Consider the following 56,163-nt stretch of genomic DNA (forward strand, 5'->3'; position numbering starts at 1 on the left):
AAGCGCGTGCCGACCTGTTCGACTACCTGGAGCGGTTCCACAATCCGCGAATGCGTCGTAGAGTTGCCCGGCGTGATCGGGAGTTTCAGACCTTAATCAAACCGTCCGCGGAAACGGGGTAGAACCCTATCGCGCTCGCCGCAAAACCAGCGCCAGGTATCAGGAGCATCAAACACCAGCGACAGTGAATTCACGATCAAGAGTAGCCAGGCCAGCAGGTGGGGCAGCGACTTCAGCCGGGCCATGCCGCGCTGCCGCCGCATGAAACGACGTGACGCAGTTGCGAAGGCGTGCCGCGAGGCTCATTGGTTGAGGTTCCAGTCGTAGGAAGTGAAAGCCACCGACAGCGATTCCACCTTGACGCCGCGAAGCGCGGCGGTGTCGATGCCCAGTGCCGCATGCTGCGCCAGCAGGAAGCGCGTCACGCCGCCGCCCGCGGCGAAGTCTTCTGCATACCAGTCGAAGAGGGGCGACACTTCGAAGCGGCGACGCTGCGCGAGATAGCGGTTGCGCGAGCGGTCTGAGAGGAACCGACGCGTCTGGTCGGCCAACTGCGTTTCCAGGCCCTGCGCGGTGAAGGCCTCGGGCCGCAGCGCCGGGCAGCCGATGGAGGCACAGTTCACCGCGAAGTGGATCCGGGGATCACGGTAGTCAGGGTCGCCTCGCAGCAGTTCGTGCTCGATCTGGTCGAGACTGCGCGTCTTTCCAAACAGCGGCACGAAGGCCTTGCGCCAAGGATTGCGGAGCAACCCGCCGAGGTCCCGAATGGAATCAATGCCCGGATGGCCGGTCAGTACCAGCGACACCGTCGCAGCATTGTAGGCATTGATCAGAAAAGCCTGCCGCTGCGGCCAGGGCCAGCGCGCGAACTCATCCACCGGCACCGTAGCCAACTCGGCCAGATAGTCATCCAGGGCCGGGCGCTGTGCCTGCAGGGCGCCGTAGTCCACCGTGCTGGCCCCGCCGGCGGTGTCCCAATGCACGCTCGTCGCGAGCAGCCGGGTCCACGCCGCATGTTCGTGGTCAAAGGCCTGCGCGGTCCCGGCACTACCCCAGAAGAGGCACGCCAGAAGGCACAGCTTGAATACCCGGCCCATGGCTCAGCCCCGCCGCCAGGTGAAGAAGCGCTTGGCCCAGCGCAGCGCCGCCGCGGGCGCGTGATTGCGCTTCCAGACGCCCGCCGCGTACTTGTTCGCTTCCGACAATGTCGGGTAGGTGTGGATGGTGCCCAGCAATTTTTCCAAACCCAGACCGTGCTTCATCGCCAGCACGAACTCCGCCAGCAGGTCACCCGCGTGTTCGCCCACGATGCTGGCGCCGAGGATTTTGTCCTTGCCCGGCACCGTCAGCACTTTCACGAAGCCGTGGTCGCTGGAATCGGCGATGGCGCGGTCGAGGTCGTCCAGGCCATAGCGCGTTACCTCATAGGCGATGCCCTGCGCTTTCGCCTCGTCTTCGGACAGGCCGACCCGCGCGACCTCCGGGTCGCAGAAGGTGGCCCAAGGGATCACGCGGTAGTCGACCGTGAAGCTCCAGAACGGGGCCAACAGGGCGTTTACGCTGGCGTACCAGGCCTGGTGCGCGGCGACATGCGTGAACTGAAACGGCCCGGCGACATCGCCGCAGACGTGGATGTTCGGGAAGTTGGTACGCATCAGCCCGTCGGCAGCGACGGTGCCACGTGGCGTCAGCGCCACGCCCAGCTCCGACAGTCCGAAGCCTTCCACATTGGCCTTCCGGCCCAAGGCGATCAGCAGGCGATCGAACTCGATCACGACCTCCTGGCCGTCGGCTTCGCAGACCAGGCGCCCGCCTTCGCCCACTGCCTCCACTCGCACCGCCTTATGCGCGGTGGCCAGACGCAGGCCCTCACTGAAAAAACGGGTCGCCACTTCAGCCGCTGCATCCGCGTCTTCGCGCGGCAGCAGCCGCGGCGCCATTTCGACGATGGTGACCTGGCTGCCAAAGCGCGCGAAGCACTGCGCCAATTCACAGCCGATCGGCCCGCCGCCCAAGACCACCAGCTTGCCCGGCAGCTGTCGCAGGTCCCAGAGGTTGTCCGACGTCAGGTAGGGCACGGTGTCCAGCCCGGGGATCGGCGGCACCAAGGGCCGGGCGCCGGTCGCGATGATCAGGCTGCGGGCGCTGATGCGCCGGCCGTCGACCTCGACTTCCCAAGGCGACACCATCCGCGCCTCGCCCGTTACGACATCAACGCCCAGTTCGGTATATCGCTCGATCGAGTCATGCGGCGCGACCTTCGTCACCACGTCCTGGACCCGCGTCATGATTTCGGCGAAGTCGAACTCAGCATCCATCCGAGCGATGCCGTACTTTTTGCTGTCCCGCCCCTGCTGAACCAGCTTGGCCGAACGCAGCAGCGCCTTCGAGGGGACGCAGCCGGTATTGAGGCAATCGCCGCCCATCTTGTGCCGCTCCACAAGAGCCACCTTCGCCTTCACCGCCGAAGCGATGTAAGCCGAGACCAGACCGGCCGATCCGGCGCCGATCACGACCAGGTTGTAGTCGAACTGGCTCGGTCGGGCATGGCCGCGGTAGACCTTGCGTGCGGCCATCCAGCTCACGACCCAGCGGGCGAACAGGGGCAGCGTGCCCAGCAGCGCGAACGCAGCCAGCAGTCCGGGAGACAGGATGTCACCGAGGTTTTCGATGCGGGCCAGCTGAGTACCGGCGAATACGAAGGCCACGGTCCCGGGCAGCATGCCCAGCTGGCTGACCACGTAGAAGGTGCGTACCGGCAACTTGACCAGTCCCGCCAGCAGGTTCACCAGGAAGAACGGCATCACCGGCACCAGCCGCAGCGTAAACAGGTAGAAGGGACCCTCCTTGGCCATGCCCGCGTCGAAACGGGCCAGCCGGTCGCCATAGCGGGCAACCAAGGTATCGCGCAGCAGGAAGCGCGAGGACAGCATGGCCAGCGTGGCGCCGACGCTGCTGGCAAAGGAGGCCAGCAGCACGCCCTCGACCAGGCCGAACACCGCACCCGCGCCCAGCGTAAGGATGGCGGCGCCGGGCAGCGAGACGGCGGTGACCAGCACGTACAGCAAAAAGAACCCGCCGGCCGCCAGCAGCGCATTGTCCTGGGTCCAGGCCACCAGCTGCGCTTGGTGCAGCCGAAGATTCTCGAGCGAAAGTTGGCCCAGCAGACCGCTTTGCCACAAAAACAGCGCGACCAGCGCCAGCGCCGCAACCAGCGCCAGCCGCCCCGCCGTCTTGCCATTGATAGCCATTCCACTCTCCGACTTCGAGTTGTGGCCCCCGTATGGGGCCTTCTATACGATGAGAGAGTCCTCCCAGGCAGAAAAGGATTCGCCGACCGTGGAAACTTTTTCGCATGCTGACACGCCATGAGCCAGCTGCCTGTCGCCCCCGACCGTATTGCGGCCGCCCAGGCGGGGGACCCGGTCGCCCTGAACGAGGTTCTGGCCTGTTCCCGCCAGGACCTAACGCGCTACGCCGAGTATCACTGCGCCGTGAATGACGTCGAGGACGCGGTCCAGGAGACGCTGATCATGGCCTCGAGCCGTCTCTCCGACTTGCGATCCATCGAAAGCTTCACGTCCTGGATGTTCCGAATCGTAAAGCGCGAATGTAACCGTATGCGTCGCGCCTGGCGCCTGCTGACCAATCAGGACGAGGACGAAAGGATCGCCCCCGTGGTCACGCCACCGCCCCTGGAATGGCGCATGGAGATCACCCGGATGATGACGGTGCTGCCGCCGCACTACCGCACCATCCTACTGCTTCGCGACGTCGAGGGACTGTCGCTGGATGAGCTTGCCAAAGCGCTCGATCTGACACTGCCAGCCACGAAGTCCCGCCTGCACCGCGCGCGCTCGGTCGCTCGGGATCTGCTGTCGGATCCGGGTACGCCCGTGGACTTGGGCGACTTCCAGGCCGGCGTTTGCCGCGCGGCCAGCCCTGGGCCGAGCGCCATGGCGCGCAAGGCCTAGAGGTAGGAAACCGGCCGGTAGCCCGCAAACCAGGCGTTGAACTGTTCGCCCGGCAGCGGTTTGCTGATCAGATAGCCCTGTGCGAAATCGCAGCCCAGCGCCGCGAGCCGGCGTGCGGCTGCCAGTGTCTCGACGCCTTCCGCAACCACCTTGAATCCCAGGTTGCGGCCCAGGTCGAGGATCACGCGTGCGATGACTTCTTCACTCTTGTTCCCGGTCATGCCGAGTACGAAAGACTTGTCGATCTTTATCTCGTGTGCCGGAAGCCGGCGGATGGCGCCGAGGGAGGTGTAGCCAGTGCCGAAATCATCGATGGCTATTCGCAGGCCCATCTGCATCAGCCGGTTCAAGGTGCCGATCGCGCGCGTCGGGTCCACGATGATGGCGCTCTCGGTGATTTCCAGCTCAAGCGCCTCCGCAGGCACCGCGCACGAATGCAAGATCGATTCTATCTGAAGCGACAGGTTGGGATCGTAAAGTGAACGTGCCGAAAGGTTCACCGCAACGCATGGCGGTCCACCCTCCCGACGCCAGGTCTGGCACTGACGAAGCGCGGACCCTAGTACCCAGTGGGTGAGCGGCTTGATGAGGCCAGTGCGTTCGGCGATCAGGATGAACTGATCGGGCGGCACCATGCCGCGCGTCGGGTGGTGCCAGCGCACCAGCGCCTCGGCGCCGATGACCTCGCCCGTTCGCAGGTCGATCTTGGGTTGATAGTGCAAAACCAACTCATCTGCGTCGATCGCCTTGCGAAGTTCACCGAGTAGCGCCAGGCGCTCGGGACTGTGGGGGTCGAAGGCAGGATCGTAGACCGCATGTCCGCTGCCGGTGCCTTTGGCCTGGTACATAGCCACGTCGGCGCGCTGCAGCAAGCGACCGGCATCGGCGGCGTGTTTGGGCGCGAGCGCCACGCCGATGCTCGCTTCGACCACGATCGCCAAGTCTTCGATCATGATTGGCGCGTCCAGCGCGAGCGCAATCTTGTCCGCGACACCCTCGACTTCATCGACCGAAGCCATCCTTGCCAGGACGCCGAACTCGTCGCCTCCCAGCCGCGCCACGATGTCGCTGTCGAACATGATGCTGCGAAGGCGCGCTCCGACCTGCTGAAGCAAGATATCGCCAAACCCGTGGCCGAGCGTGTCATTGACCTCCTTGAACCGGTCAATGTCGAGCAAAAAGAGGGCCACCGGGCGCCCGTCTTCGGCGCTGATCGCCTGCTGGACCAATTCCAGGAAACGCGCTCGATTTGGCAACTCGGTGAGCGAATCATAGTAGGCAAGCCTGCGGATCTTCTGCTCAGCCTCGCGGTGTTCCTGGCGGATGTGCGCCAGCAGCGGGTCGGTCAGGCTGCGTTTGCGGGACTGCTCGGCCTCGTAGGCCTCGGCCGGCGAAGCCCCCTGCTGAAGTGACTGCAGCTGCCGGGCCATGCTCTTGTCGATATCAAGGATATGGTGCGACAGCCAGGACAGGAGGAATGTCAGGCTGGTATGCAGTGCTTCCTCGGACTGAGCCTGGCCCAGGTTCGATATCTCTTCCATGAAGCTCTGGTGTTGAGCCTTGTGCACACGGATGAAGCGGGCGTCGATGCCCTCCTCCTCCATCAGCACCTCTTCATCGGTGAAGTGGCTGAGCGCGTAGTTCACCAGTACTTCATGAGTTTCAAAAAAATCGGCTTTTCCCTCCCCGGGGGAGTCTAAAGCGCTGGACGCCAAGTTGTTGATCAGCTCCTGCAGGCGCGCGTGCTGGGCATCCACGGTGTCGATGCCGGTCAGGAAGGTCTCGCTCCAGTTGAACAGTCCGCCCATCGTGCTGCGTCCCCCAGCCCTGCTACTTCCCTGAAGTTATACCTTGAATCCTGGCGATACTGGAGGGCTTGTCCTTTCAACCCACGGTGTTCACCCCGGCCGGAATATCGTAGTGGTCCAGCCGCTTGACCGGCCACGAAATTCAGATGCGCGCGACCGCATGACGGAGAATCCCGATGAACCGACGCACCCTTTTGCAAAGCCTGGCGGCCTTGGCGACCCTGCCGCTGTTGCCTGGCTTCACCCAAGCATCATCAGGCGCGCCTCGGACGGTGTCCCGACTGGACCGCCCGCCGGCCTACTGGCGCGACAAGGTGAGCCCGCCTGCGTACGAGGTGCTATTCGAAGAGGACACGGAGGCGCCCTTCAGCAGCCCGCTGGACAAGGAGAAGCGGCAAGGCACCTTCGTCTGTGCCGCCTGCCAGCTGCCGCTGTTCAACAGCTCGGCCAAGTTCGACAGCGGCACCGGCTGGCCCAGCTTTACCGCACCCATCGCCGGTCACATGGACACCAAGCGAGACTTCAAATTGATATGGCCGCGCACCGAGTACCACTGCGCGCGCTGCGGCGGCCACCAGGGCCATGTCTTCGACGACGGTCCGGCGCCACGCGGCGAGCGCTGGTGCAACAACGGCCTGGCACTGGCCTTCATTCCGCAGGGCCAAGCCCTGCCTGAGCTCAGGGGTTAAGACGATGCGCGTGATGAACAACTCCGCCGACGCATTCGGGAAGTTTGCCTTCGCGGCGAAGCTGGCGCTTTCCTGCGTAATGATGCTTGGCGCAGCCACCGCCTGTGCCCGAAGCGCCCCCGAGGCCCCGGCGCCCGGACAGGCGCCCTCCCCCGCTGCGAGCACCAAGACCGCCACCGCGATTTTCGCCGGCGGCTGCTTCTGGTGCATGGAACCCCCTTACGACAAGCTGGAGGGCGTGATTTCAACCACGTCCGGCTACACCTCTGGCAGGACGGTCAATCCAAGCTACCAACAGGTTTCATCCGGCGGAACCGGCCACACCGAAGCGGTTCAGATCGTTTACGACCCGTCGAAAGTCAGCTACGCGAAGCTGCTGGAAGTCTTCTGGCGCAATATTGACCCCACGGTTGCCAATCGCCAATTCTGCGATGTCGGAGACATGTACCGCAGCGGCATCTACCCAGCCGACGACCAGCAGCGGCAATCGGCCGAAGCCAGCAAGCAGGCGCTGCAGGCTTCCGGCCGCTTTCCCGGCGGCATCGCCACCGAAATCGAGCCGGCATCCACCTTCTATCCGGCTGAGGAATATCATCAGGACTACTACTTGAAGAATCCGTTGCGCTACAAGTTCTATCGCTTGAACTGTGGCCGCGACCAACGCCTGGAAGCGCTCTGGGGCAAGCCAGGCGCCTGAGGCGCTGCCGGCTGCGGCTTCTAGCCAGCTGACCCAGGCCCGGAGTGATCCCGGTCAAGCCATTCCATCGCAGGCCCAATTATGCTGATTGCCTCAACCTATCGCCCAGGCGGTCTTCACCATGCACCCCATTCCTAGCATCGGCCTGTTGGGCCACGGCCGTTTCGGAGAAGCGTTCGCGTCGCTGCTGGACCAGCGCGGGCTCGCGTGGGTTGGCTGGGATCCTGGCTCGACCGTCCCCGAAGACCACGCGGTGGCCGATTTGGACGCCCTAGCCAGCGGCGCCGATCTGATCGTGCTCTGCGTCCCACTGGAATCCTTCGAGCCGGCCCTGCGTGAGCTTCAGCCCCGGCTGCATCCAGGCCATCAGGTGATGGATGTTTGCTCCGTCAAGGAGCGGCCCTGCCAGCTGATGCAGAGCATTCTCGGCGACACGATCGGGCACGTCGGCAGTCACCCGCTGTTCGGGCCCTTGAGCATCGCTCGCGCTGACCCGCTGCGCACGGTGATCTGCCCCAGTGCTAACCACCCCCAGACCGCACAGCTCGCGCGCGAGCTTTTCGCCGCGATCGGCAGCGAGGTGCTTGACCAGGATCCGTCCAGCCACGACCGCTCCATGGCGCTTACCCACGCGATGGCTTTCTTCGTGGCAAGAGGCCTGGTGGATCTCGGCGTTGGCGAAGACCTGCGCTGGGCGCCACCGAGCTTCGCCGCGCTGGCCGCCTCGATAGCCGCCGTACGCGCCGATGCCGGTCACCTGTTCAATGCCATCCAGAATCAGAATCCGTATGCCGCGGCCACCCGTCGCCAGTTCATCGAGGCACTCACGCTGGTGGACCAGCGTCTTTTGCTGACGCCTGCCGATGCCGGCACGTCCGCTGAGCCAAAGCCGATGGCCTTGGCCCAAGCCTCACCTGCGCTACTGGAAGCGCGAGAGCAGATCGACGAGCTCGACCGTGAACTGATTGCCCTTCTGCGCCGCCGCACCGAGTTGAGCCTGCGTGCGGGCCAAGCCAAACGAAGCACGGGTGCACCGGTGCTGGATCCGGACCGCGAAGCCTCGCTGTTGGGCATACGCCGGGAGTGGGCCCTTGAAGGGGGCTTGCCCGCCGACGGTGTAGCCGACGTATTCCGGCAGATACTCACCCTGAGTCGGCGCGCACAGGCATAGAACCCGGCCGTCGGGCTGCTATTCGATCGGCCTGCCCTCCCCCGCCTCCTCGTGCGTCACGCCGTCTCGGATGTGATAAATGCGGCGAAACGTGGGAATGATCTTTTCGTCGTGGGTAACCACGATGATGGCCGTCTCGAACTTTTTGGCCATGTCGTTGAGGATCCGCATCACTGCCAGGGCGCGCTCGCTGTCCAGCGGCGCGGTCGGCTCGTCGGCCAGGATGACCGGCGGGCGGTTGACCAGGCCCCGGGCGATGGCCACACGCTGCTGTTCACCGCCCGAGAGCTGCGACGGCATGGCCTTGGCGCGATGCCTGACATCCAGCGCCTCGAACAGCTCGAGCGCCCGCTGCCGCGCAGGAGCATTGGCCATGCCGGCCAGCATGGGCAACAAGGCCACGTTGTCGGTCACGTCAAGAAATGGAATCAGGTAGGGCGCCTGGAACACAAAGCCGATCTTGTCGCGACGCAGGGCGCGCAGGTCCCGGATCAGCCAACGGTTGTCATAGATCACTTCGCCGCCCAGGGTCATCTTTCCACCGCTGGGATCAATTACGGCGCCGAGGCATTTGAGCAGCGTGCTCTTGCCCGAGCCGGAGGGACCGATCAGCCCCACCACCTCGCCCGGCGCGACGTTCATGTCAACGTGCTTGAGCGCATCCACGGCGGAATCGCCGGAGCCATAGCGCTTGCGCAGCCCTTCTATCCTGATGCCAAGCCCGCGCGAGTCAGCCACCGATGGCCTCCGCGGGGTCAATCTTAAGGGCCATCCGGATAGCGATCAGGCTGGCCAGCGCACAGATCAGGAGCACCGAACCGAATCCAATCGCGGCATCTACCGTCAGCAGCAGCACGTACTTGGGAAACAAGGGCGCTGCGAAGGTCGCCGTGATCTTTCCGACCACGAAGCCGATCACGCCCAACACCAGCGACTGCTGCAGGATCATGGTCGCGATGGTGCTGTTCTTGGTGCCGATGAGCTTTAGCACGGCGATTTCCCTGATCTTGTCCATCGTCAGGGTGTAGATGATGAAGGCGACAATGGCGGCGCTGACAACGGCAAGAATGACCAGGAACATGCTGATTTGCTTGGCCGAAGTGGCGATCAGCTTGCCGATCAGTATCTTCTCCATGTCGCTGCGTGTGTAGGCAGTCAGGCGCTTCCATTTCTCGATGTCGGCGGCTACGCGCTCGGGGTCGACCCCGGGCTCGATGCGCACAAGTACCGCGTTGACGAAGCTGTTGCTGGCCTGAGAGTCGATCACCGATTGCAGCAGGTCCGGCACGCCAGGACGACTGAAGGCAGGGTTCTGCGCGGTGCGTCGGCGACTCTGGTGGATGGCGTCGTTGTCCCGCAGGAACTGCGCCTCTTGCGCATCCTTGAGCGGAATGAACACCATCGGGTCGCCACTGGACGACACCATGCGCCGGGTCAGGCCGACGATGGTGTACTGGTTGCGACGGATCGTCAGGCGATCGCCCAACGAGAATCCAGCCGCGACATCGGCCACCGCCTCGTAGTGGCTTCGCGTGATGTGGCGCCCCGCCACCAGATAGGGCGGCCATCCCGCGCGCGTTCCGTTGCCGCCCGGGGCGATACCCACCACCATGGCGCGAACGTCTGCGTCGTCTTTGCGGACCTGTGTCGTCAGATATGTGACGTTTGAGGCTTCTTCAACGCCGGGCATGGCGGAAATTCCTCGGTAGGCATCGTCGTTCACGCTCGAAGACTCGGCGTAAGGCCCCAGCGTGCCCTGCTGCACCACCCACATGTCCGCACCGCTGTTGTCCAACAGCGCCTTGCCGTCATCCACCATGCCGCGGTAGACGCCGGCCATCACCAGCGTAACGCCGATCAGCAGACCCAAACCGATGCCGGTGAAGACGAACTTTCCCCAGGAATGCAGGATGTCCCGGCCGGCAAGGCTGATCACTCGCCCGCTCCGGGCAGGGCCTCGACCACGCGGATGCGGGTACGCGTACCCAGATTCGTTTCGCTGTAAACGACCACCGTATCGCCGGCCGCCACGCCGTCCAGCACCTGGATAAAGCCATCAAGGTCAGCGGTGCCGGTTCGAACCGGGGCGAACACAATGTCGCCATCGCTCAACTTCCAGACGCCGACGCCGTGGTCAAGCCGGCGAACCGCGGCCGCAGGGATCGCCAGGCTGGCCTGCCGCGGCGGCAAACGCACGGTCAGATGCACGATCTCGCCGAGCGGTGGCAGCGGACTGATGTTTTCCTGGATCGAAATCTTGGCCACGGTCTCTTCGGTGACCGGATCGGCACGCGGCTCCACCCGGACAACCTGCCCGGGAAAAAGTTCGCCCTCGCGGGAGCGGAGTTCGATGACGGCGGCCAAACCCGCCGCCAGCCCGTTGGCACTGACCTGGTCGAAACGGGCGTTGATCCAGACCTGCCCCGGCTCGATGACCTCCACCACCATCTGTCCCGGCACCACCGTGGTGCCGGGATCCGCCGATCGCGCACTGACGATGCCGTCCACCGGCGACCGTAAAATCAGGCTGTCGCGCTGCTTGGACGCCGCAGCATGATCCGATACCACGCGGGCCAGCTCCTGGCGTCCGGCATTGCGGGCCGCCACCGCGATCTGCAGCTCTTGGCGCTTGCTGACGGCCAGCTCTTCACTGATCACCTGCGCCTGGAACAGCTTGTCGTAGCGCGCCGCCTGCGACGCCGCAAACCCATGGCGTGCCTCCAGCTCCGAAAGCCCGGCCTGGGCCTTGTCGACGGCCGCCTGCAGCGAAATCTGGCGCTGGTCCAGGTCGATGGCATCGAGTTCGGCCAGCACCTGGCCGGCCACGACGGTCTCGCCGGGCTGAACGTCCACACGGATGAGGCGACCGGCGCCGATGGGGCCGACCCGATGCACGTAGCGCGCTTCCACGGTGCCCACGCCGGCGATTTCCGGCTGGATTTCCCGCAGGGCCACGGTGGCCGTGGTGACGGCGACGGGCGCCATCGGACCGGACCTCAGCACCACGTAGACAAACAGCGCGGCCAAGGGAATGACCACGGCAAGCAGGCCGAGGCTGCGTCTGGATAGCGTGCCGGGCTTCATCGCGTCGCCGCCAGTCCGCGCCGGTAGATGGCGAATGCCTTGGGGGCTTCGGTGCGCAACACCCGGGTGTCACCGGCGATCATGGACTGCATGACGAGCCCTTGGATCAACCCGATGAACAGGATGGCGGCGGTATCCGGGTCGGTCTCCGGGGCTATTTCGCCGGCGGCCATTCCCTGGCAGACCTGGTCGCGAAGCCGGTCGGCATAGCGCGACAGCAGTGTCCTGGCCATTTCCTTGGCCGGGCTGGTTTCTTTGCGCTGGAGCTCGCCGAACATCATGCGGGGGATGCCCGGATGCTCGGCAACGAAATCAATATGGCTCAGGAACATCGCCTCCATCGCCGCCAGCGGCGAATCAACGCCCGCCGCGGCCTTTTCGATGCGGGCCAGCAGCTTGCTGCTCACCCACGCCATGACGGCCTGCCAGATGGCGTCCTTGGTGGGGAAATGGCGAAACAAGGCGCCCTGGGTCAGGTTCATCCGCTGGGCGATGGCCAGGGTGGTGATATCTGCGGGGTTGCTCTCCCCGGCCAGCGCCACCACGGCCTCGATCGTGACGTGGCGACGCTCCTCGGCGGGCAGGTGTTTGGCGCGGCTGTTCACGGGCGTCAGGCTCAGGTAGTAAGTGAGTACTTACTATCTTCCTTCGGCAGCGCGCCGTCAAGCCGGCCGACCCGACTCAGGCCCCGCCCGTCGGCGCCTCGAGATGGGTCAGATATAGCCGAAGGTCGAACTCCCACTGATGGTAGTCCGGCGCCATATGGGTACAGAGCTGGTAGAAGGCCTTGTTGTGGTCGGCCTCGCGCAGGTGCGCCAGTTCATGCACCACGATCATTTCAAGGAACGGGGCCGGAGCATCCCGGAACACCGTGGCGATGCGAATCTCACGACTGGCCTTGAGCCGACTGCCCTGTATGCGGGAAATCGCGGTATGGGTGCCCAGAGCATGCTTCATGACCTGCAGCTTGCCGTCGTAGGCGACCTTCGCCAGCGGCACCGACTTGCGAAGATGACGTTGCTTGAGGTCCTGGACGTAGTCGTAGAGCTGGCCGTCCGTGCGCACCGCGTGGCCGTCGGGATACTTGCCGGCCAAGAGGGGGCCCAGGCGCCCCTGCCCTATCCACTCGCGCACGCGCGCCTGAACCGCTTCGGGATAGCCGCTGAGGTATTTAAGGCTCGGCATGGGCGTTGCGTCAGCTCAGTCGCGCTTGAGCAGCGCCTTGAGGTCGGCAAAGGGATTGCCGGTCGCCGGGGCCACCTTGTCTTCCGCGTCCATCGCCTTCACGCCGGTGTGGTCCACGTAGCGCGAGTGCTCGTTGTCGTGGCAATAGACGCACAGCAATTCCCAGTTGCTGCCGTCAGGCGGGTTGAAATCATGGTCGTGGTTGCGGTGGTGCACCGTCAGCTCGCGCAGGTTGGCGCCGGTGAACTCGCGCGCGCAGCGTCCGCATATCCAGGGGTACATCTTCAGCGCACGCTCGCGGTACCCCGGGTCACGCTGGCCGGCGGCCATCAGTCGAGCAACATGCCGCGCAGGGTGTAGAAAGACAGCGCCGCCAGCAGCGCCGAGGCCGGTACGGTGATGATCCAGGCCGCGACGATGCGCATCATCAGCGAGCGCTTCACCAGCTCCTTGCGGTGAGCCTTGCGCAGTAGCTTGCGCTCGGACTTCTCGAGATAGTCCGGACCCTGCTTCTGCTTGAAGTCACGCTTGAGCTTGGCCAGCATGACGCCCCGGTCTTCGATGGTCGCCGCCGTGAAACGCGCCATGAAAGCGTCCAACGCCACCTGGTCGCCATCGGGGTGATGCGACTTGATCTCCGCGACGATCAGGCTGTAGTTGGTCTTCAGGTATTCACGCAGGAAGCCGACGCCGAACACGGCACCCACCGACACGTGCGTCGTGCTGACCGGAAGCCCCAGCTGGCTGGCCAGGATCACGGTCATCGTGGCCGCCATGGCGATGCAGTAGGCGCGCATCGGATCAAGCTCGGTAATCTCGGTACCGACCGTACGAATGACGCGCGGCCCATACAGGGCCAGGCCGACCGCGATGCCGAGCGCGCCGATCGCCATCACCCAGAACGGAATCGGGGCGTTGCCGTCGATGGCGCCGGCATTGGACACCACGTCGACGATCGCGGCCAATGGCCCGATCGCGTTGGCCACGTCGTTGGAGCCGTGCGCGAAGCTCAGCAGCGCCGCGGCGAACACCAGGGGCACGCCGAACAATCGGTTAATGCCGGCCTTGCTGTTCTCAAGTTCGCCCGCGCGCCTGAGCACGGCGCCCCGGGCGATGAAGTAAACCGCCGCCGCGACCACCACGCCAATTGCCACCGCCGCCAGGAAGCTGACCGGAATCAGCTTGTTCACACCCTTGAGCATCAGATAGGTCGCAAACGCCCAGGCCATCACCGCCACCAGCATCGGCACCCGGTTGCGGGCCGCGCGGACCATGTCCTGGCGATAGGTGATGGTGCGTTTGATCACGTACAGGAAACCGGCGGCGATGGTGGCACCCATCAACGGGGACACCACCCAGCTCATGGCGATATTGCCCATCACGGGCCAGTTGACCACCGCCAGGCCGCTGGCGGCGATGCCGGCGCCCAGCACGCCGCCGACGATTGAATGGGTGGTCGAGATCGGCGCGCCGACCGCGCTGGCGATATTGAGCCAAAGGGCCGCGGCAAGCAGCGCCGCCATCATGGCCCATACGAAGGTCTGGCTGTCCGGCAGCAGGGCCGGGTTGATGATCCCGCTGCGGATCGTCCCGACCACTTCGCCGCCGGCAATCAGGGCGCCCGCCGCTTCGAATACCGCGGCAATGACCAGCGCGCCGCCCAAGGTCAGCACCTTCGAGCCCACCGCCGGGCCGACGTTGTTGGCCACGTCGTTGGCGCCGATGTTCATCGCCATGTAGGCGCCGAACACCGCGGCCAGCACCAGCACCAGACTGGCCTGCCCCTCGCGGAACCAGGCGACGTAGACCAGGGTTGCCAGCACGAACAGCAGACCCAGGCCCAGGCGGGCCAACGACGCTCGCCAGCTACCGGTGGGATTGGCTTTGGGCTTTTCGGCGTTCAGGGCACTGTCTTGGGGCATGGCGGGACGCTCCGGAGCATGGCATCAGGTCAAGCCAGGCGCTCGATGCGCCGACTTCAGGTAAGGGACCCGGATATTCTAGCCCCGCCCCGGGGGGTGCGTATCATGGTCCCTGTCCCCTTCGACCCTGCGTATCCCCATGGCCAAGCTCAACCCCCTTCAGGAACAGCTGCTCAAGGCCGGCCTGGCCAAGAAGTCCAAGGCCGCCGAGGTCGCGCGGGCACAGGACAAGGCGCGGCACGGCAAGGGTCCGTCGGATTCGGCTGAAATCCAGCGCGAAGCCGAGCGCCTGCGGCTGGAGAAGATCGAGCGCGATCGCGCCCTGGCCGCCGAACAGCGAGCCAAGCTCCACCGGGCCGAACGGCTTGCCCAGGCTCGGCAGATCATTCAGGACAAGAAGCTGCCGCGCACCGGCGAAACCGAGTACCGCTTCAGCGCCGACGGCGCCATCCGCACGCTGCTGATCGATAGCGACCAGCGCAAGCAGCTGGCCTCAGGCGCGCTGGTGGTCGCCCGGCTCGGGGAGCGCTACGAGCTGCTGCCGCGCCGGGCGGGCGACCAGGTCCGCGAGCGTGAGCCCGGCCTGGTGGTGCTCGACCACGGCCAGGCCAGCGATGCGCCGGCCGAAGCCAGCGCCGAGGACGACGCCTACTACGCGCAGTTCAAGGTGCCTGACGACCTGGTGTGGTGAGTTCGCGACGCCAACACGGCCCGCGCGGCCCGGTACGCCGCTAGCCGTCCGCCCGCGCCGCCATCCAGCGGTTGATCAACTTTGCAGTGCGCGGCTGGGTCATGGTTTCGTGGGCCAGCGCTTCCAGCACCTCAGCCGCGTGGGACGTCGCGACGTCGATACCCAGCGCGGCTTCAGCGGGCCACTCGGCATCGAGCCGCAGATAGCGATCGCGCAAGCGGTCTTCCATCATGGACTGCACGTGCTGCTGCTGCACCGAAATCAGGGTCAGCAGCAGGCGACCCTCGGCGAGCCAGTCCACCGCGCCATCGGATTCCGCCACGTCATCGGCCGGGCGGTAGTTTGCCGTCGCGGTGCCGATCGAGAGCATCCGGATGCGCGCCGAATCCACCCGCATGAAGTGCTCTGCCTCATGCATGGCTACCTGGTCGGGGGCCACCGCGAACAGCCCGCCGTCGGCATAGAGATGCGAGCCCACCCGCACCGAAGGAAAGTAGGCCGGTGCCGCGGAGGTCGCCATCGCCACGCTGGCGGCGCGGATCGCCTCGTCGCCCTTGGAGCCGCTGGCATGCGGGGACTTGAACACCTTGGTCTGGCTGAGCGTGATGTTGACCGCCGGCACGACAACCGCGTGCTTGGCGTCGGCCATGGTCTTGCGCCCGAGATGGCTGACCAGGGCCTTGTTGAGTGCGATGCCGTTGTACTTGGGCCCCAGTACCGACCGGGTCAGGTCGCGCAGCTTCGCCACCGGATTGGACGGGAGTGCCCGCGCCGAAAAAATGCGGGTGCCGTTCTCGAGGAAAAGTTGGCGGATCTTCGCCATCGGAATCTCGAAGGCCAGGGCGATCGCGAGAATGCCGCCGACCGAGGTGCCGGCGATCAGGTCAAAACGTCGGCCCAGCGGTTCACCCGCTTTCTCCTCGAGCTCGGCCAGGACGCAGGCCGTGTAGAAGCCCAGGTAGCCGCCGCCGGCCAGCGACAGGATCCGGAATTCCGGCAGTTTTTCGGGCTCAGCCATGCACGGTTACTCCTGGTGGGTTTCAGAACGCGACGCGCAGGCGACGCAGGCGGGATCGGGCGACAGCCGCGTCTCGCGGAAGCGCATGCGCAATGCGTCGAAGTGCAGCAGTCGGCCGGTCAAGGGATCGCCCAGGTCCAGCAGGAGTTTCAGCACTTCGGTGGCCTGCAGCAGGCCGATGATGCCCGGCAACACGCCCAGCACGCCGGCCTCGGCACAATTGGGCGCATCCTCGGGCGCGGGCGGCTCCGGGAAAAGACAGCGATAACAGGGGGCCTTGCCCGGCTGGCGGCCGGCGTCGAACACGCTCACCTGGCCTTCGAAGCGATGCACGGCGCCATAGACCAGCGGCTTGCCCAGGCGCACGCAGGCATCGGACAGCAGGTAGCGCGCGGCGAAATTGTCGGCGCCATCCACCACCACGTCCACGTCGTTCACCAGCGCCTCGACGTTGTCGGCTTCTACCCGCAGCTGGTGTACCTCAATGCCGACACGCGGATTGAGCGCACCCAGTGCGATTCGCGCCGACTCCACTTTCGGCAGCCCGATACGCGCCTCGGTATGCAATATCTGGCGCTGAAGATTGCTGCGGTCCACCACGTCGTCATCGGCAATGACCAGGCGACCGATGCCAGCTGCCGCCAAATAAAAGGCCGATGGCGAACCCAGCCCGCCGGCCCCCACCACCAGCACGCGCGCGTCCGCCAGCCGTCGTTGGCCCGCCAGGCCAACCTGCGGCAATCGCAGGTGGCGTGAGTAGCGTTCGAGAAAATCGGCGTCTTCCTCAGCGCCGGCCACTTCCGGCAGACCGGCGCGCCGCCATTGCTCGAAGCCACCCGCGACTGACGCCAGATGCGTGTAGCCGCGCGCACGCAGGGCCCGCGCCGCCGCCAGAGAGCGCATGCCGGCGGCGCATATCAGAACGACCTCGGCTGACGGATCGGGCAGCCACTGCGCCGGCGCCGACTCCAGCGCGGCGCGCGGCACCGCCAGGGCATCGCGCGGCAGGCCCAGCGCGTGTTCGCCGGGCTCACGCACGTCCACCAGCCGGGCGCCGGCCTGCTGGCGGCGCAGGGCCTCGTCGGGCCCGATTTCCTCGATGTCATCCATCGCGCCAGTCTAGCGCCCCGCTTCATCGGCGGGCAGACGCTTGACCTGTGTCAACAGCCACGGGGACTGGGCATGCTGCACTGGCGTTCACGCTGGAGCTGGTACCCATGCCCGATACGCTATCGCCCACCCCCGCCTCCGGCCTCAGTGCGGAGGAAGCCGCGCGGCGACTGGTCCGGTTCGGGCCCAACGCGCTGCCGCCGCCGCGACCGCGCAGTCTGCTGCGCATCGTGCGTGAGGTCCTCACCGAACCGATGTTTCTGCTGCTGTTGCTGGCGGCGGCGAGCTACGTGCTGCTGGGCGACCTGGGTGAAGGCATGCTGCTGGGCGCATTTGCGCTGCTCACCATTGGCCTGGTGGTGATGCAGGAACGCCGTGGCGAAACGGCGCTGCAAGCCCTGAGGGCCCTGGGGTCGCCGGTGGCGACCGTGCTGCGCGCCGGCGAAGCGCGCCGTATCCCCGGCCCCGAGGTGGTCCCCGGTGACGTGCTGCTGGTCGAAGAAGGCGAGCGCGTGGCCGCCGACGGGGTGCTGCTGGCCTGCCGCAGCCTGCGCGTTGACGAGTCGCTGTTGACGGGCGAAAGCGTGCCGGTCAGCAAGCGCGCCGCAGCCACCGGCGATCCGGAGAACGCCGACCCCGGTGGCGATGACCTGCCCTTCCTGTACTCAGGCACCCTCGTTTCGGGCGGCGATGGCAGGATGCGCGTCACGGCTACCGGTCCCGGCTCGCGGACCGGCCAGATCGGTCGCTCGCTGGCGGTGATCGAAACCGAGGCGACACGACTGCAGCTCAACACGCGGCGGCTGGTACGTCTGTTCGGCCTGTTCGCGGCCTTGGTCAGCCTGGCCATATTGCTCTTCCATGGACTGGTGCGCGGGGAATGGGTCGAAGGTCTGCTCAGCTCGATCGCGCTGGCCATGGCCCTGTTGCCCGAGGAATTCCCGCTGGTGCTGACCGTGTTCTTCGCCATAGGCGCCTGGCGCCTGGCCCGGGTGAAGGTGTTGGCGCGGCGTTCGGCGGTGATCGAGACCTTGGGCGCGGCCACCGTACTTTGCGTAGACAAGACCGGCACCCTGACCGAGAACCGAATGCGTATCCGGCGCCTGGATGCCGGCGGCGACGTGCTCAGCGTCGGCGATGCGCCGATGCCACCGGAAAAAACGCGCGAGCGCGAACTGCTGGACTACGCCTTCCTGGCGACGCGACCCCAGAGCTTCGATCCGATGGATCGCGCTGTCGGCGAACTGGCGCAGGCGGTGCTCGATGGCCGCGATCCGCTTAATGCCGACTGGAACCTGGGCCGCCATTACGGCCTGACGCCTGAACTGCTGGCGATGTCGCAGGCGTGGCAGACCGTACCCGGCCACCATGCCTTCGCCAGCAAGGGTGCCCCCGAGGCCGTGGCGAACCTATGCCACCTGTCGGCCAGCGAACAGGCGTACTGGATGGCACGGGTCGCCGAGCTCGCCGCCGACGGCCTGCGCGTGCTTGCCGTGGCCGCAGGCGATCATCGCGGCACCGTACTGCCCGAGGATCCGCACGAGGTTCCCTTCCGGTGGCTCGGCCTGGTCGGATTCGAAGACCCCCTGCGGGCTTCGGTGCCGGCGGCCATCGCGCAAGCGCAGCGCGCCGGCATGGTCGTGAACATGATCACTGGCGATTTCCCCGCGACCGCCTGCGCGATTGCGCGCCAGGCCGGCATCGACCCTGGCCCGGGCGCTTTGACTGGCACCGAGCTAGACGCCATGGACGACGCCGCGCTGCGCGATGCCTTGGCGCAGCGGCACGTGTTCGCACGAATCCGGCCCGAGCAGAAGCTGCGCCTGGTTGAGGCCTTCAAGGCCCGCGGCGACGTGGTGGCGATGACCGGCGACGGGGTCAACGACGCCCCCGCGCTCAAGGCCGCACATATCGGCATCGCCATGGGCAAGCGCGGCAGCGACGTCGCCCGCGAAGCCTCTGCGATGGTGCTGCTGGACGAAGACTTCGGCGGCATCGTGTCGGCGGTGGCGGTGGGACGACGCATCTTCGACAACCTGCGCAAGGTGATGCTGTACATCGTCGCCATTCATATCCCTATCGCCGGCCTGGCCATGCTGCCGCTGCTGATAGGCCTGCCGCCGCTGCTGTTGCCGCCGCACGTGGTGCTGGTGGAGATGATCATCGACCCGATGTGCTCGGTGGCGTTCGAGAACGAGCCAGCCGAACCAGACGCCATGCAACAGGCGCCCAGGCCGCTGACGGAGCCGCTGATCGGCGCACGCCAGCTCTGGATTGGACTGGCGCAGGGTCTGGCCCTGCTTTCCGCCTGCCTTGCGGTCTACGTCGGTGCGCTCGGCGGCGGCAGCGCTGCCGACGTGGCCCGTACCCTGGCCTTCCTGGCGCTGACCGCCGGCAATCTGATGCTGGTGCGCAGCAACGCCAGCCGCCGCAGCGCGTTCCGGCCCACGGGGCATCGGCGTACGGCGTTCTGGGCTATCAGCCTGCTGGCATCGGCGGTGGTGGTGATTTGCCTCGCGATCCCGGGCCTGCGGTCGCTGTTCGACTTCGGCTTGCCGGAGCCGGGGCATGCCGCGATGGCGATCGCTGCCGGCGTGTTGGGCGGCTCTTTGCTTGAGCTGGGCAAGCACCTTGCCTGGGTGCGTGCCGCCATCGGCCAGGCGCCCACGGCTCGCTGGGACTAGAGGCCTGACAGCGGGCCGAAGGGCAACACGTCGACGTAGTCGCCCATGGCGTAGTCGGCCGCGCCCTCCGGCAGCTGGATCAAGGCATTGGCGTCGGCCGCGGCGCGCAATCGGTGCGAAGCGACCGCAGGATTCGGCCGCACCTGAAGCTGGCCGCGCTCGCTGCAGACCAGGCTGCCGCGCATGAATTCTAGGCGTGGGTGCGTCTTTGCGATCGGCATCGCCAGTTCGGCACGCAGCGTCGGGCGGCGTTCGCCGCGCCCCTGCAGGCCATCGAGCAGGCCGCGGCCAAGCGTCAGGAACGTAGCCAGCACCGAGACCGGATTGCCTGGCAGCCCCAGCACCAGCGCATCGCCGAGCCGGCCGAACAGCACCGGCATCCCGGGCTTCATCCGCACCTTCCAGAAGTACACCTCGCCCTGTTCGCGCAGCAGGCTCGGCAGGTAGTCCTTCTCGCCGGCCGATACGCCGCCGCAGGTGATCACCAGGTCGAAGGAAAACGCGGCATCGCGCAGGGCCGTCGCCATGCGCAGCGGGTCATCGGGCAGGACCGGCCAGGCAACGGGCTCCAGGCCTTCGGCCATCAGCAGGGTCTGCAAGAGGACCCGGTTGCTGTCGTAAATTTCTCCCGGCGCCAGCGGCTGGCCCGGCGGGCGAAGTTCGTCGCCAGTAGTGAACACCGCCACCGTGGGCCGCCGGAACACGTCCAGGCCGTCCTGGCCCAGCGCGGCCGCCAGGCTGAGCCGCGTCGGGGTCAGCACCTCGCCGGCACGCAGCACGCAGTCGCCGACCGCCACGTCTTCACCGCTGCGACGCACATGCGCGCCCGGCGCGACGGCACGGTTGGCGGCAACGCGACCGTCCGACTCGGTCGCGTCTTCCTTGATCAACACGGCATCAGCGCCGGCCGGCATCGGCGCACCGGTGGTGATGCGGCTGCACTCGCCTGCGCCAAGCGCCAGCTCATGGCTGGGGCCGGCAAACTGCTCGCCGGCCAGGCGCAGCCCGGCTTCGCCGGCATCGTTGATTTCGCCGGCGCGCAGCGCGAAGCCATCCATCGCGGAGTTGTCGAAACCCGGCAGCGGCAGCGCCGCCACCAGGTCAGTGGCCAGCACCGCGCCTTGGGCGCGAGACAGCGGCTGCCTGATCACGTCCAGGCGGCGCTCGGCCGCGACGCGGGCAAGGATGGCTTGTGCTTCGGCGAATGCAATGCGGGTCGGGAACGCGTCGGTCACGGGTCGTAGCCTTCCGGGAAATCTTGCGGGGTGTTGAGATTTTCGAGCCGATGCGGCGCCAGATCCAGCTGCGACACCCGCAGCCGGGCGACCAATCGACGGGCGGCGGATTCTCCCGCGTCCAGCATGGCGCTGGCGTGTTCGCGCAGTGCGGCGGTACGCCAAAGGCCGAGCAGCGGCTGCAGGCCGCTGGCGTCCGTGACTACCACGCCATCGCCGTCCGCCGAGGCCGCCAGGTCATCGGCGATTCCCTCGGGCAGCCGATCCATGTCCACCGGCACCGTCATCAGCCAGTCCGTGCGGCACTGGGCCGCCAGCGCCTCGATCGCGGCCAGCGGGCCGGCGAAGTCTTCGCGCCGATCAAGCACCACTCTCAGGCCGAGCGCGGCGTAGCGAGGATCCTCGGCGCGCGCGCTGACCAGGCGTTCGCCGAATGCGCCCGGGAACGCCATCAGAATGTTTTCGACCAGGGGCGCGCTGCGGTGCCGCACCCAGGCCTTGTCGCGGCCGCCGAGTCGCTGTCCGCGTCCGCCGGCCAGAATGCCGAGCGTGATCGCGCCGCGGTCGATCACTGACGCTTGACGTGCTTCATCAGGCGGCGCTTGGCCTTGACCTGGCGATCGGTGAGCACGTTCTTCTTACCCTCGTAGGGGTTCTCGCCTTCCTTGAACACGAACTTGATCGGCGTGCCGACCAGCTTGAAGCGCTTGCGGAAGAAGTTCTCGAGGTAGCGTCGGTAGCTTACGGTCAGCGACTTGAGTCGGTTGCCGTGAACGATGAAGGTCGGCGGATTGGCGCCGCCCGGGTGCGCGAACTTCATCTTCGCCACGTGGCCGCGAACCACCGGCGGCGGGAAGCTTTCGATCGCTACCTGCAGGGCCTTGGTGGTGTCGGCAGTGCTGAACTCGTGCGTCGCCGAGGCGTGCGCGCGATGGACGGCCTTGAACAGCTCCTTGAGGCCGGTGCCGTTCTTGGCGGAGATGGTGACGCGCTCGGCCCATTCGCAGAAGGAAAGCTTGCGCTCGAGCATGGACAGCGCCTGTTCGCGCGTGTACTTGTCCTGGTCGTCCCACTTGTTGACGGCGATCACCAGTCCACGGCCGGCGTCGAGCACGTAGCCCAAGACGGTGGCGTCCTGCTCGGTCACGCCTTCACCGGCGTCGAGCATCACCACCACTACCTGGGCGTTTTCAATCGCCTGCAGGGTCTTGAAGACGCTGAATTTCTCCACCGCCTCCTCGACCTTGGCGCGGCGACGCAGGCCGGCCGTGTCGATCAGGCGGTAGGGGCGACCGTCGCGTTCCATGTCCACCGCGATCGAATCGCGGGTGGTACCGGGAACGTCGGAGGCGATCATGCGCTCCTCGCCCAGCAGGCGGTTGACCAGCGTGGACTTGCCCACGTTCGGTCGGCCCAGGAAGGCGATGCGGATTCGACCGGGCTCGTCGGCCAGGATCTCGACGTCGCGTTCGGCCGGCAGCTCGGGGATGACTTCCTCAAGCAGGTCCGGGATGCCGCGCTGGTGGGCGGCGGCGATCGGGATGACGCGCTCGACGCCGAAGCGGGCGAACTCCGCCACCACGGCGTCTTCATCGAGACCGTCGGTCTTGTTGATGACCAGGAAGAAGCGCCGGCCGCTTTTGCGCAGCCAGTTCAGGATGTTCTCGTCCAGTGCCGAAGGGCCTTCGCGGCCGTCGACCACGAACAACACCAGGTCAGCCTCCTCCACCGCCGAGCGAGCCTGGCGCGCGGTGGCGCCGGCAAGACCTTCTTCGTCGCCCGAAAGGCCGCCGGTATCGCACAAAGCGAAAGGGTGGTCTTCGTCGCGACGGCAGATGCCGTAATGGCGATCACGGGTGACGCCCGGCTCGTCGTGGACGAGCGCGTCGCGGCTGCGCGTGAGCGCATTGAAAATGGTGGACTTGCCGACATTCGGCCGGCCGACTAGCGCGACCAATGGCAACACGATGGATCTCTCCCGGTGGACTCGGCCGATCAGTTCGGTTGCGGGAAGGCGGACAGCTTGCCTTCGGTGGTCACGGCAAACAGCATGCCGTTGGCGGCGACCTGCGGGGTACCCAGGATGGGCGCCCGCTCGACCCGGGTGCGGCCGGCAAGGGTGCCGTCCGCGATTCGGATCCAGTGCAGATAGCCATCGAGGTCACCGAACACCGCGTAGTCACCGTGGATGGCCGGCGACGTGAGCATGCGCCGGGCGAGCACGTCCTGCTTCCACAGCGCGCTGCCGTTGTAGCGGTCCAGGGCCCACACCGTGCCCGCGGAATCGGCGAGGATCACGCGGTCTGCCAACAACGCCAGGCCGCCATAGCCGCCGGTATCGCGGTTCCACAGCGGACGCCCGCTATTGGTGTCGATGGCCATGGTCTGACCCTTGTAGCTGGTGGCGTAGATGGCATCGATACCCACCTGGATCTCACCATCAACGTCGGCCATGCGCTCGAGGTCGTTGCGACCCTCGGGCTGGGCGACCAGCTGTTCCCAGACGCGCTGGCCATCGGCCAGCCGCAGGGAGATGACGCTGCCGTCGTCGTAGCCAAGGTAGACAAAACCATTGCCGGCGACGGGCGAACCGTTACCACGCACACCCAGGCCCGGCAGGCCGCGATCGAACACCCACTTGCGGGCACCGTCAGCGGCATCGAGACCGAAGGTGCGTCCATCGTTGCTGCGCACGACTACGAAACCACCGGTGATCAGCGGGGTTGTGATGACCTCGGAGGTCACCGCGGTGCGCCAGCGCTCGGCGCCGCTGTCGGCGTCAAAGGCGACGACCTCGCCATTGCGGCCGCCGATGACGACCAGGCCATTGGCTACGCCGGGGCTGCCGGACAGGCCGGCGTCGATTTCCTTGCGGCGCCAGAACAGAACGCGGTTGCCTTCCTTGCCGGTCTTTACCGCTTCCGAATCCCAAAGGGTGTCGCCGGTGTTGATGTTCAGCGCCAGCACGCGTCCCTCGTCGTTGGACACAAACACGCGCTCGCCTTCGATTGCCGGCCGCGGGCGCAGGCCAAGCTTTTCCATGCCATCGCCAAGCTTGCGCGACCAGGCGGCATTGATGGCGATGGGGCTGGTGATCTCGACCAGCTCCGCCGGTTCGATAGCCTTGGCTTTGTCGGATCCGAACCAGCCCTTGACCGAGGCGCAACCGGTAGTCAGCGTCAGGATGAGGGCGATGAGCAAGGTGCGAAGCAGCATGCGGTTAGATCTCCGGCTGAGCCGTCGGCGAACCGCCGGCATCGGTAAGTTTCATTTCAACGATCGAGCGCGTCGGAGCAGCGATATCCAGGGTGGCCAAGGCTTGCTCGTAGGCGGCGCGGGCGGCGTCGCGACGGCCCAGGGCCATCTCGGCGTCGCCACGAACTTCGGCAGCCGCCGAGGCGTAAGTGGTTACGGCGGCACTGTCGAGGCGCTTGAGCGCGTCCTCGGGCTTGCCGCTGTTGACCAGCAGGCGGGCAGCGCGCAGACGCGCCAGCTCGGCCAGCATCGGGTCAATCTTGTCGCGGTCGATGGCATCCAAGGCAGCCACCGCGTCGGTGTCCTTGTCAGCGCCATGCAGCTGCTTCGCCTGGGCAAGCGCAGCCAGGGCCGGATAGATGGTGTCGGCGTGATCTTGTTCCAGTACCGTGGCGTGAGCCTCGGCCTTGGCGGTTTCGCCCGCTTCAAGCGCTTGGTTGTACGCGCGGAATTCGATGGCGGCCTGAACCTTTTCATTGGCCTGCTGGCCCTGCCACCACTGCCAGCCACCGAGGCAGGCCAGGCCCAGGGCCACGCCGCCAATCAGTGAGGAACCGTTGTTTCGCAGCCAGGTGCGAACGCGTTCGCCCTGTTCGTATTCGTCGATCTCGTCCATGGAAGGCTTCTTCAGGCCGGCGTAGCAACGCCGGCGGGGGTGATCGGGAAACCGGCGGCAGGGCCGCGGTCAGTTGCCCGGGGGAGCGGGTTGGCCGGTAGAGGATACCGTAAAGCGGGCGACGTTCGCGGCGCGATACGGCGTCAGATCGACCGGCGTGCCGGCAAAACTGACTTCGACCGCATCTGCCTTCCCGAGAGTAATACTTGCGACCTGTCCGGCGGCGTAACGACGCACGTCACCGCCAGCGACCAGACCGCGCTCGATCCGTCGGCCGTCGGCATCTAGCACCTCTACCCAGCTCTCCTCACGGAAGCTGAGCAGCAGGCCCGACGCTGGCTCGTCACGCCGGAATGACGGCGCCATCGAAGCCATTACCGGGTCCGGGGCCGCATCCGGCGCCAGCGCAGTGGATGCGTCATCGGCCGCGGGAGCGCCCACGTCCAAAGCCACGCTTGCGGTGACGGGCAGCGCGGCGATCGGCTCAGCGGGTGTGAAGGCCGACGGCGTGTCGAGCACCAGCTGCTCCGGCGCCTGGCTCGTCTGGTAATGACGAGCCACCAGCACCACCGGAATGACCAGCACCGCGGTCATCAGCAGGTAAACGGCATTGCGGACCGACTGATCGACGACGCGGCGCATCCGGGAGCGCGTGCCCATAGGCACCAACTGCGGCGTCGGCTTGGTTTGCGCGGCCTGTTCGGCCAGCGTTTCGGGCAGACCCACCAGGCGCAGATAGCTGCCGAGGTAGCTGCGCACGTACACCGGCGCGCCAAGGCGAGGCCAGTCGTCCTGCTCCATGGCCTCGACGATCGCCAGCGGAAGCTTCAGCTGCTGAGCGACCTGGACCGCGGACAACGCCTGCGATTCCCGCGCCTGCTTTAGACGCAGACCGATCGGATCTGGAAACAGAGCTTCCTGCGTGACGTCTGGAGTCATGGCTGGAGCGAGCCTTGGTTGTCGGACGAGGTGTAGTTGGGGAACTGATCCTGCAGTCGCTGACGGTAGCGACGGGCGGCGACCGTGTCGCCAGCCGCCTGCTCGATGCGGGCGGCGAGATCAAGCAGCTCTGCGGAAAGCGCGCCCAGCGACTCGCGACGCTGGTAGAAAGCGCGGGCGCCCATGTAGTTGCCGCTGAGGAACTGCAGCTCGGCCATCTGGGCCAGCAGGCCGGGATTCTCGGGGGCGACTTCGATGCCTTGGCGCAGGTGCTGCTCGGCGGCCGCCAACTTACCGGCCTCCATCGCACACTTGCCGGCGTTGAAGTAAGCCTGGTCGCGCGCCTTGTAGAACGGGTCTTTAACCGCACGGACGAACATCAGCTCGGCCTCGTCCGCCCTACGGTTCTGGCACAGCCACACGGCATAGACGTTGAGCACGTGCCCGGAGTCGGGGTCGAGCCTGGCAGCACGCTCGAAATGCTCGCCGGCGCGGGAGTTGTCCGCCAGGCGCTCGCGGATAAGGCCAAGAACGACCTGCACGTCGGCCGAGTTGGGGTCGCTGCGAAGAGCGCGGTTGGCGCGGTCGAGGGCGTATTCGAGCTTGCCCGCGCCCAGATAGTTCTGGGCCAGGTTGAGGTTGGCGACGCCCTTGTTGGTCATCGCCGCCTGGCTGCCCAGCGCGCTGCCAGACGAGGACTTGGCGGACGGGGAACCTGCGCAGCCGGCGGCGAGCACCAGGGCGAAGGCGAGCAGGCTGTTGCGAACAGCATCACGCGGCATCGGACACTCCCTGTTGTTCGAGCTTGCGTTTGAACTCCGCCTGGCGGCGCGTTTTGTCCATCACCTGGCCCTTGAGCTGCCCGCAGGCCGCATCAATGTCGTCGCCGCGGGTGCGCCTGACCATCGTCAGCACCTTCTGGTCGAGCAGTATCTTCTGGAAGGCGCGGATGTCGGCTTCCTCGGAGCGCTCGAAGCGCGTGCCGGTGAAGGGGTTGAACGGAATCAGGTTCACCTTGGCTGCGTCTTCGCGCTGGACGCGGGCATCGAACTTGCGCATCAGCTGGGCCAGCGCGCGGGCATGCGCCGGCTGGTCGTTGACGCCCTTCATCATGGTGTATTCGAAGGTGATCGAGGTGCGCGGCTTGCGCAGCGCGTAGCGCACGCAGGCTTCGAGCAATTCCGCGATCGGGTATTTCTTGTTCAGCGGAACCAGCTCGGTTCGAAGATCATCCTCTGGCGCATGCAGCGACACCGCCAGCGACACGTCGCTGACCTCGGAGAGTTTGTCGATCATCGGCACCAGGCCGGCGGTGGACAGGGTGACGCGCTTGTTCGCCAGGCCGAAGCCATAGTCGTCGCGCATCAGGCTCATGGCGCGCACGACGTTGTCGAAGTTCAGCAGCGGCTCGCCCATCCCCATCATCACGACGTTGGTGAGCTTGCGGTGCTTGTGGGTCTGGTTGCCCAGGTGCTTGGACGCCGTCCAGACCTGGCCGATGATCTCGGCGGTGGACAGGTTGCGATTGAAGCCCTGGGTGGCGGTGGAACAGAACTGGCAGTTCAGGCCGCAGCCGACCTGGCTGGACACGCAAAGCGTGCCGCGGCCCTTGTCGGGAATGAACACGGCTTCGATGGCGTTCGAGGTATCCATGCCCAGCAGCCACTTGTGGGTGCCATCGGTGGAACCTTTGTCGAGCACCACGTTGGGCGGGCGGATCTCGCAGTGCTGCTCAAGCCGCGCCCGCAGCGCCTTGCCGACATCGGTCATTTGCTCGAAGTCGGTGACGTGCTGGTGGTACATCCACTTCATGATCTGGTGGGCGCGGAAACGCTTCTCGCCGAGGGTCTCGGCGAAGAAGCGTTCCAGGCCCTCGCGATCGAGGTCGAACAGGTTCACCCGCGAACCGGCCTGCCCTTCCGGGTTGGTCTGCGACGGGATGATCTTGTCCATGGCCTCGGTCACGTCGACACCGCTCAGCGCGGGCAGAGCTCGGTGGCGGCGAAGAAGTACGCGGTTTCGATCGCGGCGTTCTCGACGCTGTCGGAACCGTGCACGGCATTGGCGTCAATCGACTGCGCGAAATCAGCGCGGATGGTGCCGGCAGCGGCTTCCTTCGGATTGGTGGCGCCCATCAGGTCGCGGTTGACCTGCATGGCGTTCTCGCCTTCGAGTACCTGGATCATCACCGGGCCGGAAATCATGAACTCGACCAGCGCGTTGAAGAACGGGCGCTCGCGGTGCACGGCGTAGAAGCCTTCGGCTTCCTTGCGGGAGAGGTGCTTCATCTTGGCGGCGACGACCTTCAGGCCGGCCTTCTCGAAGCGGGCGTAGATCTCGCCGATCACGTTCTTGGCGACCGCGTCGGGCTTGATGATGGAAATGGTGCGCTCCAGCGCCATGGTGAAACTCCGTGGGTTCTAAGGGGTTGTTGGGTCTGCAAATTTAACACAATTCCCCGTCCCGGCGAGGGCTTAGCGTGAATCCCTGAAAACTTCCGGAGGCTCGATCACCCGATCTTGCCGGCCCTTGGCGCGGGATGTCGTGCATCCGCTTGATTCAATCGCCCATTTGACGCCGGCGGCGAGCGGCGTACACTCACCAACAACCGTTTTAATCGAGCGCTGGCAGGCCATGACGACAAGCCACTTCAATACCAAGGAACGCATCCTGGGCGCCGCCGAGGAACTGTTCGCACAGCACGGCTTCGCAGGCACCTCGCTGCGCCAGGTCACCAGTCGCGCGGACGTCAACATCGCCGCAGTGAACTACCACTTCGGCAGCAAGGAGAACCTGGTCAACGAGGTCTTCCGCCGCCGCATGGACGAGATGAGCGAGCGCCGGCTGGCCCAGCTGCGGGTCGCCCAGGAAACCCAGCCGGGCGACCTGGAGGCCATCCTGGCGGCCTTTATCGAGCCGCCGCTGGCGCTGACCATCGACCGCCACGGCGGGTCAGCCTTCGTCCGGGTCCTGGCCCGCGCCTTCGCCGAGAAGAACGACCGGCTGCGCAAGTTCCTGTCCGACAACTACGGCCACGTCCTTCGGGAGTTCGCCAAGGCCATCGGCCAGGCCGTCCCGGCCCTGGCCAAGGAAGACCTGTATTGGCGCCTGGACTTCACCGCCGGCGCGCTCACCTATGCCATGGCCGATTTCGGGCTGATCAAGCGGCCGACCGGCGTGTCCGAGAAGGCCCACTGCGAAAAGGCCGCCCAGGCCCTCATCCGCTTCGCCGCCGCCGGCCTCCGGGCCGACTGAGCCCCGACACCCCTTCCACGTTCCCTCCTCCCACGGAGTTCTACCCATGCCTCAACTTCGCATCCGCAAGGTGGCCGTGCTCGGCGCCGGTGTGATGGGCGCGCAGATCGCCGCCCACCTCGTCAATGCCGACGTCGACACGATCCTGTTCGACCTGCCCGCCAAGGAAGGCCCGCCCAACGGCATCGTCGACAAGGCCATCGCCAACCTCGGCAAGCTCTCGCCGGCCCCCTTCGCCAGCAAGTCCAAGGCGGCCGCAATCACGGCGGCCAACTACGACCAGCACCTCGAGCTGCTCAAGGACTGCGACCTGATCATCGAGGCGATTGCCGAACGCACCGACTGGAAGAAGGCGCTGTACGACCGGATCGAGGCCTATGTGGCGCCGCACGCGATCCTCGCAACCAACACTTCCGGCTTGTCAATCAATGGCTTGGCAGAAGTTCTTCCGGAATCACTTCATAGCCGGTTCTGCGGCGTGCATTTCTTCAACCCGCCCCGCTACATGCACCTGGCCGAGCTGATTCCCTGCGCCAAGACCGACAAGGCCGTGCTCGAAGGCCTGGAGACCTTCCTGGTCACCACGCTGGGCAAGGGCGTGGTCTATGCCAAGGACACCCCGAACTTCATCGGCAACCGCATCGGCGTGTTCTCGATCCTCTCGACCCTGCACCACACGGCGCAGTTCGGGCTGGGCTTTGATGAAGTCGACGCCCTGACCGGCCCGCTGCTGGGGCGCCCGAAGTCGGCGACCTACCGCACCTCGGACGTGGTCGGCCTCGACACCATGGCCCATGTGATCAAGACCATGGCCGACACCCTGCCCGACGACCCCTGGCACAAGTACTTCAAGGCGCCGGACTGGCTGAAGGCCTTGATCGAGAAAGGTGCGCTGGGCCAGAAGACCGGCGCCGGCATCTTCATGAAGAAGGGCAAGGACATCGTGGTGCTGGACCTCAAGGCCCAGGACTACCGCCCGGCCACCGGCGCAGCCGACCCCGAGGTCATCGCCATCCTCAAGAACAAGGATCCGGCCGAGAAGTTCGCCCAGCTGCGCGCCAGCCAGCATCCGCAGGCGCAGTTCCTGTGGTCGGTGTTCCGCGACCTGTTCCACTACAGCGCCTTCCACCTGGCCTCGATCGCCGAGACCGCCCGTGACGTGGACCTGGCCATCCGCTGGGGTTACGGCTGGAGCCTGGGCCCGTTCGAGTCCTGGCAGTCCGCCGGCTGGAAGCAGGTGGCCGACTGGATCGCCGAGGACATCGTCGCCGGCAAGTCCATGTCGGACGCGCCGCTGCCGAACTGGGTGTTCGACGGCCGCGACGGCGTGCACGCGGCCGAGGGCAGCTTCAGCCCGGTCCGCGGCGAAATGCAGCCTCGCTCAAACCTGGCCGTCTACAACCGCCAGCGCTTCCCGGACCCGGTGCTGGGCGAACGCGCGGCCCCGGGCACCACGGTGTTCGAGACCGACAGCGTGCGCATGTGGCATGACGGGGACGGCATCGCCGTACTGAGCTTCAAGACCAAGATGAACACCGTCGGCGACGGCGTGCTGGCCGGCATCGGCGAGGCCATCGACCGCGCCGAGCAGGACTTCCGCGGCCTGGTGCTGTGGCAGACCAAGGAGCCGTTCTCGGCCGGCGCCGACCTGTCCGGGGCCATGGCCTCGCTGCAGGCGGGTCGCATCGACGAGTTCGAGGCGATGGTGAAGACCTTCCAGGCCACCAGCCAGCGCATCAAGTATTCGCTGGTCCCGGTGATCGCGGCCGTGCGCGGCCTGGGCCTGGGCGGCGGCTGTGAGTTCCAGATGCATTCGGCCCGCAGCGTGTTCTCGCTCGAGAGCTACATCGGCCTGGTCGAGGCCGGCGTCGGCCTGCTGCCCGCCGGCGGTGGCCTGAAGGAAATCGCGGTGCGCGCGTCAGCGCTCGCGGGTCCGGGCGGCGATGTCTTTGCCGCGCTCAAGCCCTACTTCGAGACGATCGCGATGGGCAAGGTGTCCGCCTCCGCGCTGGAAGCCAAGGAGCTCAAGCTGGCGCGCGACAACGACGTGGTGGTGTTCAACCAGTACGAACTGCTGCACGTGGCCAAGGCGCAGGCTTTGGCGTTGGCCGAGTCGGGCTACCGCCCGCCCCTGCCCGCCCGCCAGGTCCAGGTGGCCGGCGACGTGGGCATCGCCACCTTCAAGATGATGCTGGTGAACATGCTCGAGGGCCGCTTCATCTCCGAGCATGACTACGAGGTGTCCAGCCGCATCGCGACCGTGATGTGCGGGGGTGAGGTCGACCGCGGCGCGCTGGTGGACGAGGAGTGGCTGCTTAGGCTCGAACGCGAACACTTCGTCGCGCTGGCCCAGATGCCCAAGACCCAGGAACGCATCCTGCACACGCTCAAGACCGGCAAGCCGCTGAGGAACTGACCCCATGACCAAGCAAATCCAGGACGCCTACATCGTCGCCGCCACCCGCACCCCGGTCGGCAAGGCCCCGCGCGGCGTTTTCCGCAACACCCGTCCCGATGAAATGCTCGCCCACGTGCTTCGTGCCGTGGTCGCGCAGGTCCCGGGCATTGACCCGACCCGTATTGACGACGCCATCATCGGCTGCGCGATGCCCGAGGGCGAGCAAGGCATGAACGTGGCGCGAATCGGCCTGCTGCTTGCCGGCCTGCCGAACGTGATCGCTGCGCAGACCATCAACCGCTTCTGCTCGTCGGGCCTGCAGGCGGTCGCCATGGCCGCCGACCAGATCCGCCTGGGCAACGCCGACCTGATGCTGGCCGGCGGCACCGAGTCCATGTCCATGGTGCCGATGATGGGCAACAAGGTGGCCATGAGCCCGCAGGTGTTCGCCAAGGACGAGAACGTCGCCATCGCCTACGGCATGGGCATCACGGCCGAGAAAGTCGCGGAGGAATGGAAGGTTTCGCGCGAGGATCAGGACGCGTTCGCCGTCGCTTCGCATCGCAAGGCACTGGCGGCGCAGGCCGCCGGCGAGTTCGCTGCGGAAATCTCGCCCTACCAGGTGATCTCGCGCCAGCCGGTGATCGGCAGCAACACCATCAAGCTTCGCGAGATGCTGGTGGAGCATGACGAAGGCCCGCGCGCCGACACCAGCATGGAAGGGCTCGCCCGCCTGCGCCCGGTGTTCCGCAACGGCGGCAGCGTCACCGCCGCGACCTCGTCGCAGATGTCGGACGGCGCGGCGGCCGTGATGCTGGCTTCGGAAAAGGCCATCAAGGAATACGGTCTGACCCCGCTGGCGCGCTTCGTCAGCTTCTCGGTGGCCGGTGTCCGCCCCGAAGTGATGGGCATCGGTCCGATTGCGGCGATTCCCAAGGCGCTCAAGCAGGCCGGCCTGACCCAGGACCAGATGGACTGGATCGAGCTCAACGAGGCCTTCGCAGCACAAGCCCTGGCCGTTATCCGCACCTGCGGCCTGGACCCGGACAAGGTGAACCCACTGGGCGGCGCCATCGCCCTGGGTCATCCGCTCGGTGCCACCGGCGCCATCCGCACCGCGACCATCGTCCACGGCATGCAGCGCCACAAGAGCAAGTACGGCATGGTCACGATGTGCATCGGCACCGGCATGGGCGCGGCGGGCATTTTCGAAGCGCTCTGATCTCGCGCCAAGGCAACGAACGATAGACGGGCCCTTCGGGGCCCGTTCTCTATCAGGCCAAGCGGGTACCGTTGGGCACCGGGCGCTCGATCGCGGTGAGCACGACGCCGTTTTCGGTGTGGAAGCCGGTGAGCAGGAACTCCGACATCAGCGGACCCACCTGCTTGGGCGGGAAATTGATCACACCGACAATTTGCCGACCGACCAGATCGTCGGCCCCGTAGAGCGCGGCGACCTGGGCGCTGGTCTTGCGGACGCCGTGCGGGCCAAAATCCACCCACAGCTTCCAGGCGGGCTTGCGCGCCTCGGGGAAGTCCTCCACCCGCAGCACGGTTCCGGCGCAAAGGTGCACCTTCTCGAAGTCGGCCCAGCTGATCGTGGTTGTGACGTCACTGCTCATGGCTTCCGGCCCTCTCGTCGATCTTTCCAGGCGTCGCGGGCCTGGTACCACCAGTAGCTCAGCTGCGCGCCCAGAAAACCCGCAGGCTTCAAGGCCGACACCAGTCCATAGCTGCTGAATTCGCGCCAGCGCGGGTCATCTTCGGCGATCGCCGCCGCCAGCACCTCACCGGCGAACGTGGTGGGCGCCACCCCGTGTCCGCCGAAAGCCTGGGCCAGCCACAGGCCTTCGTCAACACGCCCAATCTGCGGCATCTGGTGCCGGGCGTAGCTCATCAGGCCAGACCAGGCGTAGTCGATGCCGACGTCCTCGAGCTGTGGATACACCTTCAGCATGTCCCGGCGCAGCAGGCGCTTGACCGCCGCCGGCGAGCGATCGCGGACTGAGATACGGCCACCCCAGAGGATGCGACTATCCGGCAGTGGCCGGTAATAGTCGAAGGCAAAACGGGTGTCGTAGATCGCGGCGCGGGTGCGTATCACCTCGTCCAGGCGCGGACCCAGTGGCTCGGTGACCATCACATAGGTCGCAATCGGCAGCACACCGGCATCGACCTCGCGACGCAGGCCGGCCAAGTAGCCACCACAGCACAGCACCACCTGCCGGGCCAGCACCTCGCCCTGCGGCGTGCGCACCCGCCAGCCCTGCCCCGCCCGCTCCAGCGCGATCGCGGGCGAAGCCTCGTGCAGCCGCACCCCGAGCTCACCCGCGACCCGGGCCAGGCCGTTGGCATAGTCCAGTGGATTGAAGTGCAGCGCATTGCGCTCGAGCAGCGCCTCGCTGTAGCGCCGGGTGGTCACGTGCTCGGCGAGCTGCTCGCGCGAGACCCAATCCCAGCGTGTGTCGAAGTGTTCGGCCAGCAGCGCCTGCCGCGCGCGAAGCGGCGCCGGGTCGCGGAACCAGTTGGCCCAAAGCACACCGGCATCGGTGGCCTGGCAGGCGATGTCGTGGCGGGCGATGCGGGCGCGGATCAGTTCCACCGCGCCCTGGGTGCCCTGGTAAAGCCGACGGGCAGCCTGGGGGCCCAACTCCGCCAGCAGCGCGTCTTCGCCGCGGGAAAACCCACCGAAGACGAAACCACCGTTTCGGCCCGAGGCGCCGTGGGCGACGGTGTCGGCCTCGAGCAGAACCACGCTGCGCTGGCCGCGTTCGGCCAGGCCCAGGGCAGTATTGAGTCCGGCGAAGCCGGCGCCGACGATGCAAACCTCAGCCTCGCGTGTACCCGACAGCGGCGGATGCGTGGGCACCGTCGCCGAGGTGGCCCGGTAGTAGCTGGCGATCCCCATCGACGGGGTCCCGGATCAGCGGTCCAACGCCGCGCGCATGAACTCGCGGGTGGGCTCGGCCAGGTCTTCGTGGTCGAGCGCGAACTGCATCGTGGCCTCGACCAGACCGATGCGACTGCCGCAGTCAAAGCGACGACCTTCGAAGCGATAGGCCAACACACGCTCCTTTTCCATCAGGGTAGCGATGCCATCGGTGAGCTGGATTTCGCCGCCGGCGCCCGGACGGGTCTTGGCCAGCACATCAAAGATGCTGCCGCTGAGAACATATCGACCGACCACTGCGAGGTTGCTCGGTGCGACTTCCGGGCGGGGCTTCTCGACGATGGCACTGATCTCGCCGTGGCGGCCGGAGAAATCGCGGGTCGCGACGATGCCATAGCTGCCGGTCTGTTCGCGCGGCACGTCCTGCACGGCGATCACGCTGGCCGACTCACGCTCGGCCAGGTCGGCCATTTGCCGCAGCGCGCCGTGGCCGGTGTTCCAGATCAGGTCGTCGGGCAACAGCACGGCGAACGGCTCGTCGCCGATCACCGGACGCGCGCACAGCACGGCATGGCCCAGGCCCAGCGCTTCCGCCTGGGTCACGAAGACAGCGCGCACGTGGCGCGGCAGCACGTCCCGGATCAGGGCCAGCAGCTCCGACTTGCCGGCTTTCTCGAGCTTCTGCTCGAGTTCGTAGGCTTTGTCGAAATAGTCGGCCACCGAATGCTTGTAGCGGTTGGTGACGAACACCAGGGTGTCGCAGCCCGCTTCAATGGCCTCGTCAACGGCGTACTGGATCAAGGGTTTGTCGACCACCGGCAGCATTTCCTTGGGCACCGTCTTGGTAGCCGGAAGGAAGCGCGTGCCGAGGCCCGCGACCGGAAAAACTGCCTTCTTGATGCGAAAACTCATGCGTCGGATCCACCTCTTTTTTGCTGCCGGGCGGCCTCGAAGGCCTCCATGGCATCGGGATGCGGATTGTACTCGGGCACCGCTTCATGCAGCAGCGAGACCAGCGCATCGGCGCCGTCGGGCTGCCGCAACAGTTGGTCGAGGCGCTCGAGGATGCCCTGCAGCGCCGCCACGTCAACCTCGCGCGGTTGCGCCTGCAGGATGCGTGGATGGCGGGTGCGGCAATAGCGTTCCTGCGGATGGAACAGGATTTCGTGCAGCTTCTCGCCCGGCCGCAGGCCGGTGTAGCTGACGGCGACGTCGATGCCCGGACGCTTGCCACTCAATCGGATCATCTGCTCGGCCAGCTCGCGTATTGCCACCGGGCGGCCCATGTCCAGCGCGAACACCGAGCAATGCTCGGCGCACAGTCCGACCGAGTGCAGGATCAGTGCGCAGGCCTCGGGGATCGTCATGAAGTAGCGCGTCACCTCAGGATGGGTGACGGTCACCGGGCCTCCGGCGGCGATCTGGCGACGGAACAGCGGCACCACGCTGCCGGCCGAATCGAGCACGTTGCCGAAGCGCACGATAGAAAGCTGTACAGGACTGCCGGCCAGCTCGCTCTGGCAGGCGAGTTCGGCAAAACGCTTGCTGGCGCCAAGCACGTTGATCGGTGCAATCGCCTTGTCGGTCGAAATCAGCACGAAGTTGCCGACCCCGCGTTCGCGGCACATGCGCGCCAGCGTCGCGGTGGCCGTGACGTTGTTGCGCAGCGCCTCACGCACCTGCCCTTCCAGCATCGGCACCTGCTTGCAGGCGGCGGCGTGGAAGACGTAATCCATACCCTGGGCGAAGGCGATGCTGCAGGCCGTCGGGTCGCCGCAGTCGGCCAGCATCGGTTCGATGTCGGCGTCCGGGTAGTCGCGCATCAGTTCTTCGGAAATCTCGACCAGCGGCAGCTCGGCGCGCTCGAACAGCACCACCCGCTTGGCTCCGGCTGCGACGCACTGGCGCGCCAGTTCCGAGCCAATCGAACCACCGGCGCCGGTGACGAGCACACGCTTACCGACCAATGCCTCGTACATGGCGCCGAACTCGACCGGCTTGCGGCCCAGAAGGTCCTCGATCCGCACTTCGCTGAGCTCGAGCCGAGTGCCGGTCTTGCCCGAAAGCATATCGCCCAACCGGGGCACGGTGCGGAACGGCAGGCCGGTCTCGTCGCACAGCGACACCACCCGCTGCATCTCGGCGGCACTGGCCGAGGGCATGGCGATGACAATCAGCTTGGGGGCGGTTTCCTGGGCGATGTAGGGAAGTTCGTCGATGCTGCCCAGCACCGGCACGCCCTGGAGCTTGGCGCCCTTGAGCGCGCGTTCGTCGTCGAGCAGGCCGACCGGCTGGTAGCGTCCGTCACTGCGCAGGTCGCGCAGCAGCGTCTCGGCCGTGCGTCCGGCGCCGAGCACCAGCACACGCTGGGCGTTGGCGTTGCTGCCGGTATCCCGATGGTCCTTCCAAAGTCGGTATAGCACCCGGGGCACGCCCAGCATCACCACCAGGGCGATCGGATAAGGGAACAGCACGCGTCGCGGCACGTCCGGCAGCAGCCCGGCCAGGAACAGCAGCAGCACGATCAAGACCACGCCAAGCAGCGCGCCGCGAACCAGGTTGGCCAGGTCAGGCAAACTCGCGAAACGCCACAGTCCCTGGTAGAGGCCTACGGCGCGCAGCACCAGCGCCTGCGTGAGCACCACGATCACCAACTCCCAAAGCATCGCCGTCGCCGGTGGTGCGCCCGCCAGTCCCGCCAGCCAGCGCAGGCTGAGCCAGACGATGGCCACCGCGGCGAGGTCGTGCAGGACGATAAGCAGGCGCGGCAGCAGCATCGAGGCGCCGGCGTAAGACTTCATTCCCAATGATTCCTTTCAGGGTGCGGGCTGAGGGCGCGGCCAGCGACGGCCGCCCAAGGCGTGGCACATCATTCCAGAGATGAGCCATGCCAAGCTGACTCCCCATGCAACGGGTTTTGGCGCCGAGTCCAGCCAAAAAGCGAGTCCAACCGCCCCCAAGGTCCAAACGGCATAGACCAGGCAGACGCGCCCGTGACTGGCACCGTGCGCGATGGCGCGCTGGTAGAGATGGCTGCGATGCGCCTGCCAGACTTTCTCGCGGCGCACCAATCGCCCCAACAGGGTCAGGCCGCCGTCGATCAGGAAGGCCGAAGCGAGCAGCAGCGGCTGCCAGGGCGCGATGCCCTGCTCGCCCGACAAGACCAACAGGCTCAAGCCGGCAACACCGTAGCCCAGCGCGTGACTACCGACATCGCCCAGGAACAGGCGCGCGCGCGGCAGGTTCCAGGGCAGGAAGCCGAGCGCACCGGCGGCCAAGGCCAGACCCAGCCAGCGTGCGGGCGCGTCCGGTGCCGCAAGCAGCACGATGGCGGCGCCGAACAGCAGGGCCTGGGTCGTCGCCAGCCCATTGCTGCCGTCCATGAAATTCCACAGATTCACCAACGCCACCACGAGCAGCCAGGCCGCCGCCACAGCGGCCACCGGCCCCCAGAGTTCTGGCAGCAGCGGCAAGGCCAGCGCCAGCGGCAGTGCGCCCAGCGCCTGCAGCGCCAGCTTGGTCAGCGCCCGCATCGGCCGGATGTCGTCCGCCAGACCCGCGCCAGCCGTCAACAACAGCCCCAGGGCGAAAGCAGCGCTGCTCTGCCCCAGCCAGTGCGAACTGCCCAGCAGGACCAGGGCGATCCCCAGGCCACCGCCCCGCGGCGTCGGTACCTGATGCAGGCGCCGGGGTCCGGGGTGGTCGAGCACGCGGTGGCGCGCATAGCGCCACCAGATGCCGGCGATGGCGGCGGAGGCCAGGGCCGACAACACCACGAACGCCGGCGCGCCCAGTGACGGGTCGGCCGTCACTCGCTCACCACGCCATGCACCGGCTTGATGCTGCCCCAGGACTTGCAGCCCGGGCACTGCCAATGGTGCGCGCGCGCGCTGAAGCCGCAGCGCTGGCAGCGATAGCCGGGCGTGCGCACCACCAGTTGGTCAGTGATCTGCTTGAGCGTGCGCAGCGTGCCGGCCGCATCGGTCCCCGCATCGCGCAGGCTCAGGTCGATGTACTCGGCCTCGCCCCGCACCGACGGCCGCAGTCGCAGCTGGCGCGACAGGAACTCCAGCGCCGCCGCCTGCCCCTCGTCGCGCTCGAGCAGCCGCGTCAGCGCCAATACCGGCGACACGCCCGGGTAATGCTCGATCATCTCGAGCAAGAAGCCGCGGGCGCGAGCGCTGTCGCCGCTGCGCTCGTAGCAGCGCAGCAAGGGCTCAAGCAGGTCGGGCAGGAATTCGATGTCGTGGCGGGCCACGCGCTCGAAGGCGCGGATGGCGCCGGCATCGTTGCCGGCGGCCAACTCAATCTGGCCCTCGGCCAGGCCAGCCCGCACCGAGTGGCTATCGGCCTCGTAGGCTTGCGCGATGTGTCGGCGGGTGGTGTCAGTATCGCCAGCCAGGCGGGACTTCTCGGCCAGCTCGCAGTGGAACTGGGCCACCAGCTTGCCCATCGGCTCACCGCTGGCCGCCTCGTACTGCCGCGCGTGCTCGATGGCCTTGCCCCAGTCGCGCTCGGCCTGGTAGATCGAAATCAGGTGTTTTAGCGCCTGCGGCGCCAGCACGCCCATGTGCACAAGGTCGGTGAACAGGGTTTCAGCGCGGTCCAGCAAACCGGCACGCATGTAGTCCTCGCCCAGCGCCAGAACGGCGCGGGTCTTTTGTTCGTCGTTGAGGCCCTCGCGTGCCACCAGGCTCTGGTGCAGGCGAATGGCGCGGTCGACCTCGCCCCGGCGCCGGAACAGATGGCCCAGCGCGAACTGGGTCTCCACCGTGTCTTTGTCCACGGCGGCGATCTGCAGGAAGACTTCGATGGCCTTGTCCTGCTGTTCGTTGAGCAGGTAGTTCAGGCCGCGGAAATAGGTGTTCGACAGACGCGATACCCGGGCCCCGCCCCGACGCTCGCCGCCGCGACGGCCGGCCAGCCAGCCGCTGGCCGCCGCAATCGGCAGCAGCAACAGCAAAAGCCACGCAAATTCAGTCATGGACTTCCGCAGCGGGCGTCTCGGGCGCGGGCTGACCACGCTTGACCTGCAGGCGCAGCGGCCAGATCACGCCGGCGGTCAGTACCACGCCCGCCAGTAGCGCACCCGCAAGTACCGCCAGCAACAGCACGGTGCCCACGGTGCCATCGATGCCGATGAAACCTAGCTCGATGCGCACGGTTTGGCGGTTCAGCGCGCCGAAGAGCACGCCAAAGGCGATAAAAAGAAGAGCAAACAGGGCTTTGATTAGGCGCATCCGCGACGGTTCCGTGGGCGGGATGCCACAAGCTTAGCCCAAGGCGGGCCGGAAACTCAGCCTTCGGAGGCAGCCGGGCCGGCGTTGACGCGATCGCGCAACTCCTTGCCGGGCTTGAAATGCGGGACGTACTTCCCGGGCAGGGCCACGGAGTCACCGGTCTTGGGGTTACGGCCCAGGCGCGGCGGACGGAAATGAAGGGAAAAACTGCCGAAGCCGCGAATCTCGATGCGCTCGCCCTGGGTCAGGGCACCGCTCATCATTTCGAGCAGGGTCTTGACGGCGAGATCGACGTCGTCGGCCTTGAGATGGGCTTGGCGACGCGACAGTACCTCGATCAATTCAGACTTGGTCATGCCTGCGCGGACTCTTGCAACGGGGTTTTTGGAGCGTCACGCGGCCCGGGGAACCCCCGGGCCGCGGACACGGGTGGGCTTACTCGCCCTTGTTCAGCTGTTCACGCAGCAGGGCACCGAGCTTGGTGGTGCCGCTGGCAGCGTCGAACGACTTGTTGACCTCGGCCAGGTTCTCCTGCAGGTCGGCCTCGTCCTTGGCGCGGATCGAGAGCTGCATGACGCGGCCCTTGCGATCCATACCGATGAACTTGGCTTCCACCGCATCGCCGACCTTGAGGTACTGCGAGGCGTCGTCGACACGCTCCTTGGCGATATCGTTGGCGCGCACGTAGCCCTCGATGCCGCCGTCGAGCTCGATGGTCGCGCCCTTGGTGTCGACTTCCTTGACGACGCCAGTGACGATGGTGCCCTTGGTCGTGGTGGCCATGTACTGGCCGACCGGGTCCTGCTCGAGCTGCTTCACGCCGAGCGAGATGCGCTCGCGCTCAGGATCAACGGCGAGCACGACGGCTTCCAGGTTGTCACCCTTCTTGAAGTTGCGGACCACGTCTTCGCCCGTGGTGTTCCACGAGATGTCGGACAGGTGCACCAGACCGTCGATACCGCCGTCCAGGCCGATGAAGATGCCGAAGTCGGTGATGGACTTGATCTGGCCGGAAACCTTGTCGCCCTTCTTGAACAGGGCCGAGAACGCTTCCCACGGGTTCGGGGTGCACTGCTTGATGCCCAGCGAGATGCGGCGACGCTCGCCGTCCACGTCCAGCACCATCACCTCGAGCTCGTCGCCCAGCTGGACGACCTTCGACGGGTTGACGTTCTTGTTGGTCCAATCCATCTCGGACACGTGCACCAGGCCTTCGACGCCCGGCTCGATCTCGACGAACGCGCCGTAATCGGTGACGTTCGAGACCTTGCCGATCAGGCGCGAAGAGGTCGGGTAACGGCGGGCGATGTTGTCCCACGGATCGTCGCCGAGCTGCTTGAGGCCCAGCGAGACGCGGTTGCGCTCGCGATCGAACTTCAGCACGCGCACGTCGAGCTCTTCGCCCACGTTCACGACTTCGGACGGATGGCGCACGCGCTTCCAAGCCATGTCGGTGATGTGCAGCAGGCCGTCGATGCCGCCCAGGTCCACGAACGCGCCGTAATCGGTGAGGTTCTTGACGACACCCTTGATGACGGCACCTTCCTGCAGGCGCTCCATCAGCTGCTCGCGCTCAACGCTCGACTCGGACTCGACCACCGCACGGCGGGAGACCACGACGTTGTTGCGCTTGCGATCGAGCTTGATGATCTTGAACTCGAGTTCCTTGCCTTCCAGGTAACCCGGGTCACGGACCGGACGCACGTCCACCAGCGAACCCGGCAGGAACGCGCGGACGTCGCGGATATCGACGGTGAAGCCGCCCTTGACCTTGCCGCTGATGCGGCCGGTGACGATCTCGCCGGCTTCCATGGAAGCTTCCAGCTCGTCCCAGACCATGGCGCGCTTGGCTTTCTCGCGCGACAGCACGGTCTCGCCGAAACCATTCTCGAGGTACTCCAGCGCCACCTTGACGGTGTCGCCCACGGCGACTTCGAGCTCGCCGGCTTCGTTACGGAACTGCTCGATCGGGATGATGCCTTCCGACTTGAGGCCGGCGTTGATCACGACGACGTCGGAACGGATCTCGACCACCATGCCGGAGACGATGGCACCGGGCTTGAGCTTGCTCAGGGCGCCCTGGCTCTGCTCGAACAGTTCAGCGAAAGATTCAGTCATTGTTGGATACTCGGTTGGACATACGGGCCGCGGCATCCGCCGCATCCCACCTGTTAGCGCTTTCGCGCGTGGAAAGGAAAACCGCGCCTCATGGCACGACGTTAGTTACCTGCCTTCAGAAACCGCAGCCGAGGCGGAGCGGGATGCGCCGGGACGTCGATTACGACTGGCGGGGCGCCCGGAATTTTTCCGGGAGCACCGACAGCACGCGCTCGATCACCTCGGTGATGGGCGTGCCGGTGGAGTCCACGATCACCGCGTCTTCAGCGGGTTTCAGGGGCGCCACGGCCCGTCCGGCATCGCGCTCGTCGCGAGCGGCGATTTCGTGCAGCAGGCCGGCAAGATTAACCGAAACCCCTTTTTCCTTCAACTGCTTATAGCGCCTTTGCGCCCTTTCCTCGGCGCTGGCGGTCAGGAACACCTTGTAGGGCGCATCCGGGAAGATGACCGTCCCCATGTCGCGGCCGTCGGCAACCAGTCCAGGCGCCTTGCGAAAGCCCTTCTGCAGGTCCACCAGGGCGGCCCTGACCGGGGGATGGGCGGCAATGGCAGAGGCCGCCGCGCCGGCGGTCTCGGTCCGGAGCTGGCGGGTGGCGTCCTTGCCGTTGACGATCACATGGGGCTCGCCGGCGCCCTGGGTCTCGAACCGTATTTCGGTCCGACGGGCGCACAGGGCGACCGCATCCGGGTCGCTCAGGTCCACCACCTCCCAGGCGGCCGCCAGGCCGACGGCCCGGTAAAGGGCGCCCGAATCGAGGTAGTGCCAGCCCAGCCGCTCGGCCACGGCGCGGCTGATGGTGCCCTTGCCGGAGCCGGAAGGACCATCAATGGTGAGTACGGGAATTCGAGCCATGGGCGAGGATTCTAGTGGATTGGCTCGCCCGGCGGGCTAGACCCGCTGCAGGCCGAAGCCGGCCGAGCCGGCCAGCGCCTCGAAGCCCGGGAAAGACGTCGCCACGTTGGCGCAGTCCAGAATGCGCACCTCGCCGGACGCGAGCTGGCCGGCGATGGCCAGACTCATCGCCACCCGGTGGTCGCCGTGGCTATCGGCCTCGCCGCCCCGCAGGCGTCCACCGGTGATCACCGCGCCGTCCGGCGTCTCTGCGATATCGGCGCCCAGCACACGCAGCCCAGCCGAGGTCACGGCGATGCGGTCGGACTCCTTCACCCGCAGCTCGGCCGCGCCGCGCACCGTCGTACGACCCTCGGCCAGCGCGGCGGCCACGAACAGCGCTGGGAACTCGTCAATCATGTCCGGCACCAGGGCCTCGGGAACGTCGATGCCGTGCAGGCGGGCATGGCGGACACGAAGGTCGGCTACCGGTTCGCCGCCCTCCTCGCCCGGATCAAGCTCGCTGATGTCGGCCCCCATCAGGCGCAGCGCCGTCAGCAGGCCGGTGCGGCGCGGATTCATTCCAACCCGCCGCAGCAGCAGATCGGAGCCGGGAATCAGGCTGGCGGCCACCAGGAAGAAGGCGGCGGAAGAAAAGTCGGCCGGCACCCGCACTTCGGCCGCCTGCAGGCGGTGGCCTCCGCTCAGCACCGCTTCGCCGGGCGTGAACTGGATCGGCCAGCCGAACGCGGCCAGCATCCGTTCGGTGTAGTCACGGGTGGGATGCGGCTCGCGGATCCGGGTTTCCCCGCGGGCGTACAGACCCGCCAGCAACAGCGATGACTTCACCTGCGCGCTGGCAACTTGCATTTCAAAATCAATGCCATGTAGATCATTGCTAAAGTAAATTCTAAGCGGAGGAAGGCCGTCATCCGCCGACTCGATGCAGGCTCCCATGCGCCGCAGGGGATCGATGACGCGGGCCATCGGCCGGCGCGAAAGCGAGCTGTCGCCGACCAGGGTGCTGGCGAAGTCCTGGCCGGCCAGCAAGCCGGCCAGCAGGCGCATTCCGGTACCGGCATTGCCACAGTCCAGGTCCGCCGCCGGCGCCAGCAGGCCGTACATCCCGACGCCGTGAACCGTCCGGCGACTCGGACTGGGCGCGTCGATGCGGACACCCAACTGCCGGAAAATGGCGGCCGTGGCGCGGGTGTCCTCGCCTTCCAGGAAGCCATGGATCTCGGACACGCCCTCGGCAATGGCCGACAGCATGATGGCGCGGTGCGACACCGACTTATCGCCAGGGATGGCCAGTTCGCCGGACAGCGCGCGCCCGGCGCCGCTAACCCAATCCAATCGTGACGCCGTCATGCCAATACCTCGTCCAGGGCCTGCAACAGGCGCCGATTCTCGTCTCTAAGGCCCACGGTCAACCGCAGGCAGGTGGGCAGGCCGTAGCCTGCCATGGGTCGCGGCACTACGCCGCGCGCCACCAGGCCGGCGGCGACCGGCCCGGCCTCGCGACCGAAATCCACCAGCAGGAAATTGGTCTGGGAAGGCGCCACGCTCAGCCCCCGCGCCGACAGCGCGTCGGCGAGCGACTCGCGCTCGACCGCGTTCTGGCGGCAGACCCAGGCCAGATGATCCTCGTCTTCCAGCGCCGCAGCGGCGGCAGCCAGCCCGGGGCCATTGACGTTGAAGGACTCGCGCACTCGCTCCAGCACCGCCGCCAGGCCGGGCGCCGCCAGCAGGTAGCCGACCCGCAGGCCGGCGAGGCCGTAGCCCTTGGAGAAGGTGCGGGTCACCACCAGGTTCGGGAAGCGCGGCAGCAAAGCGATCGCGGAACCCAGCGCCGGGTCGGTGACGTATTCGAGATAGGCCTCGTCCACCACCACCAGCACGCCGGCGGGCACGCCAGCCAGCAGCCGGGCCAACGCCTCCGTGGAGAACCAGGTGCCGGTGGGATTGTTGGGGTTGGCCAGGAACACCAGGCTCGTGTCGGGGGCGATCGCGGCGCTCAGCGCGTCGAGATCGTGGCCCCGAGGCATGTCGGCATCGGCCGGCTGGGCCGGAACCTCGACCAGGCGGGCGCCGGCGGCCTGTGCCGCCAGGGCATACACCGCGAAGCCGTACTGGGAGGCCACCACGCCACGACCTGGCCCCGCGAACACCTGGCCCATCAGCATCAATAGCTCGTGCGAGCCATTGCCCAGCACGATGCCTGCCACATCCACCCCGTGCCGGGCTGCCAGGGCGCGCTTGAGCTCACCCCCCAGCGGATCCGGATAACGATGCAGCGAATGCAGCGCGTCGAGGATGGCGCCGCGTGCCCGTGGGCTCGGGCCGTGGCTGTTCTCGTTCGAGCCGAGTTCGACCAGGTGATCGGGGGCAAAACGCCGCCGCAGCGCCACCAGGTCCAGGCCCGGATCGTAGGCGCGTAAGTCTTGGATACCGGGCTGGGCGCGCGCGGCGAAATCGGCGGCATCCGACATCAAAGCAGCGCCACGGGACAAGCGCCGAGCACCCGGATCAGCCGCGGTCACGCCGGCCTTGGAAGGCGCCTTGCGGGTAGCCACGGCTCATCCGTTCCTGCGCGCGAAGTCGGCCATGAAGTCGGCCAAGGCCGCCACACCGGCTTCGGGCATGGCGTTGTAGATCGAAGCGCGAAGGCCGCCGATGGCGCGATGCCCCTTCAGGCCGAGCAGGCCCGCGGCTTCGGCCTGGGCCAGGAAAGGCTTGTCGAGCGCGGCATCGGGCAGGAAGAAAGGCAGGTTCATGGTCGAGCGCGCGGCGGGTGCCACCGGATTGCGGTAGTACCCGCCCGAGCCGTCGATGGCCGCATACAGCGCGGCGGCCTTGCGCGCGTTGCGCTCACCGATCACCGCGGCGCCGCCCTCGGCGCGTATCCACTTGAGCACCAGGCCCAGTACGTACCAGGCGAAGGTGGGCGGCGTGTTGAACATCGAATCGTTGCTGGCCTGGTTCGACAGTTCGAAGATCGGCGGCAGTGTCCGCCCATGCTTGCCCAGCAGGTCCTTGCGAATGATGGCGATGGCCAGCCCCGAGGGACCGAGATTTTTCTGGGCGCCGCCGTAGAGCACGCCAAACCGGCCTACATCGATCGGACGCGAGAGGATGTTCGAGGAAATGTCCGCCACCAGCGGCACGTCGCCGACTTCGGGGATGGCGTGGAATTCGACGCCGTGGATGGTTTCGTTGGGCGTGTAGTGAACGAAGGCGGCGCCGGGCGTGAGCTGCCAGTCGTCCCGGCCGGGGATGTCGGTATAGCCCCCCGCCTTGCCGCTAGCGGCGACGTGGGTCTTCAAAGAGGGCCGGCTATTGTCGAGCGACTTCTCACCCCAATGGCCGGTAATCACGAAGTCGGCGACCTGGTCCGGGCCCGCCAGGTTGAGCGCGAGCAGGGCCGAAAGCGTGGTGGCGCCACCCTGCAGGAAAAGGACGTGGTAATCGTCCGGGATGACCATCAGTTCGCGCAGGTCACGCTCGGCGGCGGCGGCGCATTCGATGAAGGCGGCACCGCGGTGGCTGACCTCCATCACCGAAGCCCGCTCCCCCTGCCACTCCAACAATTCGGCCTGAACTTGGCGCAGGACGGGCTCGGGCAGCGCGGCAGGGCCGGCGCTGAAATTGAAGGCGCGTGACATCGGAAACACCTCGGAAATGACCTTGGCAGGCTAGCACGGCAAAACCGCGCCTCGGAAGCCGCTCAGCCGACCCTGCGGGTGCCGGCCAAGAGCTTTTGCTCGAACTGTTCCGGCGGCAGCGCACGCGAGAACAGATAGCCCTGCCCGAACTGGCAGCCCACCGATTCCAGCAGCGCCCGCTGGCCCTCGGTTTCGATGCCTTCGGCGGTCAGCGCCAGGCCCAGTTCGTCGGCGAACCCGGTGATGGTGCGGACGATGGCGCGGTGCCGGCGATTGGTCTCGATATCGCGGATGAACACCTGGTCCATCTTCAGGGCATCGAAGGGCGAGGCGGCAAAGGACTCCAGCGAGGAATAGCCGGTGCCGAAGTCGTCCACCACCAGGCCCACGCCCAAAGCCTTGAGCGACAGCAGGCGCTCCTCGGCCTGGCCGCGGCCGGCGCGGAACGCGGTCTCGGTCACCTCCAGGCGCAGCGAGGCGGGCGGCAGCTGGTGTTCCTGAAGCAGCCGGAACACCTCCTCAACGATCTCGGGCGAGGTCATCTGCCGCTCGTCGACGTTCACGTTCATGCTCAGCTTGCCCCGATCGGGGTAGCGACGGTGCCAGTCGCCGAGCTGGCGGCAGGCCTCGCGCAAGGCCCAGGCGTCCAGGTCGACGATCAGGCCGGTTTCCTCGGCAATACCCAGGAATTCGGCCGGCGGCAGCAGCCCGCGGACCGGGTGCTGCCAGCGCACGAGCGCCTCGGCGCCCACCAGTTGGCCGCCGGCCAGCGCCACGATCGGCTGGTAATGCAATACGAATTCGCTGCGCTCGATCGCCAGCCGGAAGTCGGTTTCCAACTGCAGCCGGGCCAGCGCCTCCTCGTGCATGCCTTCGTCGAAGATCACGTAACCGGACTTTCCCGCGGCCTTGGCGCGGTACATCGCGGTGTCCGCGTCGCGCAGCACCTGGTCGGGCAAGACATAGTCGTTGCCGCCGATCACGATGCCCAGGCTGGCGGCCGAGAACACCATCTGACCGCCAATATCGAAGGGTTGCTCGAACAAACGCAGCACGCGTCGGGCGATGCTTACCGCCCGGTCGTGGTCGCAGTCACCGTCAGGCAGCAGGGTGAATTCGTCGCCGCCGTAACGCGCGATCAACACGTCCTCTAGCAGGCCATCTTCCAGCCGGCGCGCGATCTCGCACAGCAGGCTGTCGCCGGCACCGTGGCCCAGGCTGTCGTTGACCCACTTGAAGCCGTCCAGATCCAGGAACAGCACCGCATAGCGGCGCCGGCGCCGGTCATCGGCCAAGCCGGCCTGCCGCATGACTTCGGCCAGCCGCTGGTTGAAGAGAATCCGGTTGGGCAGCCCGGTCAGCGGATCATGGGTCGCATGGAAGCGCAGGCGCTGCTCGGCTTCGCGCTGGCGGGTGATATCGAGCACGGTGCCGGTGAGGTGCCCGGCGCCATCGAGCGTCACGGCGCCGATACTGACCTGAACATGCACTTTCCGACCGTCGAGATGCAGCAGGCAGGTTTCAAAATCAGGGGGTACGACCTGCCCCTCTCGCCGCTGCTGGTCGCGAAGCTCGGAGTGCGGGACCGACTCGGGCGCCATGATCTCGCGGTAGTTGCGCCCTTCCAGGGCGCCGTCCGCGTAGCCAAGCATCGAAGTCAGCGCCTGGTTGGCGTAGGTGTAGACCTCGTCGCGCATGATGAAGACACCGACCTGGCTGTGTTCGACCAGGGTGCGGTACTGGCTTTCCGAACGCTGCAGCGCCTGCTGCATTTCGTGCCGCTGGTCGATGTCGAGCACCGATCCGGTGAAATGCGCCGGCCTACCGGCGCCATCGCGGATCAGCATGACGCTCGCACTGACCCATTTCTGGCCACCGTCGCGGGTGAAAACGCGCGTTTCATGGTGGCTGAAGGCGCCGTCGCGCAGCGCACGGGCGACCAGGCCGGCGCGCTCCTCGGGCGCGACGTAGACCCCACTCATGTCGGGCACCAGGGCCTTGAACTGGGCCGCGCTTTCGTAGCCCAGGATGCCGGCCATCACCGGGTTGACCTCCATGATCAGGCCATCGAGACCCGTGCGGAACAGGCCGGCCGGCGAGCTTTCGAACAGCTCGCGGTAGCGCTGCTCGGCCTCGGCGATTGCCGATTGGCGGCGACGCTCGTCGGTGACGTCACGCAGGGTGCCGGTGGACGCGATGTCGCCCTGGTACTCGACGGCATCGGCGCGCACCTCGCACAGGATGCATTCCCCCGACTTGCGCCGCAGCTGGATTTCGTAGACCTGCGGGCTACGCGAACCGGCCTCGCGTTCAGCGCGACGCCCGGCTTGTGTCTGGCGGTCAACCGGGTCAACGAGCGTCATGTACTCCCGGCCCTGCAGCTCGCCCGGGGAGAAACCCAGGATCCGCTCCATCGCAGCGTTCGCGAACATGATCACGCCGCGCTGAATCAGGAACACGCCGTCGCGGCTGTTCTCCACCAGCACCTGGTAGAGGGTCTGTGATTGTTGCAACGCCAGTTCAGCCTCGACCTGGGACGTAATGTCGATCAGGGAGCCCTCGAAGAATCGCACGGTGCCGCCGTCGTCCCGAATGGCGCGGGCGTTCTCGCTGACCCAGATGATCTGACCGTCGCGGCGGTGCACGCGGAAGCGCTGGCGCTCCAGCCGTCCGCCGGCCATCAGATGCTGCCGGGCCAGCTGGCCCTGGGCCGGATCGGCGTAAACATGGTCGGAGGCGCGCGAGAGTTCATCCAGCAGCTGTCGCGGCGAGTCATAGCCGAGCAGGCGCGCCATGGCCGGGTTCACGTCCAGGAAGCCGCCGTTTGGCAGGCTCCGGTAAAGGCCTTCGGAGGCAGCCAGGTACAGCGAGCGATACAGCGCGTGGTCAGGCACCGTGTCCTGGACCGGGGTGGCCTCAGCCAGCAGACTGAATACGCAGAACAGCACCGCTTCACCGGCCTCGGTGGCGTATTCAATCGAGAGTCGGCCCGGGCGCGCCTGGCCATCGGCGCAGGCCAGGCGCACGGGCAGCGCGCTGACCCGGCGATTGCCGCGCAGCAGGCTCCAGACCCGCGCCCGGAAACCGGGTTCCGGCCACAGTCCCACCTCAACCGGCAAGCGACCTGTCACCTGCTCGCGACGGTAGCCAGTGATACGCTCGAATGTGTCGTTAACCGCCAGGAACTCGCCGTCCGCGGCACGCATGATGGCTACGGCACTTTCCGATACTGCAAACGCGTCGATAAGACGCATCCTTTTCCCCGCTGGCTGTCTACTTGAAAGAGTATAGCTATCGAAACCGGCCCGGACGGGCCCCGCCGGAGACCCCTACGTGAAGATCATCCTGCCTTCCGACGTGGCCTCGTCCCAAGTGACGCCGGAACCGGTCTATCGCGCCCGCCGCCAACTCATGGGCCTGGGCCTGGCCAGCCCGCTGCTGGCCCTGGCTGGCTGCGCCGGTGCTGAAGAGGACGCGGATATGGCCGCACCGGCAGCGCCAGGTCCGGCCGCCGCGGGCGGCGAGGAACTCACCCGCTTCGAGGACGCGACCAGCTACAACAATTTCTATGAGTTCGGCACCGGCAAGTCCGATCCGGTTCGGAACGCCGGTTCGCTCGAACCGGCGCCCTGGTCGGTGGTCGTCGGCGGCGAAGCCGAGATCACCGGCACGTTCCCGCTCGAAGAAATCCTCAAGATCACCGCCGGTCAGGACCGGACCTACCGCCTGCGCTGCGTCGAAGGCTGGTCCATGGTCATTCCCTGGCAAGGCCTGCCGCTGGGCGAGGTGCTCAAGCACTTCAAGCCCAATTCGCGCGCCAAGTACGTCGCCTTCACCACCCTGGCCGACCCGCGGCAGATGCCCGGCCTGAGCTATCCCTCGATTGACTGGCCCTACCGCGAGGGCCTGCGCATGGACGAAGCCATGCATCCGCTGGCGCTGCTGGCGACGGGCATGTACGGCCGGCCACTGCCGAACCAGAACGGTGCCCCGCTGCGGCTGGTCGTGCCCTGGAAGTACGGCTTCAAGAGCATCAAGTCGATCATCCGCATCGACTTCACCGAGACCATGCCGCCGACCAGCTGGAATCAGCTCCAGCCCGAGGAATACGGTTTCTATTCGAACGTAAACCCGGACGTTGACCACCCGCGATGGAGCCAGCGCAGCGAGCGCCGGATCGCCGGTACCGCCAGCAAGCTCTTCGCCGAGCGCATCGCAACCCTGCCCTTCAACGGCTACGGCGATCAGGTCGCCAGCCTCTATTCGGGAATGGACCTGCGCAAGTGGTTCTAGGCGTGCGCGGGATCCCTTGGCCTTGGGTGGGAATCAAGGCGCTGGCGCATGCGCTGGCCCTGCTGCCGCTGGCGCTGCTGGTCCGCGGCGTGCTCACCGATAGCCTGGGCGCGGACCCGGTCGCGGCGCTGACCCACGCCACCGGCGACTGGGCGCTGCGCCTGCTGCTGCTGGGCCTGGCGCTTACACCGCTGCGGCGCTTGACCGGGCAAGCCTGGCCCATCCGGTTCCGGCGCCTGGTCGGCCTTTACGCCTTCTTCTACGCCTGCCTGCACCTGACGGTTTTCCTGGTGCTGGACCTGGGCGGGTTCTGGACCCAGATATTCGAGGACATCATCAAGCGTCCCTACATCACGGTCGGCTTCGCAGCCTGGCTGCTGCTGCTGCCGCTGGCGCTGACGTCCACCAAGGGCTGGATGCGGCGCCTGGGCCGGCGCTGGGCCCAGCTGCACAAGCTCGTCTACGCGGTGGGTGTATTGGCCGTGCTGCATTTCCTGTGGCTGGTGAAGTCCGATTTGCGCGAGCCGCTGATTTACGCGGGCATCCTATTCATCCTGCTGGGCGCACGCGTCTGGTGGCGGCTGCGCCGCCGGGTCGCTCAGGCGCCCGCGCGCGGCGCGTAGACCAAAAGCGCGGTAAGGGCCGCCGCCAGCACGGTGGCGGCGGCGATCAGCCACCACAGCGCGCCAGGGTCTTTACGCGGCAGCTCCGGCGTCGCGGCATCGGCCGCCGGCTCCGGGTCACGGGCCACCGGTACCCGCACCGCCTTGAGCGTCTGGGTGTGGGTGCTGGCGACGGGCTTGGCCGCATCCATCCGGCCGCGCAGCGGCAGGCCGGGCGCCTCGAGCTGGAAGCGATGCTGGTCGATCACCAGCTGGTCGCCGGGCGACAGCACCGCGTCACGCACCGAAACCCCGTTGAGCTGGCTCGCGTCATTGCCCAAGGCACGCAGCACGACCCGGTCGCCGTGCAGTTCGACCACCGCATGGCGCTCGGCGACGCCGGCATCCTCGATCCGGATGTCGGCCGAGGCCGAACGGCCGATCAGGCGAGGCTCGGTCAGGGTGTAGCTGCGGCCGAAGTGCGGGCCGGACAGGCCGCGAAGCACCACGCGGGCGGCAGCCACCCGCTGGGCGTCGCTCATCGGGCCCGACTGGACGCTGGGAATACGGCGCTCGATCGCGGGCTCGTCGTCGGCGCGCACGACCACCCGCAGCTGGTCCAGGCACACCAGGTCGCCGGGCCGAAGCTGGGCCAGGCGCTTGACCGGCCGCGCATTGAGATGGACCCCGGGCACGCCGGCGGGCACGCGCAGCCACAGCCCACGGCGATCGCGCAGGAAGCTGGCGTGGTGGGGGGCGAGGCTCGAATCAGGCAGGCAAACCCGGCTGCCGGCACGGCTGCCCACGATCACTTCCCCCCGAAGGGCTACGTTCTCGTGCTCACCGTTGGGAAATGTCAGCTGCATCCAGGGGCCTCCGGCGGCGAATCTAGCATGGCCGAGCACCGCCACACCCTTGGTGGATACGACAAAGCAAAGCAGAATAGGTCGCCGAGGAGGGCACCATGTCCAATATTGATATTCGCCGCAGCCATGCGCGGCCACTGAAAGAAGCCCGCGCCGCCATCGAGCGCGTCGCCGAACACATCGCCGAGAAATTCGACGTCGAATACGGCTGGAACGGCGACACCATGGAGTTCTCGCGGGGAGGCGTGGATGGCCACATCGCCGTGGGCTCCAAGGACGTCCACGTCACCGCCACGCTCGGCTTCCTTCTGGGAGCCATCAAGGGCCCGATCGAGCGCGAGATCCAGCGCTACCTCGACGAGGAGTTTGGCTAGGTCCGGTTGCGAACGGATCAGGGTCGCCGGCGAACAGGCGGAACGAGCCCTGACGCTCACGATGGCCGATCGCCTCCAGGAACTCACCCGCCCCGTCCAGCGCCTCGAAGGCGCCAAAGCCGCGCTCCAGAAAGCCCTGCAGCTCCGACAGCCCCGCCGCCCGCGCCGGTAGCCGCGACGCGCGCAGCAGCTTGAAGACGCCGCGCTGGTGCACCGAGGCGTCCAGCGTCCAGCCCACGCCAAGGATCAGCTCGATCTGCCGCCGCCGCAGTCGCGGCAGTCCCACGGCTCGGTAGGCCAGCCCGTAGTCGGCCAAGGTGATCGGTGCCGCTGGCGCCTTGCGGCGCGCCAGCTGCTCGGCCATGCGCAGGTCGAAGGCGTGGCTGAGCACGGCCAGGCCGATCGCATCGGCAGCCGCCTCGAGCAGCGAATCGGGAAGCAGGCGCGACATCAGCGGCATGATCCGCGCCACGTCGCGGTCGCGAGCCGAGAAATCGCGCTCGCCGTAAAGGTCGCTGAGGAAGAACTCGGCCGCCGGCCGCATGCGCGGATTGGCAAGAAAATCCTCGAAACTGTCCGTCAGCCGGCGCGTTTGCCAGCTGCGCAACAGCGGCAGCGTCGCAAGCCGATTGCGCGGGTCGCGCACCGGATCGTGCACAGCGCGCTGCCAGGCCAGGCGCGTGGCCAGTCGCTGGCGCAGTGGCGTTGTGCTCATGTGGGCTGCCGTGGCCGGTGACGGCCTGTGAAGGAATTGCGATGGCTCACGCTTGTCCGGGGTCTGGGGCGGGCTACAATCGCCGCGCCTTGGTTTGGAGTTCCCCCCTAGCATGCTAGTTCTGCAGCCCGCCCGAAAGCGTCGCCAAATCAGCGAGGGCCGAATCGGCCTGGCCATTGCCGGCGGCGGACCCATCGGCGGCATGTACGAACTCGGCGCCCTGCGCGCGCTGGATGTGGCTATTGAAGGGCTGGACCTGACCAAACTCGAGGTCTACGTAGGCGTGAGTTCGGGTGCGTTCCTGGCCGCGGGCCTGGCCAACCGGCTCGACACCGCCGAGATGTGCCGCATCTTCATCACCGGCGACAGTGACCAAGTCAAGTTCCGGCCCGAGATGTTCCTGCGTCCGGCCTTCCGGGAGTACGCGCGCCGGGCGGCAGCCCTGCCCCGCCTGGCCTTCGACTGGTGGAAGGACATCATCACCGACCCGACCGGCTCTCACTTCAGCGAGCTCGTCAGCCGCTTTGGCAGCGTGGTTCCGACCGGGCTCTTCGACAACCGCGGCATCGAGACCTTCCTGCGGGAAGTCTTCACCATCCGCGGCCGCAGCAACGACTTCCGGGATCTGGCGGCCAAACTTTACGTCGTGGCCGTCGATCTCGACAGCGGCGAGGCCGTGCGCTTCGGCAGCCCCGGCTGGGACGATGTCACCATCTCGCGCGCGGTACAGGCCAGCGCCGCCCTGCCCGGCCTGTATTCGCCGGTGGACATCCGCGGCCATCACTTCGTGGACGGCGCCTTGCGTCGGACCATGCATGCCTCGGTGGTGCTCGACCACGGCATCGACCTGATGCTGGGCATCAACCCCTTCGTCCCCTTCAACGCCAGCCGCGGCGGGCGCCCGCCCGAAGGCATGGACAAGCTGGCCCAGGGCGGTCTGCCGGTAGTGCTGTCGCAGACCTTCCGCACTATCCTGCAGTCGCGCATGCAGGTGGGGCTGGCAAAATATGCCCAGCAGTATCCGGACACCGACCAGGTCGTGTTCGAGCCGAACGAGGACGATGGCGAGATGTTCTACACCAACGTTTTCAGCTATTCGTCGCGCCAGCGGGTCTGCGAACACGCCTTCCATTCAACGCTGTCCGACCTGCGCCGGCGCCGTGAGCAGCTGACGCCGGTGCTGGCCCGCCACGGCCTGCGCCTGCGGCCCGAGGTGCTGGACGACCCGCGCGCCTCGATCATGGATGGGCTGGGCATCACGACGCGGCCCACCGACACCACGGCACGCCTGCGGGTCGCACTCGACGACGTCGAGGCTATCGTCAAGGCTCGACAGCCGCGCCGCCGCGTCGCCGCCGCGCGCCGACGCTGAACCGTGCGCGTCGCGACGCGCGCAGTGGTGTGAATGCTCTAGACACGCAGCGCAAATTGGTGGGACTCGGGCAGCTTGCCCAGCCCCTTTCAGAACGGAGTTCCAGCGCGATGGCCAAACTCAAGAAGAGCGTGCGTGCCAAGAAGGCCGCCCCGAAGTCCCACGCCGACCTGCAGGCGAAAGCCGAGCAGATGTCGCGCTCGATCGTTGATTCGGCCCAGCAGATCTGGATGGCAGGCGTCGGCGCGTTCACCCGCGCCCAGGGCGAGGGTTCGAAGCTGTTCGAAGCCCTGGTCAAGGAAGGCATGACCATCGAGAAGACCACGCGCAAGCTCGCCACTGGCCGCGTTGACGCGGTGCGTGATGCGGTCGAGGACCGCGTGGGCGTCGTGCGCGAACGCGCCGTCGACACCTGGGACCGCCTCGAGACCGTGTTCGAGACCCGCGTGCAGCGCGCGCTGAACCGCCTGGGCGTGCCGGCCCGCGAGGACCTCACCGAGCTCAACGCCCGCGTGAACGAACTGAACAAGGAACTTCGCAAGCTCGGTAAGACCGGTGCCGCCGGCACGCGCGCCAAGGCCAGCAAGCCGGCCAAGGCGAACAAGCCGGCCAAGGCGAAAAAGGCCGCGGCCAAGAAGACCGTCCGCAAGGCCGCCAAGCCGGCAGCACGCAAAGCCAAGCCGGCCGCCAAGACCACCGCCCGCAAGACCAAGCCCGCGGCCCGCAAGGCCAAGGCCGTCCGCAAGCCGGCGCTGCCGAAGGCGCCCAAGCCCGAGGCGCCGCAGGCCGAGTAAGCCAGTTCATGTCCGCCAGCCAGGATTAAGGTCGTTCGCTCTCTCCCCTTGCGACTTCTGGCTGGCGGACAGCTTCCAAACCAGAAAAAGGCCCGGCCAACGCCGGGCCTTTTCCTTTTGGGGGCCTGGGGACACGACTTTCCGCGTTATCCTCTGGCACCCCGCCTGTTGAGATCGGAGTCGCCGGATGTTTGGTGTCAGCCCCTGGATCGCCGCCGTTGGCGCTACCGTTGCCGCGCTGCTGGTCAGCACCTGGTGGTTTGGCATCCATCGCCGCCGCTTGGCCGAGAACACCGCCGGCGTAAGCGCCCTGGCCGGGATGAAGTGGCGCGAATGCGCCGGCCTGGTGCTTCAGGCCATGGCCGAAAAGGGCTATACGGAACTGCCGTCCAGCCGCCAGCCGGGCGACGGCGGCGCCGAGTTCCTGCTGGTGAAAGATGGCGAACGCTGCCTGCTGGGCTATAAGCACGGCACCGCCTATCGCCTGGGCGAGGCCAATGTCCGGGATTTCGCCAATGGCGTGCAGCTGCAGGGTGCCAACACCGGCATCCTGGTCACGCTGGGCAGCGCCGAAGGCTTCGCACGCGATCTGGCCCGCCGCTATGGCGTTGACCTGATCGACGGCCGCAGCCTGTGGCCGCAGGTCGAACCCTTTGCGCCGGCCAGCCTGG

Annotated in this window: 53 protein-coding genes and 1 pseudogene (1 of these 54 only partly in view); 16 read left to right on the forward strand and 38 right to left on the reverse strand. The window is 66.8% G+C overall.

Annotated features, from left to right (window positions below; translation table 11 throughout):
• Positions 1-122, forward strand: a pseudogene (locus ACYVGY_RS10930) (IS3 family transposase); the annotation flags it as partial.
• Positions 123-302: 180 nt separating this feature from the next.
• Here the strand turns inward: ACYVGY_RS10930 and ACYVGY_RS10935 are convergent.
• Together ACYVGY_RS10935 and ACYVGY_RS10940 are read right to left on the reverse strand one after the other, a co-directional pair.
• The gene (locus ACYVGY_RS10935; protein WP_460457526.1) at positions 303-1,097 is read right to left on the reverse strand and encodes a DUF547 domain-containing protein; all 795 of its coding nucleotides are present in this window, start codon (positions 1,095-1,097) and stop codon (positions 303-305) included.
• 3 nt (positions 1,098-1,100) lie between these two features.
• Entirely contained in the window at positions 1,101-3,251 is a 2,151-nt protein-coding gene (locus ACYVGY_RS10940) for an FAD-dependent oxidoreductase (protein WP_460457527.1), read from the reverse strand.
• A 117-nt stretch (positions 3,252-3,368) separates the two neighbouring features.
• Here ACYVGY_RS10940 and ACYVGY_RS10945 point away from each other — a divergent pair, with 117 nt between their 5' ends.
• The gene (locus ACYVGY_RS10945) at positions 3,369-3,974 is read left to right on the forward strand and encodes an RNA polymerase sigma factor (protein ID WP_460457528.1); all 606 of its coding nucleotides are present in this window, start codon (positions 3,369-3,371) and stop codon (positions 3,972-3,974) included.
• On the opposite strand, the gene ACYVGY_RS10950 is transcribed toward ACYVGY_RS10945, so the two are convergent.
• A complete protein-coding gene (locus tag ACYVGY_RS10950; protein WP_460457529.1) occupies positions 3,971-5,782 on the reverse strand; it encodes a putative bifunctional diguanylate cyclase/phosphodiesterase in 1,812 nt (603 codons plus the stop codon). The two genes, ACYVGY_RS10945 and ACYVGY_RS10950, sit on opposite strands and share 4 nt — an antisense overlap.
• Positions 5,783-5,958: 176 nt before the next feature.
• Here ACYVGY_RS10950 and msrB point away from each other — a divergent pair, with 176 nt between their 5' ends.
• From msrB to ACYVGY_RS10965, 3 genes are all read left to right on the forward strand, one after another.
• A complete protein-coding gene (msrB, locus tag ACYVGY_RS10955) occupies positions 5,959-6,471 on the forward strand; it encodes a peptide-methionine (R)-S-oxide reductase MsrB (protein WP_460457530.1) in 513 nt (170 codons plus the stop codon).
• 13 nt (positions 6,472-6,484) lie between these two features.
• The gene (gene msrA / locus ACYVGY_RS10960) at positions 6,485-7,168 is read left to right on the forward strand and encodes a peptide-methionine (S)-S-oxide reductase MsrA (protein WP_460457531.1); all 684 of its coding nucleotides are present in this window, start codon (positions 6,485-6,487) and stop codon (positions 7,166-7,168) included.
• A 121-nt stretch (positions 7,169-7,289) separates the two neighbouring features.
• Entirely contained in the window at positions 7,290-8,339 is a 1,050-nt protein-coding gene (locus ACYVGY_RS10965; protein ID WP_460457532.1) for a prephenate dehydrogenase/arogenate dehydrogenase family protein, read from the forward strand.
• An 18-nt stretch (positions 8,340-8,357) separates the two neighbouring features.
• Here ACYVGY_RS10965 and ACYVGY_RS10970 read toward each other — a convergent pair whose 3' ends face one another.
• From ACYVGY_RS10970 to ACYVGY_RS11000, 7 genes are all read right to left on the reverse strand, one after another.
• The gene (locus tag ACYVGY_RS10970; RefSeq protein ID WP_460457533.1) at positions 8,358-9,077 is read right to left on the reverse strand and encodes an ABC transporter ATP-binding protein; all 720 of its coding nucleotides are present in this window, start codon (positions 9,075-9,077) and stop codon (positions 8,358-8,360) included.
• A complete protein-coding gene (locus ACYVGY_RS10975) occupies positions 9,070-10,275 on the reverse strand; it encodes an ABC transporter permease (protein WP_460457534.1) in 1,206 nt (401 codons plus the stop codon). The genes ACYVGY_RS10970 and ACYVGY_RS10975 overlap by 8 nt, the downstream gene beginning before the upstream one ends.
• Complete coding sequence (locus ACYVGY_RS10980) at positions 10,272-11,423, reverse strand: efflux RND transporter periplasmic adaptor subunit (RefSeq protein ID WP_460457535.1); 1,152 nt, start codon at positions 11,421-11,423, stop codon at positions 10,272-10,274. The genes ACYVGY_RS10975 and ACYVGY_RS10980 overlap by 4 nt, the downstream gene beginning before the upstream one ends.
• The gene (locus tag ACYVGY_RS10985; protein WP_460457536.1) at positions 11,420-12,028 is read right to left on the reverse strand and encodes a TetR/AcrR family transcriptional regulator; all 609 of its coding nucleotides are present in this window, start codon (positions 12,026-12,028) and stop codon (positions 11,420-11,422) included. The genes ACYVGY_RS10980 and ACYVGY_RS10985 overlap by 4 nt, the downstream gene beginning before the upstream one ends.
• Positions 12,029-12,104: 76 nt before the next feature.
• A complete protein-coding gene (locus ACYVGY_RS10990; RefSeq protein WP_460457537.1) occupies positions 12,105-12,608 on the reverse strand; it encodes a YgjP-like metallopeptidase domain-containing protein in 504 nt (167 codons plus the stop codon).
• Positions 12,609-12,623: 15 nt separating this feature from the next.
• Positions 12,624-12,938 (reverse strand): YajD family HNH nuclease, encoded by a 315-nt coding sequence (locus ACYVGY_RS10995; RefSeq protein ID WP_460457538.1) that lies wholly within the window; start codon positions 12,936-12,938, stop codon positions 12,624-12,626.
• Positions 12,938-14,530, reverse strand: coding sequence for an inorganic phosphate transporter (locus tag ACYVGY_RS11000; protein WP_460457539.1), 1,593 nt, complete (start codon positions 14,528-14,530; stop codon positions 12,938-12,940). Before ACYVGY_RS11000 ends, ACYVGY_RS10995 begins: the two co-directional genes overlap by 1 nt.
• Positions 14,531-14,669: 139 nt before the next feature.
• Here ACYVGY_RS11000 and ACYVGY_RS11005 point away from each other — a divergent pair, with 139 nt between their 5' ends.
• Positions 14,670-15,221 carry a DUF2058 domain-containing protein gene (locus ACYVGY_RS11005; protein WP_460457540.1) on the forward strand — a complete coding sequence of 184 codons (552 nt, stop codon included), beginning with the start codon at positions 14,670-14,672 and terminating at the stop codon, positions 15,219-15,221.
• Positions 15,222-15,261: 40 nt separating this feature from the next.
• On the opposite strand, the gene ACYVGY_RS11010 is transcribed toward ACYVGY_RS11005, so the two are convergent.
• Positions 15,262-16,239 carry a CBASS cGAMP-activated phospholipase gene (locus ACYVGY_RS11010; RefSeq protein WP_460457541.1) on the reverse strand — a complete coding sequence of 326 codons (978 nt, stop codon included), beginning with the start codon at positions 16,237-16,239 and terminating at the stop codon, positions 15,262-15,264.
• 6 nt (positions 16,240-16,245) lie between these two features.
• Positions 16,246-17,349: a molybdopterin-synthase adenylyltransferase MoeB gene (moeB, locus tag ACYVGY_RS11015; protein WP_460457542.1), complete on the reverse strand. Its 1,104-nt coding sequence runs from the start codon at positions 17,347-17,349 to the stop codon at positions 16,246-16,248.
• A gap of 107 nt (positions 17,350-17,456) precedes the next feature.
• Here moeB and ACYVGY_RS11020 point away from each other — a divergent pair, with 107 nt between their 5' ends.
• Positions 17,457-20,033, forward strand: a complete 2,577-nt coding sequence (locus tag ACYVGY_RS11020; RefSeq protein ID WP_460457543.1) for a cation-translocating P-type ATPase — start codon at positions 17,457-17,459, stop codon at positions 20,031-20,033.
• Here the strand turns inward: ACYVGY_RS11020 and ACYVGY_RS11025 are convergent.
• The 9 genes from ACYVGY_RS11025 to ndk all read right to left on the reverse strand — a co-directional run bounded on the left by ACYVGY_RS11025 (position 20,030) and on the right by ndk (position 28,480).
• Positions 20,030-21,268: a molybdopterin molybdotransferase MoeA gene (locus ACYVGY_RS11025; RefSeq protein WP_460457544.1), complete on the reverse strand. Its 1,239-nt coding sequence runs from the start codon at positions 21,266-21,268 to the stop codon at positions 20,030-20,032. The genes ACYVGY_RS11020 and ACYVGY_RS11025 overlap by 4 nt on opposite strands.
• Positions 21,265-21,840: a molybdenum cofactor guanylyltransferase gene (locus ACYVGY_RS11030; protein ID WP_460457545.1), complete on the reverse strand. Its 576-nt coding sequence runs from the start codon at positions 21,838-21,840 to the stop codon at positions 21,265-21,267. Before ACYVGY_RS11030 ends, ACYVGY_RS11025 begins: the two co-directional genes overlap by 4 nt.
• The gene (gene der, locus ACYVGY_RS11035; RefSeq protein WP_460457546.1) at positions 21,837-23,234 is read right to left on the reverse strand and encodes a ribosome biogenesis GTPase Der; all 1,398 of its coding nucleotides are present in this window, start codon (positions 23,232-23,234) and stop codon (positions 21,837-21,839) included. Before der ends, ACYVGY_RS11030 begins: the two co-directional genes overlap by 4 nt.
• A gap of 29 nt (positions 23,235-23,263) precedes the next feature.
• Entirely contained in the window at positions 23,264-24,484 is a 1,221-nt protein-coding gene (bamB, locus tag ACYVGY_RS11040) for an outer membrane protein assembly factor BamB (protein ID WP_460457547.1), read from the reverse strand.
• 4 nt (positions 24,485-24,488) lie between these two features.
• Positions 24,489-25,139, reverse strand: a complete 651-nt coding sequence (locus tag ACYVGY_RS11045; protein ID WP_460457548.1) for a YfgM family protein — start codon at positions 25,137-25,139, stop codon at positions 24,489-24,491.
• A 69-nt stretch (positions 25,140-25,208) separates the two neighbouring features.
• Positions 25,209-26,078 carry a RodZ domain-containing protein gene (locus ACYVGY_RS11050; RefSeq protein ID WP_460457549.1) on the reverse strand — a complete coding sequence of 290 codons (870 nt, stop codon included), beginning with the start codon at positions 26,076-26,078 and terminating at the stop codon, positions 25,209-25,211.
• Complete coding sequence (pilW, locus tag ACYVGY_RS11055; RefSeq protein ID WP_460457550.1) at positions 26,075-26,860, reverse strand: type IV pilus biogenesis/stability protein PilW; 786 nt, start codon at positions 26,858-26,860, stop codon at positions 26,075-26,077. Before pilW ends, ACYVGY_RS11050 begins: the two co-directional genes overlap by 4 nt.
• Complete coding sequence (rlmN, locus tag ACYVGY_RS11060) at positions 26,850-28,031, reverse strand: dual-specificity RNA methyltransferase RlmN (protein ID WP_460457645.1); 1,182 nt, start codon at positions 28,029-28,031, stop codon at positions 26,850-26,852. The genes pilW and rlmN overlap by 11 nt, the downstream gene beginning before the upstream one ends.
• 23 nt (positions 28,032-28,054) lie before the next feature.
• Positions 28,055-28,480 (reverse strand): nucleoside-diphosphate kinase, encoded by a 426-nt coding sequence (gene ndk, locus ACYVGY_RS11065; RefSeq protein ID WP_460457551.1) that lies wholly within the window; start codon positions 28,478-28,480, stop codon positions 28,055-28,057.
• Positions 28,481-28,712: 232 nt separating this feature from the next.
• Between ndk and ACYVGY_RS11070 the strand changes: the two genes are divergently transcribed.
• Genes ACYVGY_RS11070 through ACYVGY_RS11080 form a run of 3 tightly spaced genes read left to right on the forward strand, consistent with a single transcriptional unit; the run spans position 28,713 to position 32,953 of the window.
• On the forward strand, positions 28,713-29,333 hold the full coding sequence (locus ACYVGY_RS11070) for a TetR/AcrR family transcriptional regulator (RefSeq protein WP_460457552.1): 621 nt from the start codon (positions 28,713-28,715) through the stop codon (positions 29,331-29,333).
• Between the two features lie 46 nt (positions 29,334-29,379).
• A complete protein-coding gene (locus ACYVGY_RS11075) occupies positions 29,380-31,749 on the forward strand; it encodes a 3-hydroxyacyl-CoA dehydrogenase/enoyl-CoA hydratase family protein (protein ID WP_460457553.1) in 2,370 nt (789 codons plus the stop codon).
• A gap of 4 nt (positions 31,750-31,753) precedes the next feature.
• Positions 31,754-32,953 (forward strand): acetyl-CoA C-acyltransferase, encoded by a 1,200-nt coding sequence (locus ACYVGY_RS11080; RefSeq protein ID WP_460457554.1) that lies wholly within the window; start codon positions 31,754-31,756, stop codon positions 32,951-32,953.
• A gap of 52 nt (positions 32,954-33,005) precedes the next feature.
• Here the strand turns inward: ACYVGY_RS11080 and ACYVGY_RS11085 are convergent, their stop codons facing one another.
• The 14 genes from ACYVGY_RS11085 to ACYVGY_RS11150 form a co-directional block, all read right to left on the reverse strand.
• On the reverse strand, positions 33,006-33,353 hold the full coding sequence (locus ACYVGY_RS11085; protein ID WP_460457555.1) for a tRNA-binding protein: 348 nt from the start codon (positions 33,351-33,353) through the stop codon (positions 33,006-33,008).
• On the reverse strand, positions 33,350-34,639 hold the full coding sequence (locus ACYVGY_RS11090) for an NAD(P)/FAD-dependent oxidoreductase (RefSeq protein ID WP_460457556.1): 1,290 nt from the start codon (positions 34,637-34,639) through the stop codon (positions 33,350-33,352). The genes ACYVGY_RS11085 and ACYVGY_RS11090 overlap by 4 nt, the downstream gene beginning before the upstream one ends.
• Positions 34,640-34,654: 15 nt before the next feature.
• On the reverse strand, positions 34,655-35,533 hold the full coding sequence (gene galU / locus ACYVGY_RS11095) for a UTP--glucose-1-phosphate uridylyltransferase GalU (protein WP_460457557.1): 879 nt from the start codon (positions 35,531-35,533) through the stop codon (positions 34,655-34,657).
• The gene (locus tag ACYVGY_RS11100) at positions 35,530-37,422 is read right to left on the reverse strand and encodes an SDR family NAD(P)-dependent oxidoreductase (RefSeq protein WP_460457558.1); all 1,893 of its coding nucleotides are present in this window, start codon (positions 37,420-37,422) and stop codon (positions 35,530-35,532) included. Before ACYVGY_RS11100 ends, galU begins: the two co-directional genes overlap by 4 nt.
• A gap of 15 nt (positions 37,423-37,437) precedes the next feature.
• Positions 37,438-38,433 carry an MraY family glycosyltransferase gene (locus ACYVGY_RS11105; protein ID WP_460457559.1) on the reverse strand — a complete coding sequence of 332 codons (996 nt, stop codon included), beginning with the start codon at positions 38,431-38,433 and terminating at the stop codon, positions 37,438-37,440.
• Complete coding sequence (gene lapB / locus ACYVGY_RS11110; RefSeq protein ID WP_460457560.1) at positions 38,430-39,605, reverse strand: lipopolysaccharide assembly protein LapB; 1,176 nt, start codon at positions 39,603-39,605, stop codon at positions 38,430-38,432. The genes ACYVGY_RS11105 and lapB overlap by 4 nt, the downstream gene beginning before the upstream one ends.
• A complete protein-coding gene (locus ACYVGY_RS11115; RefSeq protein WP_460457561.1) occupies positions 39,598-39,861 on the reverse strand; it encodes a DUF1049 domain-containing protein in 264 nt (87 codons plus the stop codon). Before ACYVGY_RS11115 ends, lapB begins: the two co-directional genes overlap by 8 nt.
• 56 nt (positions 39,862-39,917) lie before the next feature.
• A complete protein-coding gene (locus tag ACYVGY_RS11120) occupies positions 39,918-40,217 on the reverse strand; it encodes an integration host factor subunit beta (protein ID WP_034211102.1) in 300 nt (99 codons plus the stop codon).
• 79 nt (positions 40,218-40,296) lie between these two features.
• A complete protein-coding gene (gene rpsA / locus ACYVGY_RS11125; RefSeq protein ID WP_460457562.1) occupies positions 40,297-41,979 on the reverse strand; it encodes a 30S ribosomal protein S1 in 1,683 nt (560 codons plus the stop codon).
• Positions 41,980-42,139: 160 nt separating this feature from the next.
• Positions 42,140-42,832 (reverse strand): (d)CMP kinase, encoded by a 693-nt coding sequence (gene cmk, locus ACYVGY_RS11130; RefSeq protein ID WP_460457563.1) that lies wholly within the window; start codon positions 42,830-42,832, stop codon positions 42,140-42,142.
• Positions 42,833-42,868: 36 nt separating this feature from the next.
• Positions 42,869-44,182, reverse strand: coding sequence for a 3-phosphoshikimate 1-carboxyvinyltransferase (gene aroA / locus ACYVGY_RS11135; protein ID WP_460457564.1), 1,314 nt, complete (start codon positions 44,180-44,182; stop codon positions 42,869-42,871).
• On the reverse strand, positions 44,179-45,387 hold the full coding sequence (gene hisC, locus ACYVGY_RS11140; protein ID WP_460457565.1) for a histidinol-phosphate transaminase: 1,209 nt from the start codon (positions 45,385-45,387) through the stop codon (positions 44,179-44,181). The genes aroA and hisC overlap by 4 nt, the downstream gene beginning before the upstream one ends.
• Before the next feature lie 3 nt (positions 45,388-45,390).
• Positions 45,391-46,476 carry a 3-phosphoserine/phosphohydroxythreonine transaminase gene (gene serC, locus ACYVGY_RS11145; RefSeq protein ID WP_460457566.1) on the reverse strand — a complete coding sequence of 362 codons (1,086 nt, stop codon included), beginning with the start codon at positions 46,474-46,476 and terminating at the stop codon, positions 45,391-45,393.
• A 62-nt stretch (positions 46,477-46,538) separates the two neighbouring features.
• Positions 46,539-49,730: a PAS domain S-box protein gene (locus ACYVGY_RS11150; RefSeq protein WP_460457567.1), complete on the reverse strand. Its 3,192-nt coding sequence runs from the start codon at positions 49,728-49,730 to the stop codon at positions 46,539-46,541.
• Positions 49,731-49,809: 79 nt separating this feature from the next.
• On the opposite strand from ACYVGY_RS11150, the gene msrP reads away from it, so the two are divergent.
• Together msrP and ACYVGY_RS11160 are read left to right on the forward strand one after the other, a co-directional pair.
• Positions 49,810-50,769: a protein-methionine-sulfoxide reductase catalytic subunit MsrP gene (msrP, locus tag ACYVGY_RS11155; protein WP_460457568.1), complete on the forward strand. Its 960-nt coding sequence runs from the start codon at positions 49,810-49,812 to the stop codon at positions 50,767-50,769.
• Between the two features lie 2 nt (positions 50,770-50,771).
• Positions 50,772-51,392: a protein-methionine-sulfoxide reductase heme-binding subunit MsrQ gene (locus ACYVGY_RS11160; protein ID WP_460457569.1), complete on the forward strand. Its 621-nt coding sequence runs from the start codon at positions 50,772-50,774 to the stop codon at positions 51,390-51,392.
• Here ACYVGY_RS11160 and ACYVGY_RS11165 read toward each other — a convergent pair.
• Positions 51,368-52,237, reverse strand: coding sequence for an FHA domain-containing protein (locus tag ACYVGY_RS11165; protein ID WP_460457570.1), 870 nt, complete (start codon positions 52,235-52,237; stop codon positions 51,368-51,370). The genes ACYVGY_RS11160 and ACYVGY_RS11165 overlap by 25 nt on opposite strands.
• Positions 52,238-52,335: 98 nt before the next feature.
• On the opposite strand from ACYVGY_RS11165, the gene ACYVGY_RS11170 reads away from it, so the two are divergent.
• On the forward strand, positions 52,336-52,611 hold the full coding sequence (locus tag ACYVGY_RS11170) for a polyhydroxyalkanoic acid system family protein (protein ID WP_460457571.1): 276 nt from the start codon (positions 52,336-52,338) through the stop codon (positions 52,609-52,611).
• On the opposite strand, the gene ACYVGY_RS11175 is transcribed toward ACYVGY_RS11170, so the two are convergent.
• The gene (locus ACYVGY_RS11175) at positions 52,556-53,326 is read right to left on the reverse strand and encodes an FFLEELY motif protein (protein WP_460457572.1); all 771 of its coding nucleotides are present in this window, start codon (positions 53,324-53,326) and stop codon (positions 52,556-52,558) included. The genes ACYVGY_RS11170 and ACYVGY_RS11175 overlap by 56 nt on opposite strands.
• A gap of 112 nt (positions 53,327-53,438) precedes the next feature.
• Here ACYVGY_RS11175 and ACYVGY_RS11180 point away from each other — a divergent pair, with 112 nt between their 5' ends.
• The gene (locus ACYVGY_RS11180) at positions 53,439-54,698 is read left to right on the forward strand and encodes a patatin-like phospholipase family protein (protein ID WP_460457573.1); all 1,260 of its coding nucleotides are present in this window, start codon (positions 53,439-53,441) and stop codon (positions 54,696-54,698) included.
• A gap of 110 nt (positions 54,699-54,808) precedes the next feature.
• Positions 54,809-55,492 carry a phasin family protein gene (locus tag ACYVGY_RS11185; protein WP_460457574.1) on the forward strand — a complete coding sequence of 228 codons (684 nt, stop codon included), beginning with the start codon at positions 54,809-54,811 and terminating at the stop codon, positions 55,490-55,492.
• Between the two features lie 6 nt (positions 55,493-55,498).
• Here ACYVGY_RS11185 and ACYVGY_RS11190 read toward each other — a convergent pair whose 3' ends face one another.
• The gene (locus ACYVGY_RS11190) at positions 55,499-55,759 is read right to left on the reverse strand and encodes a hypothetical protein (protein WP_460457575.1); all 261 of its coding nucleotides are present in this window, start codon (positions 55,757-55,759) and stop codon (positions 55,499-55,501) included.
• Between ACYVGY_RS11190 and ACYVGY_RS11195 the strand changes: the two genes are divergently transcribed.
• Positions 55,680-56,163 carry the start of a restriction endonuclease gene (locus ACYVGY_RS11195; RefSeq protein WP_460457576.1) on the forward strand. The gene runs 554 nt beyond the window's last position, so the window shows 484 of its 1,038 coding nt (coding positions 1-484); the start codon lies at positions 55,680-55,682; the stop codon falls past the right edge of the window. The two genes, ACYVGY_RS11190 and ACYVGY_RS11195, sit on opposite strands and share 80 nt — an antisense overlap.

Source organism: Arenimonas alkanexedens (genome assembly GCF_054781355.1).

Coding starts and splice junctions, on each gene's coding strand:
- msrA (WP_460457531.1), top strand. CDS start 6,485: ATGAACAACTCCGCCGACGCATTCGGGAAGTTTGCCTTCGCGGCGAAG.
- ACYVGY_RS11050 (WP_460457549.1), bottom strand. CDS start 26,078: ATGACTCCAGACGTCACGCAGGAAGCTCTGTTTCCAGATCCGATCGGT.
- ACYVGY_RS11090 (WP_460457556.1), bottom strand. CDS start 34,639: ATGGGGATCGCCAGCTACTACCGGGCCACCTCGGCGACGGTGCCCACG.
- ACYVGY_RS11100 (WP_460457558.1), bottom strand. CDS start 37,422: ATGAAGTCTTACGCCGGCGCCTCGATGCTGCTGCCGCGCCTGCTTATC.
- ACYVGY_RS11165 (WP_460457570.1), bottom strand. CDS start 52,237: ATGCAGCTGACATTTCCCAACGGTGAGCACGAGAACGTAGCCCTTCGG.
- ACYVGY_RS11020 (WP_460457543.1), top strand. CDS start 17,457: ATGCCCGATACGCTATCGCCCACCCCCGCCTCCGGCCTCAGTGCGGAG.
- ACYVGY_RS11080 (WP_460457554.1), top strand. CDS start 31,754: ATGACCAAGCAAATCCAGGACGCCTACATCGTCGCCGCCACCCGCACC.
- ACYVGY_RS11070 (WP_460457552.1), top strand. CDS start 28,713: ATGACGACAAGCCACTTCAATACCAAGGAACGCATCCTGGGCGCCGCC.
- ACYVGY_RS11000 (WP_460457539.1), bottom strand. CDS start 14,530: ATGCCCCAAGACAGTGCCCTGAACGCCGAAAAGCCCAAAGCCAATCCC.
- ACYVGY_RS11185 (WP_460457574.1), top strand. CDS start 54,809: ATGGCCAAACTCAAGAAGAGCGTGCGTGCCAAGAAGGCCGCCCCGAAG.
- ACYVGY_RS11085 (WP_460457555.1), bottom strand. CDS start 33,353: ATGAGCAGTGACGTCACAACCACGATCAGCTGGGCCGACTTCGAGAAG.
- ACYVGY_RS10935 (WP_460457526.1), bottom strand. CDS start 1,097: ATGGGCCGGGTATTCAAGCTGTGCCTTCTGGCGTGCCTCTTCTGGGGT.
- ACYVGY_RS10995 (WP_460457538.1), bottom strand. CDS start 12,938: ATGGCCGCCGGCCAGCGTGACCCGGGGTACCGCGAGCGTGCGCTGAAG.
- ACYVGY_RS11045 (WP_460457548.1), bottom strand. CDS start 25,139: ATGGACGAGATCGACGAATACGAACAGGGCGAACGCGTTCGCACCTGG.
- ACYVGY_RS10990 (WP_460457537.1), bottom strand. CDS start 12,608: ATGCCGAGCCTTAAATACCTCAGCGGCTATCCCGAAGCGGTTCAGGCG.
- msrB (WP_460457530.1), top strand. CDS start 5,959: ATGAACCGACGCACCCTTTTGCAAAGCCTGGCGGCCTTGGCGACCCTG.
- ACYVGY_RS11005 (WP_460457540.1), top strand. CDS start 14,670: ATGGCCAAGCTCAACCCCCTTCAGGAACAGCTGCTCAAGGCCGGCCTG.
- ACYVGY_RS11120 (WP_034211102.1), bottom strand. CDS start 40,217: ATGACCAAGTCTGAATTGATCGAGGTACTGTCGCGTCGCCAAGCCCAT.
- ACYVGY_RS11150 (WP_460457567.1), bottom strand. CDS start 49,730: ATGCGTCTTATCGACGCGTTTGCAGTATCGGAAAGTGCCGTAGCCATC.
- rpsA (WP_460457562.1), bottom strand. CDS start 41,979: ATGACTGAATCTTTCGCTGAACTGTTCGAGCAGAGCCAGGGCGCCCTG.
- ndk (WP_460457551.1), bottom strand. CDS start 28,480: ATGGCGCTGGAGCGCACCATTTCCATCATCAAGCCCGACGCGGTCGCC.
- ACYVGY_RS11170 (WP_460457571.1), top strand. CDS start 52,336: ATGTCCAATATTGATATTCGCCGCAGCCATGCGCGGCCACTGAAAGAA.
- ACYVGY_RS11115 (WP_460457561.1), bottom strand. CDS start 39,861: ATGCGCCTAATCAAAGCCCTGTTTGCTCTTCTTTTTATCGCCTTTGGC.
- rlmN (WP_460457645.1), bottom strand. CDS start 28,031: ATGGACAAGATCATCCCGTCGCAGACCAACCCGGAAGGGCAGGCCGGT.
- ACYVGY_RS11180 (WP_460457573.1), top strand. CDS start 53,439: ATGCTAGTTCTGCAGCCCGCCCGAAAGCGTCGCCAAATCAGCGAGGGC.
- ACYVGY_RS10940 (WP_460457527.1), bottom strand. CDS start 3,251: ATGGCTATCAATGGCAAGACGGCGGGGCGGCTGGCGCTGGTTGCGGCG.
- ACYVGY_RS11190 (WP_460457575.1), bottom strand. CDS start 55,759: ATGCCAAACCACCAGGTGCTGACCAGCAGCGCGGCAACGGTAGCGCCA.
- serC (WP_460457566.1), bottom strand. CDS start 46,476: ATGTCACGCGCCTTCAATTTCAGCGCCGGCCCTGCCGCGCTGCCCGAG.
- ACYVGY_RS11175 (WP_460457572.1), bottom strand. CDS start 53,326: ATGAGCACAACGCCACTGCGCCAGCGACTGGCCACGCGCCTGGCCTGG.
- moeB (WP_460457542.1), bottom strand. CDS start 17,349: ATGGATGACATCGAGGAAATCGGGCCCGACGAGGCCCTGCGCCGCCAG.
- ACYVGY_RS11075 (WP_460457553.1), top strand. CDS start 29,380: ATGCCTCAACTTCGCATCCGCAAGGTGGCCGTGCTCGGCGCCGGTGTG.
- ACYVGY_RS10945 (WP_460457528.1), top strand. CDS start 3,369: ATGAGCCAGCTGCCTGTCGCCCCCGACCGTATTGCGGCCGCCCAGGCG.
- galU (WP_460457557.1), bottom strand. CDS start 35,533: ATGAGTTTTCGCATCAAGAAGGCAGTTTTTCCGGTCGCGGGCCTCGGC.
- ACYVGY_RS10950 (WP_460457529.1), bottom strand. CDS start 5,782: ATGGGCGGACTGTTCAACTGGAGCGAGACCTTCCTGACCGGCATCGAC.
- ACYVGY_RS11010 (WP_460457541.1), bottom strand. CDS start 16,239: ATGGCTGAGCCCGAAAAACTGCCGGAATTCCGGATCCTGTCGCTGGCC.
- bamB (WP_460457547.1), bottom strand. CDS start 24,484: ATGCTGCTTCGCACCTTGCTCATCGCCCTCATCCTGACGCTGACTACC.
- aroA (WP_460457564.1), bottom strand. CDS start 44,182: ATGACGGCGTCACGATTGGATTGGGTTAGCGGCGCCGGGCGCGCGCTG.
- ACYVGY_RS10965 (WP_460457532.1), top strand. CDS start 7,290: ATGCACCCCATTCCTAGCATCGGCCTGTTGGGCCACGGCCGTTTCGGA.
- ACYVGY_RS10980 (WP_460457535.1), bottom strand. CDS start 11,423: ATGAAGCCCGGCACGCTATCCAGACGCAGCCTCGGCCTGCTTGCCGTG.
- lapB (WP_460457560.1), bottom strand. CDS start 39,605: ATGACTGAATTTGCGTGGCTTTTGCTGTTGCTGCTGCCGATTGCGGCG.
- pilW (WP_460457550.1), bottom strand. CDS start 26,860: ATGCCGCGTGATGCTGTTCGCAACAGCCTGCTCGCCTTCGCCCTGGTG.
- cmk (WP_460457563.1), bottom strand. CDS start 42,832: ATGGCTCGAATTCCCGTACTCACCATTGATGGTCCTTCCGGCTCCGGC.